This window comes from Streptomyces sp. H27-D2 (genome assembly GCF_035828615.1).
In the GTDB taxonomy this organism is placed as follows: domain Bacteria; phylum Actinomycetota; class Actinomycetes; order Streptomycetales; family Streptomycetaceae; genus Streptomyces.
In genome coordinates, this window is sequence record NZ_JAYMZR010000006.1 from 1 (window position 1) to 52797 (window position 52797).

The window sequence follows — 52797 nt, forward strand, 5'->3', positions numbered from 1 at the left end:
CTTCCCGGTCTCGGTGACGACCCGGACAGCCCCCTCACGGAACTCCGCATCGAACTTCCGCCGCTTCTCCGCCATGACTCTCAACTTCCCCTGCAATCACGGACTCAACGCTACGAGGGGAAGGACAGGTGCGAGCGCTACGCGCACCGCCTGCGAACGCATACCGTGGATTTCGCCGACTACCTGGGGCTGCCGTACATGTCCGTGCGCAGGATGGTCTGGCGCCTGACCGAGGGCGAGCTGGAGCTGCTGGAGCGGCGCACCGGCGTCGGGGCCGAGCAGCTGAGGGTGATGACACTGGAGGCGTTCGACGGTTCCCTCGTGCGGATCACCGGGCAGACCCGCCGGCTGACAGCGCCCGCCAACTGGCGGTTCTACGGCACCACCTCGCGCTACTGCCCCGCCTGCCTGGCCGACAACGGGGGCCGGTGGCAGGTGCACTGGCGCCTGGGCTGGACCTTCGCCTGTACCCGCCACCGGGTCCTGCTCCTCGAACGGTGCCCACGCTGCGGCAAGCACCCGCCCGTGCTCAGCGGCGGCAACCACCGCATGCTGTCCCGGCCACAAGCCTGCCGTTCCCTGACCGAGCGCGACGGCCGCGGCACCCGCTGCGGCTACCCCCTGACCGAAGCCCCCGCCGTCTCTCTCTCGCCGAAGGCGGTGCGGTCCTGCTATCGCAGGCCAGCGTCAACGCGCACGTCATCGCGGAGCATCGCAGTGCTGCCGCGCGCGAACGGGCCGGCGAACTGTCACACCTGGGACGACGAGCGCTACGCAACATCGGCACCCGGCCCGAAGTCGTGCCACCCATCGCACGCGACATCATCACGGCCTGCGGCGGCGAGCTTCTCGCCGGCGCCTCGGCGATGGAGATCCACGACGCGCGCAACGTTGCCATCGGGACCACCCTGGCCGCCATCGCGCCACCGATCCCGAGCATCCGCTGCGCGAGGACGTGTTCGCGTGGATGTGCCTCGCGCCGGACCGCGAAGTGGGTGAGCTGCGCGAACACCCCACGCGGTACTTGCCCAACTGGAAGTCCGCAGGCCCCCGCGTGATCAAGCGCATCCTCGCCGCGTCCGACGGCCAGCTCACCCTCAAGGCCCGGCTGCGCTACGGCACAGCGACCGCCGAGCCCGCCGTGCCCTACCTGAGCGAGGCGGACATCACCGTGCGGGCGTCCAAGACGCCCGGCATGCTCTGGCCGTCCTGGACGCTGCGGCTACTGCCGCCCAAGAGCCCGCACCAGCCGAGGATCGCCGGCCTCCGACGCGCCTGCGCAAGCCTCATGCTCATTCCCGGCGGCCCGGCCGGACACCGCCAGGGCGCCCGGATCATGGGCAATCCGCACTTCCGCAGCAACCTGGAGGCCCTGCTGCCCTTCGTCGACGTCGATCACATCTGCAGCACGCTGTCCCACTACGCGCGCGTGCTCGACACGCACGAGGTGCCGATCGACTACGCACGCCGCCGAGCCCTGGTCGCCGACGAGATGAGTCCGTTGCTCCTCGACGAGAACGCCCACTGGCGCATCTGCAAGAGCCTGGGCACCCGGCAATTCCAACAAGTCCACCTCTACCGGCTGCGCTGGCAGCTGCGGCGGCTACTGCTCGGGGCCGACCCGCAACTCGGCAACCACGCACCCGCCTGGACACACCGCTTCGCCTACCGGACGCACCCGGAGATCCTCGCCTTCCTCGACGAGCAGGCGCACCGCAACCTCGCCGCCCACCACATCACCGACGAGCCGGTGACGTGGGAGCCACCAGCACACTGGCTCGACGACATCGCTCTGCCCCAACCGCCCGTCGGCACCCCCACCGAGCGCGTCCGCGCCCTGCTGACCCCCAACTCCACCGCCCGTGACGTCGCCCAGACCCTCGGCCTCACGGTGCACCAACTGCGCCTGCTGATGGAGAACCGCCGCCTGAGCGCGCAGACCCGCCCGCACAACAAGGGCAACTACCCCCGCCCACCGCGCCAGGGCTACTTGGTACCCGACCAGCTGCGCGACCGGCGATCGTCGCGACCATTGAAGTTCACCCGAGCCCCCGACGAGCTTGCCGTGGAGCCCAGACGAACCGCATAAACCTTGGCCTCGTGGCCATGCCCGGATCCTCGGCGCGTCACCGAGAGCGACCGCTCTTTCGAGTGCGGCGGGCAGTTCTGCTCATGATCAGCCGACACGCCCTCTGCTCACCGCTCGCGGAAACCTGCGTTTCCGCAGGAGCCGGTGCTCACGAAAGCGCGCTCCCTACAGGTCGAGTACCCTCCGTGATCAGGTGGTCTCCCGGCGCTCTTGCCTGGCACACAGATCTCACGCCATGATCAAGCAGGACCGACTGATGGACGATCGCTGTGATCTTGACGCTGGGGGGCGTATGGGTGCCTATCGTTTCAACCCGCCACCGAACTGGCTGATGCCAACCGGCTGGACTCCGCCCACGGACTGGACACCGGACCCCTCCTGGCCGCCACCCCCCAACGGCTGGCAGCTGTGGATTCCGGCCCAGCAGGACGAAGAAGGCCCCGCGCCCGCGGCCGAGATTCCGGCGCCCCGCCGGCAACGCTGGTTCCGGCGCAACCGGGGAGAGGGGGGAAGCGAAGCCGAGCAACTGCGCGACTGGATCTCGCGAACCCAGGGCGCCGACGCCGCGACGGTAGCGCTGCTGAAGCAGCAGACCCGTCAGGAAGCCGAACAACTGCGCCGGCAGACGGTAGACGAGGCCGACGAGATCGTGCGCGAGGCTCGTCGTACGGCCCAGGACAGTCAGGCAGCCGCCCGCCAGGCCGCGAAGGACACGGAGAAGGCACGGAAGGAGGCGGAGCAGCACCGCGCCGAGGTCTATCAGGCGGAGAGCCGGCTGAACGACCTGCGTACGCGGATCGTGACCACCGACGAGACCGTGATGCTCCAGCAGATCGGGATTTACGCCTACCGTCACCCGCTCGACGACGCCGTGGCCTACCGAGCCCGTCTGGACGCCATCAAGGCGAAGATCAAGGAACTCGCCCGCTCACAGCAGGCCGTACTCGGCGCCAGCGGTTGGACCGTCAACGGATCGGCCCGCCAAGGCACCAAGATGATCCGCGACTACTCGAAACTCATGCTCCGCGCCTACAACGCCGAAGCCGACTACGCCGTGCGCAGCATGCGTCCACACCGCCTCACCTCGCTGGTCGACCGCCTGTACAAGAGCCGGGAGACGATCGCCAAGCTGGGCGCCACCATGGACATCCGGATCGCCGATGCCTACCACGACACGCGAGTCGAGGAGCTGCGTCTGACGGCGGACTTCCTACAGCGCAAGGAAGAGGAGAAGCAGGCCCAGCGCGAGGCCCGAGCACGCGAGCGTGAAGAGGCAACCGCACAGCGGGAACTGGACCGCGAGCGGGAGAAGCTCCACAAGGAGATGAGCCACTACCAGAGCGCCCTGGACAGGCTGCGGGCCCAGGGTGATCTTGCGGCCGCCGCGGAGATGGCGGCGAAACTCGCTGAGATCGAAGGGGCTCTGGACGACGTGGAGGCCCGTGCCGCCAACATCCGCACCGGCTATGTGTACGTGATCTCCAACGTCGGCGCCTTCGGCGACAGCATGGTCAAGATCGGGATGACCCGGCGACTCGAGCCTCTGGAGCGCATCTACGAGCTGAGCGGCGCCGCGGTGCCCTTCCGATTCGATGTCCACGCTCTGATCTTCAGCAAGGACGCAGTCGGCCTCGAAACCCGGCTGCACCAGGAGTTCGCCTCGCGCCGCGTCAACCGGGTCAACAGCCGCAAGGAGTTCTTCCGCGTCACGCCGGCAGAGGTCAAGGCCGTCCTCGAACGCAGCGCCGGTGAGCACCTGGTCGAGTTCAACGAAGTCGCCGAGGCGATCGAATGGCGCAGCAGCACTACGGCCAGCGGGCAAACTGCTGCATCGTGAGATCCACGCCGGCGGCCACCAAGACAGCGGTGGCTGCGGCACCCCACACTGATCGGAACGAAGGGTTCGGCCGCCTGTCTGGCCTACCAGGCCAGGCTTGGCCCACCAGGGGACCACTTCTTCCGGCTGCCATCGCACCTTCGATCATGCGCAGAACCGATTACCGAGTCGCGGGCCTCGTTACAGCCTACCCGGCGAAATCAGCTCAGTGACCGTCGAAGTGCCGAGGGCGTGGGGCGGCCGATGGGCAGTACACCGATGACGATGAGACGGGGTACTTCGGTGGCGCTTCGGGCGTAGCCGGTGATCCAAATGCGGTCGTCGAAGGCGGAGTAGCCGGCTTGATGGTTGCTGTGGTCGCCGATCAAGAGCATGCCGAATGGTGGCCCCGTGGCGGTGGCCTGGTAGACCTGCAAGAGATCGTTGAGGGCGGTGGCTGGGGAGTACCAGCTTGGCTGGTCCAGGTGCAACGCCGCAGTACGCAGGCCCTCTACCAGTCTCGACCAAGCGCTCTGACTGCGTGTCCGCGTACCGCGCGCACTTGCTGTTCGCCGTGGACGGCGTTGAGGATGATCAGGCCACAGGTTAGGGCGGGTACGAACCACTGGGCGTAGGAGAGGTGCTGTTCGGCCAGGCTGGTGTCGAGCGGGTGACACGACCAGGACCTGCTGCCGCAGTGCTGGACGTCGACAGAGCCCTCGCTCCCGCAGAAACAGACGGCCCCTCCTTCGAGGTTCTTCGGGCACGATTCCCGAAACCCGAGGACGACGATCCCGAGCGGTTGGAGCGCGTGGCCCAGCTCAAGGCGCGATATCTCGCGGTCAAGCCGGACTTCGACTCGCGCGTGGCGCCTACTGGTCCAAGTACCAAAAGATATTCGCCCCCGACGGACTGCGGACGCACAACCCAAGGGTGCTCAAGGACTTCGACAATTCCAACGACAGCGCGTGGCTGGCCAACGCGGACCGGCCGGTCACCGGCTATCCGCGGATCTTCGGCGACATCGGCACGCAGCGCTCGATGCGCACCCGCGGGGCCGTCCAGGACGTGTCCGCGATGGCCGAGCGGGGCCGGCTGAAGGTCAGCGACCTCCAGCGGCAGCAGTTCGCCAACCGCGCGCCCGCCGGCGACCTGGCCGCCGCCGACACCGCGAAGGCGTGCTCGGCGCTGCCGGGCGGCAGCGCGGTGGCGAGCGACGGCCGTAGCGTCGACGTCTCGGCCGCCTGCCGGGTGATCGCCCGCTGGGACCGTACGGTGCGCACCGACAGCCGGGGCGCGCTGCTCTTCGACCGCTTCTGGCGCAAGCTGCTGGCAGCCCTCCCCCCGTCCACGCCCTGGCGGACCCCGTTCTCACCCACCGCCCCGGTGACCACCCCGAACACGCTCAACACGGCCGCGCCGGAGTTCGCCCGCGCACTGGCCGACGCCGTCGCCGAACTGCGCGCGGCGGACATCGCGCTCGACGCGCCGCTCGGCAGGCACCAGTTCGTCGTACGCGGCGGCAAGCGCATCCCGGTCCCCGGCGGCACCGAGTCGCTGGGCGTCTGGAACAAGACCGAGGCGCTCTGGAGCCCCGCACAGGGCGGCTACAACGAGGTGCGGAGCGGGTCCAGCTACATCCAGGCGGTCGGCTTCGACGGCAGCAAGTGCCCGCTGGCCCGGACCCTGCTGACGTACTCCCAGTCCTCCAACCCCCGCTCCCCGCATTACAGCGACCAGACCGAGCTGTACTCGGCGGGCCGGATGGTCAAGGAGCGGTTCTGCGAGAAGGACATCCTCGCCTCGCCGAAGCTGCGGGTACTGCGGGTCAGCGAGCGCTGACCGGAACGGGCGCGGGACGGGCGCGGGACGGGCGCGGGACGGGGACCGCTCCGGCCCGGAGCCGCGGGTGAGCCCCGGTCCGCGCGCCGGTCCGCGCGCCGGTCCGCGCGCCGGTCCGCGCGCCGGTCCGCGCGCCGGTCCGGGGCTACCGCCGGGGCTTATCGCCCAGCGTCCGCCACGCGGAGAGGTGGCGAGCATCGACACGTCGTCGCGTCAGCACACCCGCAGGTCAGCGCGACCGCGGCTCACACCGCGCGCTCCCTGCCCTCCCAGTACGGCTCGCGCAGCCGCCGCTTGTAGAGCTTGCCGTTCGGGTCGCGCGGCATGGTCTCGATGAAGTCGAGGGACCGGGGCCGTTTGAAGCCCGCGAGCCGCTCCTCGCAGTGGGCGAGGATCGCCTCGGCCAGGTCCGGGCCGGGCCGCTGCCCCGGGGCCGCTTCGACGACGGCCTTGACCTGCTCGCCCCAGTCGTCGTGCGGGATGCCGAACGCCGCGGCGTCGGCGACGGCGGGGTGGGTGAGCAGCGCGGACTCGATCTCGGCCGGGTAGATGTTGACGCCGCCCGAGATGATCATGTCGATCTTGCGGTCCCGCAGGAAGAGATAGCCGTCCTCGTCGAGGTAGCCCAGGTCGCCGACGGTGAAGAAATCGCCGATCCGGTTCTTCCGGGTCTTGCCCTCGTCCTTGTGGTAGCTGAAGCCGCCGGTGCTCATCTTCATGTAGACGGTGCCGAGTTCACCGGCGGGCAGCCGCCGGCCGTCGTCGTCGAAGACGGCGAGTTCGCTGATCGGCCAGGGCTTGCCGACCGTCCCCGGCTTCTTCAGCCAGTCCTCGGCGGTAGCGAACGCCCCGCCGCCCTCGCTCGCCGCGTAGTACTCCTCGACGCACCGCCCCCACCAGTCGATCATCGCCCGCTTCACATGGTCGGGGCAGGGGGCCGCGCCATGGATGGCGTGCCGCATGGACGACACGTCGTACGCGCCCCTGACCTCCGCCGGGAGGGCCAGCAGGCGGTGGAACTGGGTCGGCACCATATGGGTGTGCGTGCAGCGGTAGGCGTCGATGACCCGCAGCATCTCCTGCGGGGTCCACTTGTCCATCAGCACCAGCCGGTGCCCGATGTGCAGGGCCGCGCCCGCGAATTGGAGCACCGCGGTGTGGTACATCGGCGAGCAGACGAGGTGCACGTTGTCGTCGAAGGGCTGGATGCCGAAGATGGCGAGGAAGCCGCCGAGGTAGGTCTCCTCCGGCGGCTCGCCGGAGAGCGGCCTGCGGATGCCGCGCGGGCGGCCCGTCGTACCCGAGGTGTAGTTCATGACCCAGCCGCTGGTGCGGTCCTCGGGCGGGGTGTCCGGCTGCCCGTCGAGCAGCTCGCCGTAGGGCCGGAAGCCGGCCGCCGCGCCGACGCTGTAGCGGCCTTCGGCGGGGAGTCCCGCCTCGTCGGCCGCCGCCCGCGCCGCGTCGGCGAACCGTTCGTGCGCGATGAGGAGCCTGGCCCCCGAGTCGGAGACGATCCAGCCGATCTCCGGTCCGACCAGATGGTGGTTGACGGGGACGAGGTAGAACCCGGCCTGGGTGGCGGCGAGGTAGGCGGTGAGGAACTCGACTCCGTTCGGCAGCACGACGGCGAACGAGTCGCCCGGCTGGAGCCCGGCGGCCCGCAGGCCGTGGACGAGCCGGTTGCAGGCGGCGTGCAGCCGGGCGGCGGACCACTCCTCGCCGTCCGGGGCGACCAGGACCGTACGGTCGCCCGCGCCGTCGAGCACGGCCCGGGTCGCCTGTGCCCAGAAGCCGTTGGGGGGTTGGGACATGGGATGAACCTCCGCGAGGGGCGTCGGGTCGGGCGCGGCGCTCAGGCGCGTCCGGCGATGCGGTTGATCCGGTCGATGGCGCGCTCGAAGCCCCGGGTCAGATCGTCGAAGACGGCCTGGACGCTGCGCTCGGAGTTCATCTGGCCGACGATCTGGCCGACCGGGGTGCCGAGCAGCGCGTCCACCTCGTGCTTCTGGATGCGCGAGACCGCTTCGGCGACCAACAGCCCCTGCAACGGCATCGGCAGCGGGTCGGGGCCCGCCGGGTCCTCCCAGGCGTCGGTCCATTCGGTGCGCAGCTGGCGGGCGGGTTTTCCGGTCAGCGCGCGGGAGCGGACGGTGTCGCCGGAGCCCGCCGCGATGAGCTTGCGGGTGAGGGCACGGGAGTGCAGGTCGGCCTCCTCGGTGGTGAGCCAGAGCGAGCCGAGCCAGACGCCCTGCGCGCCGAGCGCGAGCCCGGCGGCGATCTGCTCGCCGGTCCCGATGCCGCCGGCGGCGAGGACGGGCAGCGGGTCGACGGCCCGTACGACCTCGGGGGTCAGCACCATGGAGGCGATCTCGCCGGTGTGCCCGCCGGCCTCGTAGCCCTGGGCGACGACGACGTCGATGCCCGCGTCCTGGTGATGTTTCGCGTGCCGGGCGCTGCCCGCGAGCGCGGCGACCAGGACGCCGTGCTCGTGGGCGCGCTGGATGACGTCGTCGGGCGGCGAGCCCAGCGCGTTGGCGAGCAGCTTGATCGGATAGCCGAAGGCGACGTCGAGCTGGTCGCGGGCGACCTGCTCCATCCAGCCGGTGATCCGCCAGCCGGACGCCTCCCCCTCGGCCAGCTCCGGCACGCCGTGCTTGGCGAGGGTCTCGTTGACGAACTGCCGGTGCCCGGCCGGGATCATCGCCTCGACCTCGGCCTCGGTCACCCCCGCGACCTTCTTCGCGGGCATCACGACGTCGAGGCCGTACGGCTTGTCGTCGACGTGCGCCTGCAGCCAGTCGAGGTCGCGGACCAGCTCCCGCGCATCGCCGTAGCGGACCGCCCCGAGCACGCCGAGCCCGCCGGCCCGGCTGATCGCCGCGGCCACCGCCGGGAACGGCGTGAAGCCGAAGATGGCGTGCTCGATTCCCAGCCTCTTGCTCAGCTCCGTCTCCATGGGCGGCAGGATGCCGCAGCGGACGGGACGAGGGAAGAGATTTTCTGATGCTGTGTCAGATTCTTTGCGCCGGGGCGCGAGGGGCGCGCGCTCCCCGCGCCCGACCGAGCGCGGGCGCTGGGGCGCGAAAGGCCGTGAGGCGTCGCGACGGGGCGCGAAGGAGCGCGAGGAGGCGCGCGTGGGTGTGAGGCTTGACAGCGCCCCTGGCCCGGCAGAATCTTTCATCAACTGATCGACGGCGCGAAAGATTCTTTCAGGGGGGGTTCGGGCGTGACCGATTCCGCAACGGACAGACCGGATGCCATGGACAGCGCGGACCCGGGCACGGCCCCGGGAGCAAGCCGGGGCACGGACCACGCGATGACCCGGCGCCAGTTCGGAACCGGCGCGCTCGCCCTCGGCGGCGCGCTGCTACTCGCCTCCACCCCGGCCGGAACGGCCCTCGCCACGCCCCCTGCCCCGACCGTCGGCAGCCCGCCGGCAGGGACCGTCCTCTCCGCCGGCCGGGCCCGGACCACCCTGCGCCGCGGCTCGGCGCAGCGGGCCGGGCTCCTCGAAGCGCACCTCCGCCGGCTCGTCACCGACGCCGAGGCGTTCATGGGCCCCTCCCCCACCCATCCGTATTACCCAGGGGCGGTCCTGCTCGGCGGCCGGGGCGGGACGGTCGCCCTGGAGGAGTCGATCGGCCAGGCGGTCCGCTACGCCCGCTACGACGAGGCCACGGACACCGGCGTGGAGTTCCCCGCCGACCAGCAGCGCGCGATGGCCGCCGACACGGTCTTCGACCTCGCCTCCGTCTCCAAGCTGTTCACCTCGATCCTGGCCGTCCAGCAGATCGAGCGCGGCGCACTGGCACTGGAGGCGACGGCCGCCTCATACCTCCCGGAGTTCGGCGCGGCCGGCAAGCAGGCCATCACCATCCGTCAGCTGCTCACCCACACCTCCGGGTTCCGCCCCGACCTCAAGTTCTTCGACCGGCCGAGCTGGGAGGAGAAGCTCCAGCTGCTCTGGAACGAGGCGCCCCTCAATCCGCCCGGCACCCGGTATCTCTACTCGGACCTCAACCTGATCACCCTCCAGCTCGTCCTGGAGAGGATCACCGGCCGCAAGCTGGACGCGCTGCTGCGCGAGAACGTCACCGGGCCGCTCGGCATGACCTCCACCCGCTACAACCCGCCCGCGAGCTGGAAGCCCCGGATCGCCGCCACCGAGGACCAGCGCAAGCCGTGGGCCCGGCTGAACCGAGGGCTGGTGTGGGGCGAGGTGCACGATGAGAACGCCTGGTCCTTCGGCGGCGTCGCCGGGCACGCCGGGGTCTTCTCCTGCGCCTGGGACCTCGCGGTGCTGTGCCGTACGCTGCTCAACGGCGGCGCGTACGGCAGCGCCCGCATCCTGCGGCCCGAGTCCGTGCGGCAGATGTTCACCGACTTCAACACGGCCTTCCCCGGCGACGAGCACGGCCTCGGCTTCGAGCTCTACCAGCATTGGTACATGGGCGCGATGGCCTCCCCAAAGACCGCCGGGCACACCGGCTTCACCGGCACCTCGATCGTGCTCGACCCCACCACGGACTCATTCCTCGTGCTGCTCTCCAACGCCGTGCACCCGTGCCGCAACTGGCGCGCGGGCAGCGCTCCTCGGGTAGCCGCCGCGAACAACATGGCCCGCGCCGTCCCGGTCCGCCCGGCGCACGGCCGTACCGCCTGGTTCGCGGGGATGGCGAACGCCGCGACCGCGACCCTCATGCTGCCCGCGCTGACCTTCACCGCCTCCCGCCCCGAGCTGCGCTGCGACCTGTGGTGGGACACCGAACCCACCTCGGACGCCGTGTACTTGGAGGCGTCCCGCGACGGCGGCGACTGGCAGCCGGTGCCCTTCACGACCGTGCGGACGGCGCGGCCCGGTTCCACCGACGCCGACGCAGACGCCGCCGGTGCCGAGTCCGTCCCGCCGGACGCCTCCGGTTCACCGGCCGCATCCGACGCGCCCTGCGCGGAGCCGGTCCCGCACCCGGCCGGGTCCGCGACCGGCTACAGCGGGCGGGTGTGGCAGCGGGTGCGCGCGGACCTCGCGGCCTGGCGGGGCGGCGGCCCGGTACGGCTGCGCTGGCGGTACGCGACCGACCCCCTCTACGTGGGCCGCGGCGTCTACGCGGACGCGATCCGGGTCGAGGACGGGCGCCGCACCCTCTTCGACGACGCGCGGCCGGCCGACGCGGGCCGGATCAGCCTCCAGGGCTGGACCTCAGCGGCGGACTGAAGCGGTTCGCCGACGGGTCGGGGCCTCAGTGCTACACGTCGGCGGGGCGTCCGGGCACCGGTGCGTCAAGCCGGTGCCTCAAGCCGGTGCCTCAAGCCGGTGCCTCAAGCCGCCCCAGCACCCCCGCCCCCCGCCCCGCTACCGCCCCAACGCCGCCATCGCCGCATTGTGGCCCGGAATCCCGCTCACTCCGCCGCCCCGGATCGCGCCGGCCCCGCACAGCAGCACGTTCGCGTGCCCTGTCTCCACACCCCAGCGGCCGGTCTCCCCGTCCGCGCCCTCGTCCGCGTACGGGAAGGAGAGGTCGCGGTGGAAGATGTTGCCGCCGGGCAGCCGGAGTTCGCGTTCCAGGTCGAGCGGGGTCTTGGCCTCGATACAGGGCCGGCCGTCGGCGTCGAGGGCGAGGCAGTCGGCGATCGGCTCGGCGAGGTGGGCGTCGAGCCGTTCCAGGGTGGCCGCCAGCAGCCGGTCGCGGACGGCGTCGTGGTCGGGGGCGAACAGCCGGGCGGGGGTGTGCAGTCCGAAGAGCGTCAGCGTCTGGTAGCCGCGCTCCGCGAGGTCCGGGCCCAGGATCGACGGGTCGGTCAGCGAGTGGCAGTAGATCTCCGAGGGCGGCGCGGACGGCAGCGCTCCGCCGGCGGCCTGCCGGTAGGCCATCTCCAACTCCTCGTAGCCCTCGGCGACATGGAACGTGCCGGCGAACGCCTCGCGCGGATCGACCCCGCTGTCCAGCAGCCGGGGCAGCCGTCGCAGCAGCATGTTCACCTTGAGCTGGGCCCCCTCGGCACGCTCGGCCGGCTCCTCGCCCAGCAGCTCGGCGAGCGCCTGCGGGGAGGCGTTGACCAGCACCTGCCGGGCGGCGACGGTCGCCTCCCCCGCCGCGCTCCGGTAGGTCACCTCCGCCGCGACCCCGTCGGTTTCGAGGCCCGTCACCTCGCACCCGGTGGCGATCCGGGCCCCCGCCGCGCGGGCCGCGTCGGCGAGCGCGTCGGTGAGCGCGCCCATGCCGCCCACCGGCACGTCCCAGTCACCGGTGCCGCCGCCGATGACGTGGTAGAGGAAGCAGCGGTTCGCGAGCAGCGAAGGGTCGTGCGCGGAGGCGAAGGTGCCGATCAGCGCGTCGGTCAGGACCACTCCCCGGACCAGGTCGTCGGCGAAGAACGCTTCGACCGTCTCGCCCAGCGGCCGCTCGAACAGAGCCCGCCAGGCGTCCTCGTCGCCGACCCGCTCCCGCAGCGCCGCCCGGCTCGGCAGCGGCTCGGTGAGCATCGGGAAGACCCGCTCGGCGACCTGCCGGGTCATCCCGTAGAACCGCTGCCAGGCGTCGAACTCGCGCTCCGAACCGGTCAGCCGGGCGAAGTCCCGCCGGGTGCGCGCGGCGTCCGCGTTGTCCACCAGCAGTCCGCCGCTCCGGCCGCCGCGCAGCGTGGGCGTGTACGAGGAGATAGTGCGGCGGCGGACCGCGAAGCGCAGCCCGAGGTCCCGGACGATCTTCTGCGGCAGCAGGCTGACCAGATAGGAGTAGCGCGAGAGCCGGGCGTCGACCCCGGCGAACGGACGGGTGGAGACCGCCGCGCCGCCGGTGTGGCCGAGCCGTTCCAGGAGGAGCACCGTACGGCCGGCGCGGGCGAGGTAGGCGGCTGCGACAAGGCCGTTGTGGCCACCGCCGACGATCACCGCGTCGTAGGACTCAGGAGCAGGCATGGGCCTTGGTAACACGGCGCGATCACGCCCGGCCAGCATCCGGCGTCCGGATCCGCCCCGACCCACCGACCCGACCCGCCGACCCGACCCACCGGACCTCCGCGCCGGCGCCGCACCGCCCCGCCCCGCAGGGCTCAGTGCCCGAGCACCCCGCGCTGCTGCCGGAGCGCGGCCACCTGCCGGTAGAGCTCCACCGCCTCGGCCGAGCGACCCAGTTGCTCCAGGCAGTGCGCCTCGTCGTTACGGCTGGTGAGCGCGTCGGGATGGTCGCCGCCCAGCACCCGCTGGCGGGCCTGGGCGACCTGCCGGTAGACCGCCAGCGCGTCGGCCCAGCGGCTGAGCCAGCCCAGCCCGACGCCGACCTCGCGCCGGCTCACCAGGGTGTCCGGGTGGTCGGGCCCGAGCACCCGCTCGCGGATCGCGCAGACGTCCCGCGCCTCCGCGAGGGCTTCCTCCCAGCGGCCGAGGCGGCCGAGGTTGACGCCGAGACCGTGCCGGGCGCGCAGCGTCTCCGGATCGGCCGGGCCCTGCGCGCGGGTGCGGTCGTCGACGAGGTCCCGGTACACCGTCAGGGCCTCCGCGCTGCGGCCGAGCCGCCCGAGGCTGATGCCGACCTCGTAGCGGGCGGCGAGGGTGTCCGGGTGCTCGGCCCCGAGCGCCTGGCCGCGCGCGGCGGCCACCTCGCGGTAGGTCTGCAACGCCTCCGGCCAGCGGCCGAGCCGGCCCAGGGCGTAAGCGACCTCGTAGCGGGTGACGAGGGTGTCGGGGTGCCCGGCGCCGAGCACCCGGGCGCGGGCGGCGGCCACCTCGCGGGCCATCCGGCACGCGTCCTCCAGGCGGCCCAGCCTGCTGAGGTTGTAGGCGAGGTTGTGCCGGCAGCGAAGCGTGTCGGGGTGGTCGGGGCCCATGGCCTGCTCACGGGAGGCGAGCACCGCCGCGTAGACCTGATGGGCTTCGAAGTGCCGGCCGAGCTGGCCGAGGACGAACGCGGTCTCCTGCCGGGCCGCGAGGGTCTCCGGGTGGTCCGCGCCCAGCACCCGTTCCCGCCCGGCCGCGACCCGCCCGTACTCGCGCAGCGCGTCGGCCGCACGGCCCGAGCGGCTGAGGGTGAACCCGACCTGGTAGCGGCTGTCGAGGGTGTCGGGGTGGTCGGGGCCCAGCGCGTGTTCGCGCTCGGCGGCGACCGCCCGGTGCACCTCGCCGGCTTCCGCCCAGCGGCCGAGCCTGCCGAGGCTGAGCCCCGCGTTGTGCCGGCCGGCGAGCACGGACAGCACCTCGGGCGGCGGGGTGGGGCGCTCCGGCTCGCCGGGCGGCACGGCGGACTGCCGGGGGTCGACCGGTCCGGTCCACGCGCCGGTGAGCCCCGCGGACGCGTCGGGCGGGGCAGGGCGGGCGGTCCAGGCGCCGCTCGCCTTGGAGCCGGTGGTCATCCCCCGGGTCCAGGACGGCAGCTGCTCCTCCCGGGCCGGCGGGACCGCCGCGCGCGCCGACCGCTGTTGCGGCGGATCGGTCGCCGGCACGGGGTCCGACCGGCCTGCGAGGCCCGCCGCCAGGTCCGTCTCCTGGTCCGCCGCCCCCGCGTGCGAGCCGAGCAGGGCGCGGGCCGAGGCGATGCGCCGGCTGAGTTCGGCAGCGTCGCGGGGCCGGTCGGCGGGGTCCTTGGCCAGCAGGTCGAGGACGATCCGCTCGTAGCTGCCCGGCAGCTCCGGGCGGTGCTCGCGGAGCGGCCGGGGCTCGGTGTCGCGGTGCCCGACGAGTACCCCCCAGGCGTCGTCGAGGTCGAACGGCGGCGCGCCGGTGGCGATCTCGTACAGCACGCAGCCCAGCGAGTAGAGGTCGCTGCGGTGGTCGACCTGGGTGCCGCCGATCTGCTCGGGCGACATGTAGTGCGGGGTGCCCATCGCGATGCCGGTGCCGGTCAGCCGCGAGGTGAAGCCGATGTCGTGGCCGAGCCTGGCGATGCCGAAGTCGCAGATCTTCACCGAGCCGTCGGTGAGCCGCATGATGTTGGCGGGCTTCAGGTCGCGGTGCACGATGCCCTGCTTGTGCGTATAGGCGAGGGCGTCGGAGACCTGCTCGGCGATCTCCACGACATCCGGGACGGCCAGCGGACGCTGCTTGTTGTCCTCCAGCAACTGGCTGAGGTTGCGGCCCTCCAACAGCTCCATGACGAGGTACAGCACGCCCTCGTACTCGCCGAAGTCATGGACCACGGTCACCCCGCGGTGCTGGAGCCCGGCGGCGACCCTCGCCTCGCGCCGGAACCTCTCCCGCAGCACCCGGGTGAAGGAGTGGTCGTGCTCAGGCCCCAACGGTTTGAGGCATTTGACCGCGACTTGCCGCCCCAGCGACTCGTCGCGGGCGCGCCACACCTCGCCCATACCTCCGCGCCCGATCAGATCGAGCAGTCGGTACCGGCCTTGGACCAGCTTGGTGTCCTCCATCGCGTGCCGTCGCCCCCGTTATTTCGCTTCGCCTCCCCGGCCTGTCCAGTATGGCTGCCGGGGTACGGAGTCTGTAGGGCGGCGAGCGAGGGGCGCGGCGGTTTGGAGCGCGGGCGGTCACGGGGCCGTGGCGGCGTCGATGCGGTCGGCGGCGTCAGCGCCGGTGTCAGTGCCGTCAGCGCCGCACCCTCGGCATCCCCAGGCCGATCCAGGAGATGATCTCCCGCTGGATCTCGTTGTTGCCGCCGCCGAAGGTGAAGATGACCGCGCTGCGGTAGCCGCGCTCCAACTCGCCGTGCAGCACCGCGCCGGCCGACCCCTCCTTGAGTGCCCCGGCCGCGCCGGTGATCTCCATCAGCCAGGCGTACGCGTCCCGGCGCGCCTCCGATCCGTACACCTTGACGGCGGAGGCGTCCTGTGGGGTGAGGGCGCCGTTCTGCAGCGCGGACACCATCTGCCAGTTGAGCAGCTTCATGGCGTCGAGCCGGGTGTGCGTACGGGCCAGCCGGCCGCGCACCCAGCCGAGGTCGATCACCCTGCGGCCGTCGGCGAGTTTGGTGTCGGCGGCCCAGCGCCGCACGTTGTGCAGCGCCCGGATGGCCATCGTGCCGTGCGCCGCGAGGGTGACGCGTTCGTGGTTGAGCTGGTTGGTGATGAGCCGCCAGCCCTTGTTCTCCTCGCCGACGCGCCGGCTCGCGGGCACCCGGATGTCCTCGTAGTAGCTGGCGGTGGTGTCGTGCGAGGCGAGGGTGTTGATGACGGTGCAGGAGTAGCCGGGGTCGGTGGTCGGCACGAGCAGGATGCTGATGCCCTTGTGCGGCTTGGCCTCCGGGTCGGTACGGACCGCGAGCCAGACCCAGTCGGCGGTGTCGCCGTTGGTCGTCCAGATCTTCTGCCCGTTGACGGTGTAGTGGCCGGTGGCCTCGTCGCCCTCGCGGACGGCGCGGGTCTTGAGCGCGGCGAGGTCGGTGCCCGCGTCGGGCTCGGAGTAGCCGATCGCGAAGTCCAGCTCCCCGGCGAGGATCTTCGGCAGGAAGTACCGCTTCTGCTCGTCGGTGCCGAACTGCATGATCGTGGGGCCGACGGTGTTGAGCGCCATCAGCGGCAGCGGAACGCCCGCCTGCGCCGCCTCGTCGAAGAAGATGAACTGATCCATCGGACCCAGACCCCGTCCGCCGTACTCGGCGGGCCAGCCGACGCCCAGCCAGCCGTCCGAGCCGAGCTTGCGGACGGTCTCGCGGTAGAAGCGCTTCTGCGCGGCGGGTTCGGCGTAGCGCGCGTAGGCGTTGTCCGGCACCAGCTCGCCGAAGTACGCGCGCAGCTCGCTGCGCAACCGCTGCTGCTCTGGCGTGTATTCGAGGTGCACGGCTTCTCCTTCTGAGTCCCGCTGTCCCTGCGACGACGGCGGCCACAGTAGAACTTGTTTCAGTAATTTGGAATGGCGGCGGCGTTGTCGGACCCCCGCAATGCCGTGGACGGCATGGACTTGACGCCGGCCGGACGCAAAGCAGTGGTAATCGGGAGCAGCGGCGGGCATCGGTGCGGCTGACTGGGCGGAGCCGGTGGGCCGTTGGCCAGTCCGGTCCGGTCCGGTCCGGCCACATCACGCCCCGCCGGTCAGGCGGACGCGCGGCCCCGCTTGCTCGCGGCTGCCTTCCCGGCGGTCGTCTTCTTCGCCGAGGCGGCGGTCTTCTTCGCGGCGGTGCCGGACTTACTGCCGGCCGTGCCGGTCCGCTTGCCGCCGCTCTCTGTGGCAGACGTGGCCGCGGTGCTCTTCTTCGCGGTCTTCTTCGCCGGGGAACTCTTGCGCGGGGAAGCGTCCTTCGTTCCCGAGGCGGTGCTCCCCGAGGCGGCGCTCTTCCGCGCCCTGGACTTCGACGCCCGCTTCCTCGGGGTCGCCCCGCCCTCGCCCTCGTCGCCGCCCGAGCGGGCGTCGATGGACGCCTGGAGTGCGGCCATCAGGTCGATGACGTTGTCCGGCGCGGCGGCGGTGTCCTTCTTCTTCGCGGGGGTGGTGCTGCTCAGCCGGGCGGCGACCAGTTCTTCGAGGGCGTGCCGGTACTCGTCGTGGAGCGAGTCGAGGTCGAAGTCCTCGGAGAGGGTGTCCATCAGGCTGGAGGCCATCTTCAGTTCCTGCGGCCGGACGGCGACCGAGTCCGGCGGGGCGAGACCGGCGGCGTCACGGATCTCGTCGGGCCAGTACATGGTGTGCAGGAGCAGCAGGTCGTCGTGGACCCGCAGCAGTGCCAGGGATTCCCGGGTGCGCAGTGTGATCTTGGTGATGGCCACCTGCCGGGTCGTCTTGAGCGCTTCCCGCAGCAGGACGTACGGCTTGTTCGCGGCGGCCGACTCGGCGCTGATGTAGTACGGGCCGGCCAGCCGCACCGGGTCGATCCGGTCGGCGTCGATGAAGGCCAGGACGTCGATGAGCCGCTTACTGGGCAGCGGCAGTTCGGCCATGTCGGCGTCGGTGAGCACCGCGGTGTTGCCCTCGTCGTCCTGGTAGCCCTTGGCGACGTCCGCGTAATCGACCTGCTCCTCGCACACCTCGCAGGTCCGCTTCATGCGGATGCGCCCGCCGTCCTTCATGTGGACCTGGTGAAGCTGGACGGAGTGCTCCTCCGTGGCCGCGTAGAGCTTGACCGGGACGGACACCAGCCCGAAGCCGATAGCCCCCTTCCATATGGTTCGCATACTTTTATCCCTTCGGGGGGACTTTTTAGCCTATGCCCGCTTCCGCAGGACGGCAGGCCGTGAGCGTCGACGGCCATCGCCTGGCGCTGACCCACCTCGACCGCGTCCTCTTTTCCGCCTCGGGCCACACCAAGGCCCGGATCCTGGACTACTACACCCGGGTCGCGGCGGTGATGGTGCCGCACACCGCCGACCGGCCGGCGTCCTTCGTCCGGGCTCCGGACGGGCCTGCGGGGCAGACCTGGTACGCCAAGAACCCGCCGCCCGGCGCACCCGACTGGCTGACGATCGCCCCCGTCGAGGGCAAGGAGGGGCCCGCCCCGCACATCGTCGTCGATTCCACGGCGTCACTGGTGGCGATGGCCAACCTCGGCGCGTACGAGGTGCACGTCCCGCAGTGGACCGCCTCCGGCGGCCCCGACGCGCACGACCGCCTGGTGCTCGACCTGGACCCGGGGCCCGGCACCGACGTGGTCGTCTGCTGCAAGGTCGCCCAGCGGCTGCGCCAGCTCCTCGACGACGACCGGCTCACCTCGTACGCCGTGGCCTCCGGCTCCAAGGGCCTGCACCTCTACGTACCGCTGCGTCCCACCCCGGCGCGGGAAGCGGCCGACTACGCCAGGGCGCTGGCCTCCCGGATGGAGGAGGAGCATCCACAGCTGGTCGTCGTCTCGATGGCGCGGGCCGCACGCACCGGCCGGGTGCTGATCGACTGGTCGCAGAACGCGAGCGCGAAGACCACGGCCGCGCCGTACACCGTGCGGCTCCGCGAGCGCCCCGGCGTCGCGACGCCGGTCAGCTGGGACGAGATCGCCGCGTGCTCGGCGCCGGAGGATCTCGCCTTCGCCCCCGAACAGGTCCTGGAGCGCGCGGAGGCCCACGGCGACTTGTTGGCCCCGCTCGCCGACGGCTCCGGCCGGGGCGCGCTGCCGTAGGGGCGTTCCGGCCGCCCGGCCTAGTCCTCGCGCGGACCTCCGCACGCATTCCTGCGCGTACGCCTGTCCGGAACTCTGTCCGGAGCCCTGTCCGGAATCCTGATGACGGCCGTGCCGCCGACCAGGTCTATCCGGGTGGCCGGCGGCGCGCCGTCAGTCGTGTCGTCGCGGAGCATCGACTCCGTCTGCCGCTGTTCCAACTGCACCCGCTTGGCGGTGTGGAAGAGAGTCATGATCTCGTCGAAGCCCGTCATCGAAATCGACGTACCCGATCGCTTCACGGCGCTCGCCCACCTCCACAGGGGAACCAGCAGGGCCAGACCGATCAGCAGACCCGCGAGTATCTCCACCCGCTCACACCGTCCGGCGTGACGTCGCCATACGGATAGCCCCTGGCGGGACCCGGGAGGCGAGCGGGGTGGATTTCATGGCGGGAGTGTACGAGGCGGGGAGCGGTCCGGTCCCGGTCGAGCTGCGATTTCCGGCCAGGGCGGCGCAGCGCGGCGCAGCGCCGCCCCCGGCGTCGTGGAGCGGCGATCGAGTCCGCCGCTTACCCCTGCTCGCTTTCGTTACGATTTGTCAGCTTCGCTAGGATGGATTACGCACCGAGGAGAGGACACACGGTCATGACGCCGCCCATCGAAGGTCCACGGGCCCGATTCCGGGAACAGACACGCGGGGAGATCAAGGAGATCGCCCTGCGACAGCTGGCCGACGGCGGCACCGGGGCGATCGCGCTCACCCGTATCGCCAAGGACCTGGGCATGTCGGGGCCGGCTCTCTACCGTTACTTCGCCGGCCGCGACGATCTGATCAGCGCGCTCATCCGCGACGCCTACGACGACCTCGCGACCGCGGTCGGGCACGCGGCCGAAGCCTGCCCCGCCGGGCGCTCACCGCGCGAGCGACTGCGCGCGCTGGCCGGCGCGTACCGGTCCTGGGCGGTCGAGTCCCCGCACCGCTATCTGCTGATCGCCGGCACGCCCCTCCCCGGCTACACCGCCCCCGCTGACACCCTGCTGCGGGCGCGCGCCGCGCTCGGTCCGTTCCTGAAGGTCTTCGCGGGCGGCGATCCGAACCCCGCGACGCTGCCCATGGTGCGGCAGATGGACGCGTGGGCGCAGCGCGAGGCCGAGGTCGCCGCGTGGGTCGCCCGGGAGCTGGGCACGGCGGACGGGGACGACGCGGGGCGGGCGCTGGCCGGTGCGGTTCTCGCCTGGTCGCAGATGCACGGCGCAGTCAGCCTGGAGGTAGCGTCGCAGTTCAGCGGTATGGGCCACGACCCGCTGACACTGCTCGAAGCCGGGCTCGACGCGCTGGCCGACGCCTTCCAGCTCTCCTGACGCGGCCGGCCGGCAGACCCGCCCGGCGCGATCCGCACCCGCCCCGGTGCCCACCCGGGCCCGCGCCCGACCTTGAGGGCGTGCGGGGACGGGTGACGGAAACCGACCACGACGCCGCCGCCATTGCGCCGCGCGGGAGGAGTTGCCCCGCGTCGGCGCGATCTACGCGTTTCCGCTGCCGTTCGGACGGCAGGTGCTCGGCTCCGTAGCCCCGCTCCGGGGCCGGCCCCTCGATCCGGCCGCGCCGCCCGGCCGCTCCAGATAGGACACGGCGGCCTGCAGCAGCGCGGCAGCGGTCAGCCGCACCAGCGGGTGACCCGCCGCGCGCAGGACCAGCTCCCAGGAACGGCCCGGCGCGCCTTTCCCCGTGGCGGGCGCGTTGTGTACGCCCGCCACGGGGCGGCCTCCCTCGGCCGCGCACGACGCCACCGCCGCGACCCCGGACCCGGACCGCCCGTCAGTGCTCATGTCCCTTGCCCTCCGGCTCCTTCGGGGCCTCCTGGCCCGCGCCGCTCGCGTCACCCGCGCCGTTCTTCCCCGTCTCGACGGTGAAGGCGGCCGTGCGCACCTTGCCCTCGTGCTTGAAGTCGAGGAAGAGGCGGTACGCGCCGGAGCTGGGGGCGGTGGCGGTGAAGGAGATCGCCGGGCCGGGCTCGGTCGAGCCGTCGCCGGGCGCGCCGTTGGGGTGGACGTGCAGATAGGCGAGGTCGCCCGAGCGCAGCGCCACCAGGTGTCCGTACGCCTCCAGATAGGGGTCGAGGTCGGTGACCGGCTTGCCGTCCTTGGAGACCTTGAGCTTGAGCTCCCGGGCCGCGCCGGGGCGCAGCGCGCCGTCGAGGGTCACCGTGTAGCCGTCGACCTCGGCGGTGCGTGACACCTCGGGCAGCCGGCTGGGCCGGTACGAGCCGGAGGCCGCGAGGTCGGCCCCCAGGGTCAGGTTCTCGGCGCCCTTCGCGGCGGGGGTGAAGTCGGCGAAGACCCGGTAGTCGCCTGCCCTGGGCAGGTCCACGGGCGTGCTCCAGGTACCGTCGGCGGCTCGGGTGGGGTGCAGGTGGCGGTAGGTCGACAGGTCGCGGGCGGCGAGGATGAGGTGCAGTTCCTTGCCGTGCTCCCGCCGGTATTCGGTGAGTTCGCGGCCGCGCCCGTCGAGGATCGCGAAGCGCAGTTCGCCGTCGGCGCGGGCTTGGACGCGGCTGTTCTTCAGGGCGAGCGTGTAGCCGCCTTCGGACACCTGGAGTCCGCCCGCCGGGCTGTCCGGTTTTCCCGCCCCGCCGGATTCCGCCGCGTCCGATTCGCCGGCGCCGGCGTCCGCGCCGTGCCCGGCGTGCGCGGCGGGCTCGTCCTTCGACGTCATGGGGTCCACCCCGCCGCCCACCCCGTAAGCGGTGCCGAAGGTGGCCGCGAGAGCGGCCGCGAACGCGGAGATCTTCAGTGCGGTGTTCATGGCGTCTCCCCCTCTACAGGGCCGCGTGCAGCGGCCGACACCCCAGACCATACCCCTAGGGGGTATGGAGTCAAGCTCGAAGGGCCCTTGCCACACAATACGGGGCGGGGGTATATATGACACAGCACCTTCGATACCCCCTAGGGGTATACACGAGAAGCATCCACACCACGGGAGAAGTCACATGGCGTCCTGCTGCACCCCTGACGGAAGCTGCTCCACCGACCCGGCCGACCAGTCCGCCGCCGTGGCCGACGCGCACGCCACCGTCTACCACGTCTCCGGCATGACCTGCGGACACTGCGCGTCCACGATCGACAAGGCCATCAGCGAGCTGGACGACGTCCTCGGCGTCGAGGTCGAGGTCGAGGTCGCCGCGGGCCGCGTCACCGTCACCACCGGCGGCGAGCCCGCCGACGACCTGATCGCGAAGGCCGTCGACGCGGCCGGCTACGCCCTCACCGGCCGGGCCTGACCGCCTCGCCCACCCGCCGCACCAACCCGCCGCCGGGGCCCGTAACCAAGCCGGCCCCGTCGGCCCGTCCTCCAGTCCGAGGAGCAGAGATGACCACCACGACCCCCATCAACGCCGAGGTCGAACTAGCCATCGGCGGCATGACCTGCGCCTCGTGCGCCGCCCGCATCGAGAAGAAGCTCAACCGCATGGACGGGGTGGAAGCCACCGTCAACTACTCCACCGAGAAGGCCAAGGTCAGCTACCGCGGCGATATCGCGGTCGACGAGCTGATCGCCACGGTCGAGGCCACCGGCTACACCGCCGCGCCGCCCGCGCCACCTCGTTCCGACGGCGGAGCCGGTGACCCGACCGCCGAGGAGGCGGACGAACTGCGGCCGCTGCGGCAGCGGCTGACCACCGCCGTCGTGCTGGCGCTGCCGGTGATCGTGCTGGCGATGGTCCCGGCCTGGCAGTTCGAGTACTGGCAGTGGCTCTCGCTCACGCTGACCGCCCCGGTCGTCACCTACGCGGCCTGGCCCTTCCACCGGGCCGCGTACACCAACGCCAAGCACGGCGCGGCCACCATGGACACGCTGATCTCGGTCGGCACCTCGGCCGCGTTCCTCTGGTCGCTGTGGGCGCTCTTCTTCGGCAGCGCCGGCACGCCCGGCATGACGCACGCCTTCGAGCTGACCATCGCCCGCACCGACGGCGCGGGCAACATCTACCTCGAAGCCGCCGCGGGGGTGACCGCCTTCATCCTCGCCGGGCGCTACTTCGAGGCCCGGTCCAAGCGCAAGGCGGGGGCCGCGCTCAAGGCGCTGCTGGAGCTGGGCGCCAAAGAGGTGACCGTGCTGCGGGGCGGTCGCGAGGAGCTGATCCGCACCGAGGACCTCACCGTCGGCGACCGCTTCCTGGTCCGCCCCGGAGAGAAGGTCGCCACCGACGGCACGGTCGTCGAGGGCAGTTCGGCCGTCGACGCGTCGATGCTGACCGGCGAGTCCGTACCGGTCGAGGTCACGCCCGGCGACGGCGTCACCGGCGCGACGCTCAACGCGGGCGGCCGGCTCGTCGTCGAGGCGACCCGGATCGGCTCGGACACCCAACTGGCCCGGATGGCCAAGCTGGTGGAGGACGCGCAGAACGGCAAGGCCGCCGCGCAACGGCTCGCCGACCGGATCTCGGCGATCTTCGTGCCCGTCGTCATCGCGCTCGCGCTGGGCACCCTCGGCTTCTGGCTCGGCAACGGCGCGGGCCTGACCGCCGCGTTCACCGCCGCCGTCGCCGTCCTGATCATCGCCTGCCCGTGCGCCCTGGGCCTCGCGACGCCGACCGCGCTCATGGTCGGCACCGGCCGCGGAGCGCAGCTCGGCATCCTCATCAAGGGCCCCGAGGTGCTGGAGAGCACCCGCGAGGTCGACACCATCCTGCTCGACAAGACCGGCACCGTCACCACCGGCCGGATGACGCTCCTGAAGGTGCACACAGCCGAAGGCCAGGACGAGGCCGAAGTGCTGCGGCTGGCAGGCGCGTTGGAGCACGCCTCCGAACACCCGATCGCGCAGGCGGTCGCCGCGGGCGCGGCGGAGCGGGTCGGCCCGCTGCCGACGCCCGAGGACTTCGCGAACGTCCCCGGGCTCGGTGTCCAGGGCATCGTGGACGGGCACGCGGTACTCGTCGGCCGCGAGAAGCTGCTCGCCGAGTGGGCGATGCGGCTGCCCCTCGCGCTGGAGCGGGCCAAGGCCGCGGCCGAGGCACAGGGCCGCACCGCCATCGCCGTGGCATGGGACGGCGAGGCGCGTGCGGTGCTGGAGGTCGCCGACGCGGTCAAGGAGACCAGCGCCGAAGCCGTCCGACGGCTGCGCGCGCTGGGGCTGACCCCGATCCTGCTCACCGGCGACAACCGGGCCGTCGCCGAATCGGTGGCCGCCGAAGTCGGCATCGACGAGGTGATCGCCGAGGTCATGCCGCAGGACAAGGTCGATGTCGTCAAGCGCCTCCAGAAGCAGGGGCTTTCGGTCGCGATGGTCGGCGACGGCGTCAACGACGCGGCCGCGCTGGCCCAGGCCGACCTCGGCCTGGCCATGGGCACCGGCACCGACGCCGCCATCGAGGCGGGCGACCTCACCCTGGTACGGGGCGACCTGCGGACGGCCGCGGACGCCATCCGGCTCGCCCGCAGGACGCTCGGCACCATCAAGTCCAACCTCTTCTGGGCCTTCGCCTACAACATCGCCGCACTGCCGCTGGCCGCCTCCGGGCTGCTCAACCCCATGATCGCCGGGGCCGCGATGGCGTTCTCCTCGGTCTTCGTCGTCGGCAACAGCCTGCGCCTGCGCGGGTTCCGCGCCGCCGAGCGTGCCGGTATGCGGTGAGCGTTGGCGCCATGGACCGCGGTGATGCAGCGTTGTTGGCCCGGCGGTGGCTACGACGGTGCTGGTGGTGGTGGAGCGCACACGTCTGGATGCGTCGGGTCCCTGTGGAGATCGCTGATCTGGTGTTGCCTGCGGGCCGGTGGCAGCTGGAGTTCTGAGCGTGCGGAGGTGCCGCGCTGCGTGACTGGTTGAATCTGAAAGCGTGTCATCAGCTCCACGTCTGAACCCGGCGACGGGTAGAGATCCTGATGCTGCCTGCACGCAGCCACCTCCCCGCCCGGACCGCTGGCGCCCTCCACGGTGGCGACGAGCCGGACGCCCTCCGTTGATCCGCGTGTGCTGCACCTCAGCATGATGCCTCCTCTGAAAAGATCTCCCTGGATTCTCCCTCGCTCCCTGAACCGCGTACTTCGGAGGGTGCTGGGGCCGTTGGCCTCAGCACCCTCGCGACGGTCTAGCGGATGCCGAGTTCGGCCAGTACACGCTTCTGAGCTGGGGAAACCTTGGCCGGGAAGTACAGGTAGCAGACGCCGCCGGTACCGCTCACGACCTTGCCGGACGCGTTGTAGCGCTTGGTGCGCAGCCAGATATTCTCGAATTGACGCCTCTTGTAGACGTTGCGCACCCCGTCGTTGCTGTCGCTCGCCGGGTCGTTGGCCACCACGTCGCCGTCCGCCGTGAAGCCGATCAGGCACATCAGGTGACCCGCCGTGCCGTAGCCGGCCCCGTCGAGCTCGGTGGCCAGGAAGGACTGCGAGGTGATGACCGGGATTCCGGCGCGGATGAGCTTCTCGACGTCGGTGAGCGAGCCGAGCCGGGTGACCAGGCCCTGCATGTCGCGGTACGTCGCGGCGTAGGCCGCGTTGAAGGGCCAGTTGCCGCAGCCCTCGTACTGGTAGTCGAAGGTGTAGCGGGCCGCGTGGCACACCTGGGGGTCGGCGAAGGCCGGGTCGACCCAGGCGAGGTCCTTCGCCGTGGGCTTGCGGCCCCAGTATTCGATGACCATCTGCGAGGAGGTCGGGCTGCACCACGCCTCGCCGCCGTTGTCGTACTCCGGGTACTGGCCCTTGTGGATGTTCTGCGAGTAGCGCGGCACCGTCAGCTCGCGCCCCGCGCCCACCCCCGGGTGGGAGGCCGGCACCTCGAAGCGGTCCGGGACGTCGGAGCCCATCGCGCCCAGCCGCCAGACCTTGGGCGACTTCGTGCCGCCGGGCTTGCGGTACAGCGTCAGCCGCAGCTGGTACGAGGCCAGGCGCAGCGTGCCGGTCGTGTCGTCGATCGCGAAGGTGTCGGTCCAGATCCTGCTCTTGCCGTCGGTCTGGTCGTCGACGGAGGTCCGCTTGATGTCCTCGTCGCCCGCCGCCCAGCGCCCCAGCACGTACCAGGGGGTCTTCGTGCCGTCGGTGTAGGTGCCGTACAGCTCGATCTGCACCCAGGTGCCGGCCGGGGTGTCGGCGTTCCAGGAGGCCACGACCTCGCTCGCGGGCGTCGGCAGTTTGCGGACCGGGGCGGTCCAGGAGGCGTACTCCCAGGTCGCGGTGGTGCCGGTGTGCGGGTCGGGGTAGTCGACGGTGCCGGACGGGTGCCCGATCAGCAGGCCGGGGCGCTTGCCGCCCTCGGCCCGGGCGCCCTTCGCCGTGCCGCAGCGCCAGTCGGTGTACGAGGTCCAGGCGTGGTAGTCCACCGGCGGCTTTCTCGTGGCTGCCGCGGAGCCGGTGGTTCCGGCCGCGCCGGAGCCGCCGTGCGGTCGTCCCGGACCGGCGAAGGCGGCGGGCGCGGCGGCGCCGACGGCCGCCGCCGCGAGAGCGGCGGCCAGTACGGTGCGGCGTGGGGCTGAGTTGGTCATGGCGAGTTCCCCCAGTCGAATCCAGGTGGTGTCCGGGCGGCGCCCGGGTGGTATCCATATGCCGCAGCTCGGGGCGGCGGATGCACGACGGTCGGACAACTATCTACGGTCCGGGTCCTTTTCGGCCAGCGTTGCGTACCGCGTCGCGTCGCCAATATTGGTGTGGACCACTGACGTACGCTGGCGCGATGGACCTCGGCGACTCCCCCGCGGCGCACCCGCGCGGCTCAACCGGCCCAACCGGCCCAACCGGCCCGCTCGGCGCACTCGCCGGGCGGCTCCGCGCGCTGCCGCCGTCCTGCGGGCCCGTACGGCTCGTCGGGGTCGACGGACACGCGGGGTCCGGCAAGAGCACCTTCGCCGAACGGCTGGCCGAAACGCTCGGCGGCGCGCCGGTGGTCCATCTGGACGACTTCGCGAGCCACGACGAGCTGTTCTGCTGGACCGACCGGTTCCGCGAGCTGGCGCTGGCCCCGCTGCGCCGCGGCGAGCGCGCCTCGTACGGCCCCTACGACTGGGTCCGGCGCCGCTTCGCCGAGGAGCCCGGCGAGCGGATCACCGTCCCGCCCGCGCCTGTGGTCATCGTGGAGGGAGTGGGCGCCGGACGCCGGGCGCTGCGCCCGTATCTCGCCCGTCTGCTGTGGATGGAACTGGCCGACCGGGCGTCCTGGGAGCGTGGTCAACACCGTGACGGACCGGACATGTCCACATTCTGGGACAGTTGGCTGCCCGCGGAGCGAGAACACTTCGCGGCCGACCCTTCCCGTCCGTACGCCGAACTTCTGGTACTCCAGGGTGAAGAGGGGTACGAGGTGCTGCCGGGGCCCGTTGTGGCCACCTGAACGCCCCGCGCCATCACCGTCCGTCACCGCTCGCCGTCGGTCCGCGTCCCGCCTGCGATTCGTCCCCCCGGAGTGTGCCAACTCCGCTTGACCTGGGGGACGTACAGGTCTTACGTTCTCAATGTGCGGTCCTTACGGATCGCCCGCAGACGCGAAGCCCCCGGTTGTTCCCCCGTGATCGGGGGCTTCGTTCTGCCCCCAGCGCCGGATTTCATACGCTCCGTGCCGCCGACCCCTTACCCTGGGTCACCACCCTTTTCCTCCCCCGCGCACGCCCCCGACCCGCTCCGACCGGCGATCCGACGTGCTGCGCCCTTCGGCCGGGGCTGTCACCGCGGGTACCATGCGAAATGGTGCCACCGCGGGATGGACGGACTCGACACCTGCGTCAATTCCCGTCCGTAGCAAGATGGTTCGGATCAGGATGTGGCCAGGCAGTTGCCCGGCGGCACACCACGGGGGACGTTTGTGGGGGACGTGATGGACTTCGGCACGCAGGGCTCGCAGGCCCCGGCCGACCTCGCTTGGCTGCGCGCCGTGGACGCCTACACGATGGGCGCCTACGCGCAGGCCGAGGAGGAGTTCAGGGCCGCGGTAGAACTCGATCCGGGAATGGCCGACGGCTGGCTCGGCCTGCACGCGCTGCGCGCCGACACCACCGGCGCGCTGCTGCGGATGTACCGGCACCGCGACCGCTTCGGCGAACAGCGCGCCCGGCACCGCCGCACGCTGAACTCCTGGTACTGGCTCGGCTGGTGGGTGCAACCGGTGCTGGAGAGCCCGCGCGACCTGCTGCTCGCGCACGCCTCGCACTGGCTGGACGGCCGCCATGTCGCCGATCTGGACCAGGCGCTGGCCGGCTGCCCGCCGGTGGAGACCGATCCGCAGGTCCGCTTCCTGCACGCGTGCCGCGCCTACCTCGTCAAGGACTGGGACCAGCTCGTCCGGCACACCGAACAGCTCATCGACGACCCGCTGCTCGGCATCGAGGCCGGGCTGTTCGGCGGCATGGCACGGGTGCGGCTGGAGATGTACGGCCAGGCCGAGCCGCTGCTCTCGGCCGCGCTGATGCGCTGCCGCAGCGAACAGCCGCAGCGCAAGGAGCTGCGCTACTGGCTCGCCCGCGCGCACGAGGGCACCGGGCGCAGCGCGGCGGCGCTGCCGCTCTACCGGGCGGTGCACCGGGTCGACGCGGCGTTCATGGACACCGCCGCGCGGCTCGCCGCGATAGCCGAGGGCGACGGTCTGGACGAGGGCACGGATCTGGCGACGGTCTCGCTCGCCGGCCTGGGCGGGAGCGAGGGCGTCAACGGCTTCAGCCAGGACGTGCTGGACGGCCGGGACGGCGACGCGGATCTGCTGTCCGTCGCCGACGCCTCGGACGGCCTGCGCTCGGGCCCCGACCCGGACGACGAGTTCGGGGTCACCGCCCCGGTCGACGCCGACGGGGTACGGGAGAAGGCCCTGCTGCCGGTGCAGCCGCTGCCCTCGCGGCAGCCGCCAGGACCGTCCGATCCGGTGCTGCTGGCGAAGGCGCTGGCCGAGCTGGAGCGGATGGTCGGCCTGGAGCCGGTGAAGCGCCAGGTGCGCGCGCTGTCCGCGCAGCTGCACATGGCGCGGCTGCGCGCGGCCCAGGGGCTCCCGGTGCAGCCGCCGAAACGACACTTCGTCTTCTCCGGCCCCTCGGGCACCGGCAAGACGACGGTCGCGCGGATACTCGGCCGGGTGTTCTACGCGCTCGGACTGCTCGGCGGCGACCATCTGGTGGAGGCGCAGCGCTCGGATCTGGTGGGCGAGTTCCTGGGCCAGACGGCGGTGAAGGCCAATGAGCTGATCGACTCGGCGCTCGGCGGGGTGCTGTTCGTCGATGAGGCGTACAGCCTGTCCAACTCCGGCTACACCAAAGGCGACGCGTACGGCGACGAGGCCCTCCAAGTGCTGCTCAAACGCGCCGAGGACAACCGCGACCGGCTCGTGGTCATCCTGGCCGGCTACCCGGAGGGCATGGACCGGCTGCTCGCGGCCAACCCCGGCCTCAGCTCACGCTTCACGACGCGCGTCGACTTCCCCAGCTACCGGCCGCTGGAGCTGACCCGGATCGGTGAGGTGCTGGCCGCCGAGAACGGCGACTGCTGGGACGAGGAGGCCGTCGACGAGCTGCGCAGCGTCAGCGGGCACGTCGTCGACCAGGGCTGGATAGACGAGCTGGGCAACGGCCGCTTCCTGCGGACGCTGTACGAGAAGAGCTGCGCGTACCGGGATCTGCGGCTGTCCGGCTACGCGGTGTCCCCCACCCGCGAAGACCTCGCGACGCTGCGGCTGCCGGACCTGATGCAGGCGTACGGCGAGGTGCTGTCGGGCCGCGGCCCGACGGCCCGCGACCCGCGCGACCCACCGCCGCTCTGAGGGGTGCCGGGGGGGCAGCGGGGGCGCGCGAACACCGGAGCTGACCGGCCGGGCTGGGCGGGTGCGCGGGGCGGGCCGTACGGGCCGGGCAAGCGGGTGCGCGCGAACACGGGAGCTGCCCGGCCGGGGCTGGCCAGGGCCGGTGGGCGGCGGCCGACAGCGGGCGGGGCCGTACGGCTGCGCCCCCGCCCACCGGCTCCCCACCGGCCCGCCCACCGCTCAGCCGGCCATCGCTCTCGGCCCGGTCGGAACCGACGGCTCCGCGGGCCCCGGCTGCTCGCCGGGCGCCGCCGCCTCCGGGGGACCCGAAGGAGTCGGCGCCGACTCGTTCGCCGGCCCCGCAGCCGAGCGCCGGTCCCGGTCGCCGGGCCGGCGCTGCCGGACCGCCGTCCGCTGGTGCGCCGGGTCGCGGACCTCGCCGACCAGCATCTCCAGTACATCCTCCAGCGCGACCAGACCGAGCACCCGGCCCGACGCGTCGGCGACCGCCGCGAGGTGCGAGGCGGTGCGGCGCATCGCGGTCAGCGCGTCGTCGAGCGGCAGTTCGGCCCGGAGCGTGGCCATCGGCCGCCATACCCGCTGCGGCACTTCCCGGTCCCGCTCCTCCAGCTCCAGCACGTCCTTGACGTGCAGATACCCCATGTAAGCGCCGCCCGGCGCGCAGACCGGGAAGCGCGAGTAGCCGGTGCGCACGGTCAGCTCCTCCACCTGCCGGGGGGTCACCGAGAGGTCCGTGGTGACCAGAGCGGCCGAGTCGAGGAGCACATCGGTGACCGGGCGGCTGCCCAGTTCCAGGGCGTCCTCCAGGCGTTCCTGCTCACCGGGGTCGAGCAGACCGGCCTGCCGGGAGTCCTCGACCATGTGGGTCAGCTGCTCGCTGGTGAACACCGCCTCGACCTCGTCCTTCGGCTCGACCCTGAACAGCTTCAGGATGAGCCGGGCGCACGCCCCGAGCAGCAGCGTGACCGGCCGGCAGAGCCGGGCGAAGGCGACCAGGCCGGGGCTGAGCCACAGCGCGGTCTTCTCCGGGGCCGCCATGGCGAGGTTCTTCGGCAGCATCTCGCCGACGACCAGGTGCAGAAAGACGACCAGGGCGAGCGCGATGACGTAGCCGAGCGGGTGGATGACCGGCTCGGGCAGCCGGACCGCGTGGAAGAGCGGCTCCAGCAGTTGGGCGACGGTCGGCTCGGCGACCGCGCCGAGGGTGAGTGAGCAGACGGTGATGCCGAACTGCGCGGCGGCCATCATCTGCGGCAGGCTCTCCAGGCCGTGCAGCACCGTACGGGCCCGGGTGGAGCCCTGGGCTGCGAGCGGCTCGATCTGGCTGCGGCGTACGGAGACCAGGGCGAACTCGGCGCCGACGAAGAAGCCGTTGCAGAGCACCAGGACTCCGGCGAACAGGAGTTGCAGCAGGCTCATCGCCGTGCCTCCTGGACCGCGCGGGCCGTACCGGCGGTGACAGCGGCCGTGGCCGCTGTTCCGGCGGTGGCGCCGGCCGCCGTACCGGACGGCTGGGTCCGGACTATCCGGACCCGGTCCGCCCGGTGGTGGGTGACCAGCCGGACCCGCAGCTGCCAGCCGGGCAGCTCGGCGGTGTCGCCGGGGGCGGGGATGCGCCCGAGCAGGTCCGCGACCAGACCGGCCACCGTCTCGTACGGCCCGTCGGGCACGTCCAGCCCGATCCGGCCGAGCAGGTCGACCCGCAGGCCGCCGTCGGCGTCCCAGGCCGAACGGCCGTCCTCCGCCGGGGCAGGGGAGATCTCCGGGCGGTCGGCGCCTTCGGCGTCGTGCTCGTCGCGCACTTCGCCGACCAGCTCCTCGACGATGTCCTCCAGCGTGACGACCCCCGCGGTACCGCCGTACTCGTCCACGACGACCGCGATCGGCTGCTCCTTGCGGAGCCGCTCCAGCAGCGGCTGGACGGGCAGGGTCTCGGGGACCAGCAGCGGCGGCACGGCGATCCGTCCGGCGGGGGTGCGCAGGCGTAGGTGTGCGGGCACGGCGAGTGCGTCCTTGAGATGGACCATGCCGACGACTTCGTCGAGCCGGTCGCGGTAGACGGGGAAGCGGGAGAGTCCCGTGGCGCGGGTGAGGTTGAGTACGTCCTCGGCGGTCGCCGTGGTCTGCAGCGCGCTGACCCGCACCCGCGGGGTCATCACGTTCTCGGCGGTCAGCGCGGCCAGCGACAGGGTCCGCACGAAGAGATCGGCGGTGTCCTGCTCGATGGCCCCGGCGCGGGCCGAGTGCCGGGCCAGTGAGACGAGCTCGCCGGGGGTGCGGGCGGAGGCCATCTCCTCGGTCGGCTCCACGCCGAAGACCCGTACCAGCCGGTTGGCGACCGTGTTCAGCAGCGAGATGACCGGCCGGAAGAAGCGGGAGAAGGCGTACTGCGGGCCGGCGACGAAGCGGGCCACCTGGAGCGGCCGGGAGATCGCCCAGTTCTTGGGCACGAGTTCGCCGATGACCATCTGCACGGCCGAGGCGACCAGCATGCCGACGACCACGGCGACGCCCGATACGGCGCCCGGTGGCAGACCGGTGGCGGCGAACGGGCCGGACAGCAGGTCCGCGAGGGCCGGCTCGGCGAGCATCCCGACCACCAGGGAGGTGATCGTGATGCCCAGCTGAGTGCCGGAGAGTTGGAAGGAGAGCTCACGCAGCGCCGAGACGACGGTGCGGGCCCGTGGGTCGCCCGCGGCGGCCGCTCGCTCCGCCTCGGCGCGCTCGACGGTGACGAGCCCGAATTCGGCGGCGACGAAGAAGCCGTTGGCGAGGATCAGGACGAGTGCTGCTCCGAGGAGCAGCAGAGAGGCGTTCATGCCGCCGCCGTCGTGTTGGCGCGCTGGGCGCGCGAACCGGGGGCGGCGCAGGTACTACCGGACGATCCGTCCATTGCTGGAGGGAGTCACTCCTCGGGTAGAAGGTGCCCCGCGCGGGCGCGCTGCGCGCGATCGCTGTGCTGCGGGGTGGGGCGCGCCGTGCGCCCCCGGGAACAGAGTAATCAACGAGCGGAGGGGCCGAGGGCAGGGCACTCGCCCCACGAGGGTGCGGTTCCGGCCGACTGCCCTGGGCGCCGCCCGGACCGCGCAGGTCAGCCGGGTCGTGCGGGTCCGGCTAGGAGTTCGGGCCCGTTCCGTACTCCTCGGAGAGCGCCCGCAGCGCGCGGGCGTCGGTGATCGCCTGCGCCTTGGCGACGCCCGGCTGGATGCCCATCGCGGCCATGCTGGTGCCGTCCGCGAGGTCGAGATAGACCCAGGGGTCACCGGGCCGCAGATTGACCTTGAGGATCTCCGCCCACTCCAGCCGGCGCCTGGTGGTCAGGTTCACCACCGTGACGCCCGCGCTGTCGGCGACCACCTTGGGGCGGCTGAGCAGCGCGAGCACCGCGAAGATCAGCACTCCGGTGCCGACGAAGGTGAGCAGGTCCCCGGTGCCCCAGCCGGTCCGTCCGTCGGTCGTCAGCAGCACCGCGATCAGTGTGAGGACGGCGAGCAGCACCACGCCGGTGGCCAGCAGCACGGCCCGGGTGCGGGTCGGGCGGAAGGTGACCGGCAGGTCGGGGAGGGCGGGCTGGGGCGCGGGGCTGGTCACGTCGGCGGTCTCTCGTCGCGGTTCGCTCAGGGCTGTTCGGAGCAGACCGGCTGTGTCACAGCCGGCAGGCGTGGATGCCCGTGGTGAGGATGGCGCGGGCCCCGAGCTCGTACAGCTCGTCCATGATGCGCTGCGAATCGCGGCTGGGAACCATGGAGCGGACCGCGACCCAGCCCTCGTGATGCAGCGGGGAGACGGTCGGCGACTCCAGGCCGGGGGTGAGCGCGACGGCGTTCTCGACGTCCTCGACGCGGATGTCGTAGTCCATCATCACGTAGCGCCGGGCGACCAGGACGCCCTGCAGCCGACGCAGGAACTGCTGGACCTTGGGGTCCGGCTCGTTCCCGCCGGTGCCGCGGATGACGACGGCCTCCGACTCCATGATCGGCTCGCCGATGACCTCCAGTCCGGCGTTGCGCAGCGAGATCCCGGTCTCCACGACGTCCGCGATGACCTGGGCGACGCCGAGCTCGATGGCCGTCTCGACCGCGCCGTCGAGGTGCACGACGGAGGCGTCGACACCGTGGTCGGCCAGGTGCTGGGCGACCACGCCCTCGTACGAGGTGGCGATCGTCATGCCGCCGAAGTCCTCGACGCCCTTCGCCGTGCCGGGCTTGGTGGCGTAGCGGAAGGTCGAGCGGGCGAAGCCGAGCTGGAGGATCTCCTCGGCCTTGGCGCCGGAGTCGAGCAGCAGGTCGCGGCCGGTGATGCCGATGTCCAGGCGGCCGGAGCTGACGTAGATGGCGATGTCACGGGGCCGGAGGTAGAAGAACTCGACCTCGTTCTCGACGTCGACCAGGACGAGTTCCTTGGACTCCTTGCGCTGCCGGTAGCCGGCCTCATGGAGCATCGCCGACGCAGGCTCGGAGAGTGAACCCTTGTTGGGGACAGCGATGCGCAGCATGACGGCGGGTTCCTTTGCAGCGGGGGTCGGGGAACGGGGTGGTGCGAGGAGGGCGGAGCGCTGAAGCGGCCGGCCCGGCTCAGAGATGGGCGTAGACGTCGTCCAGGGAGATTCCCCGGGCGACCATCATCACCTGAACGTGGTACAGGAGTTGCGAGATTTCCTCGGCGGTGGCGTCGGCGCCCTCGTACTCGGCGGCCATCCACACCTCGGCGGCCTCTTCGACGACCTTTTTGCCGATGGCATGCACCCCCTTGTCCACCAGTTCGGCGGTGCGGGAGCTGCTGGGGTCGCCGGAGGCGGCCTTCTGCTGGAGCTCGGTGAAGAGCTCCTCGAATGTCTTGTTGGCCATGGTGACTCTTACCTTACGGGGTCGGGCCGTGCCGCTCAGCGCCAGGGCTCGGAGACGGAACGCAGCGTCGTCGCGGTGGCCACGGCGGCGGTGACCGCCTCGTGGCCCTTGTCCTCGTTCGAGCCCTCGATGCCCGCCCGGTCGAGCGCCTGCTCCTCGGTGTCGCAGGTCAGGACGCCGAAGCCGATGGGTACGCCGGTCTCGACGGAGACCTGGGTGAGGCCCTGGGTGACCCCTTGGCAGACGTATTCGAAGTGCGGGGTGCCGCCGCGGATAACGACGCCCAGCGCGACGATCGCGTCGTAGCCGCGGTTCGCGAGGACCTTGGCGACGACCGGCAGTTCGAAGCTGCCGGGGACGCGCAGCAGGGTGGGCTCGTCGATGCCCAGCTCGTGGAGGGCGCGCAGCGCGCCGTCCACGAGTCCGTCCATCACCTTGACGTGCCATTGGGCGGCGATCACGGCCACTCGCAGGTCGCCACAGTTCTTCACGGTCAACTCGGGTGCGCCCTTGCCGCTCACGACTCTCCTCAGTGCTGTGCTGGTGCTGGTATCCGGAGGTGCTGGTGTTTGTTGTTGGTGGTGCTGGTGCTGGTGTTGTCGGTGGTGCTGAGACGGAGCCGCCGTCGGCCCCGTCCTCCTACTGGTTACCGCAGGCCGAGACCGGCTTGCCGTCCAGCCATGGCAGATCGTGGCCCATCCGGTCCCGCTTGGTGCGCAGGTACCGCAGATTGTGCTCGCCCGCCTCGACCGGCATCGGCTCCCGGCCTATGACACGCAGACCGTGCCGGACCAGAGCCGCGGTCTTGTCCGGGTTGTTGGTCATCAGCCGCAGGCTGCGCACCCCGAGGTCGGTGAGGATCTGGGCGCCCGCCGCGTAGTCGCGGGCGTCGGCGGGCAGGCCCAGTTCGAGGTTGGCGTCGAGGGTGTCCCGGCCGCGCTCCTGGAGTTCGTAGGCGCGCAGCTTGGACAGCAGGCCGATGCCGCGGCCCTCGTGGCCGCGCAGGTAGAGGACGACGCCGCGGCCCTCGGCGGTGACGCGCCGCAGCGAGGCGTGCAGCTGGGAACCGCAGTCGCAGCGCTGCGAGCCGAAGATGTCACCGGTGAGGCACTCGGAGTGCACCCGGACCAGGACGTCCTCGCCGTCGCCGATGTCGCCCGCGACCAGGGCGATGTGCTCCACACCGTCAACGGTGGAGCGGTAGCCGTACGCCTGGAAGTCGCCGAAGGCGGTGGGCAGCCCGGTCCGCGCCTCGCGGCGCACGGTGGGCTCGGCGGACCTGCGGTAGGCGACCAGGTCCTCGATGGAGATGATCGCGAGGCCGTGCTTGCGCGCGAAGGGCACCAGTTCCGGCAGCCGCATCATGGTGCCGTCCTCGTTGGCGATCTCCACGATCGCGGCGGCCGGGCGCAGGCCGGCCAGCCGGGCGAGGTCGACGCCGGCCTCGGTGTGCCCGTCGCGGACCAGGACGCCGCCGGGGCGGGCGCGCAGCGGGAAGACGTGGCCGGGGCGGACGAAGTCGCCGGAGGCGCTGTCCGGGTCGGCGAGCAGTCTGATGGTGGCGGCCCGGTCGGCGGCGGAGATGCCGGTGCTGACGCCGTGCGCGGGCGAGGCGTCGACCGAGACGGTGAACGCGGTGCCCATCGACTCGGTGTTGTCCTCGACCATCTGCGGCAGTTCGAGCCGGTCCAGCGCGGGCCCTTCCATCGGGACGCAGACCAGGCCGCGGCACTCGGTCATCATGAAGGCGACCAGTTCAGGGGTGGCCTTCTCAGCGGCGAGGATGAGGTCGCCCTCGTTCTCCCGGTTCTCGTCGTCGACCACGACGACGGGGCGGCCGGCGGCGATGTCGCTGATCGCGCGTTCGACGGGGTCGAGCGCGAGGTTCGCGCCGTCCCCCTCCTCGTACCAGCTCTGTGGTGTGATCATGCTGCTGCTCCTTCCAGGACGGGCCGCGAGCTCGAACGGGAGCGCAGCCACCAGTCGCGCATGCCCCACAGGACGAGGGCCAGATAGACGACGTAGACCAGGCCGGAGAAGGCCAGGCCACTGCTGAAGGCGAGCGGGACGCCCACCAGGTCGACGAGGACCCAGGCGAACCAGAACTCGACCAGGCCGCGGGCCTGGGCGACCATCGCGGCGAGGGTGCCGACGAAGATGTAGGCGTCCGGCCAGGGGTTCCAGGACAGGTCGGGCATCGCGGTGAACAGTCCGCCGACGATGAGGGTGCCGACGACGGTCCCGGCGACCAGGACGGCCCGCTCGCGTCCGCTCGCGAACCGGACGGCGATGTCGCCGCCGTGCTCACGACGGCCGCGCTGCCACTGGTTCCAGCCCCAGAAGGCGACGCCGATGATCAGAAGCTGCTTGCCGACACCACCGCTGAGCTGCGCGGACGCATAGGCCGCGACCAGGATGACGCCGGAGGCGAACTGGGCGGGCCAGGTCCATATGGAGCGCCGCCAGCCGAGCGCCAGGGCTATCAGCCCGACGCAGTTGCCGACCATGTCGGACCAGATGACGTGCTGGTCGAAGGCGGTGAAGGCCTCGCTGTTCAACCAGTCGAGGACGCCGCTCACCGAGCCGCCTCCGCACTGGGCGCGGCCGGCCCGGTGATCCCCGCGGTCGCCGCGGCTCCGGCGGTCCCCGTGCGGTCCGCGCCGAGCAGCCGCTCGACGTACTTGGCGAGGACGTCGACTTCGAGGTTGACCGGGTCGCCGACCCGCTTGACGCCCAGGGTGGTCAGGCCGAGGGTGGTGGGGATGAGGCTGATGGTGAAGAAGTCGGGACCCGCCTCGACGACGGTCAGGCTGACGCCGTCCACCGTGATGGAGCCCTTCTCCACGACGTAGCGGGACAGTCCGTCCGGCAGCGCGACCTTGACGAGCTCCCAGTGTTCACCGGGGATCCGCTCGGTGATGGTGCCGGTGCCGTCCACGTGGCCCTGGACGAGGTGTCCGCCCAGCCGTCCGCCCAGCGTCATCGGGCGCTCCAGGTTGACCCGGCTGCCGGGGGCCAGCGCGCCGAGGCTGGAGCGGTCCAGCGTCTCGGCCATGACGTCGGCGGTGAACTCGCCGTCGCCGAAGTCGACGACGGTCAGGCAGACGCCGTTGACCGCGATCGAGTCGCCGTGCTTGGCGTCCTCGGTGACGAGGGGGCCGCGCAGTCGGAAGCGGGCGGAGCGAGTGGGGTTCTGCTCCCCGGCGGTGTCGCCGAGAATCTCGACGGCGACGACCTCGCCCAGTTCTTCAACGATTCCGGTGAACAATTCAGTGCTCCTCGTCGGTGGGGTGAGCAGCGGCAACGGCGGGGGTGGCGGAGACCCTGAGATCGGGGCCGAGCCGGACGGTGTCGGTGACATCGAGCCGCAACGCCTGCGTGATCGTGCTGATTCCTGCGTCCGCGAGGACGGCGGGGCCCGCGCCGAGCAGCACGGGCGCGAGATAGCCGACGACCCGGTCGACGGACTCGGCAGCGAGGAAGGCGCCGGCCAGGGTGGGCCCGCCCTCCAGCAGCACGGAGCGCACGCCGCGCTCGTACAGCGCGGCGAGCAGCGCGGGGATGGAGAGGCCGCGGCCGTCGGGGGCGCGCGGCAGCCGGACCACCGGGGCGAGCCCTTCGAGGTGCGTCGCGTCGGCGTCCTCGGCGACGGCGATCAGGGCGGGCCCGGTGCCGTCGAGGACCCGGGCGCCGGGCTTGACGGCGGCGGCGTTGGTGTCGACGACGACCCGCAGCGGCTGGGTGACCTCGACGTCCACGACGCGCGCGCCGAGCTGCGGGTCGTCCATGCGGGCCGTACCGGAGCCGACGACGACGGCGTCGGCCCTGGCGCGCAGCCGGTGCACATCGGCGCGGGATTCGGGTGAGGTGATCCAGCGGCTGGTGCCGTCGGCGGCGGCGATCCGGCCGTCGAGGGTGGCGGCGTACTTCCACAGCACGAAGGGGCGCCGGCGTCGTACCGAGGTCAGCCAGGCTTCGTTGCCCGCCGCGGCCTGCTCCGCGAGGAGGCCGCCCTCGACGTCGATCCCCGCGGCGGCGAGGGTGCCGGCGCCGCCGGTCGCGGTGGGGTCCGGGTCGGCGACGGCGTAGACGACGCGGGCGATCCCGGCGTCCAGCAGGGCGCCGGTGCAGGGGCCGGTGCGGCCGGTGTGGTCACAGGGTTCGAGGGTGACGACGGCGGTGCCGCCGCGGGCCCGCTCCCCCGCTGCGCGGAGCGCGTTGACCTCGGCGTGCGGTCCGCCCGCGCGCTGGTGCCAGCCTTCGCCGACCGAGTTGCCTTCGGCGTCGAGGACGACGCAGCCGACGACGGGGTTGGGGCTGGTGGCGCCCAGGGCACGGGCGGCGAGCGCGATGGCCCGTTGCATGGCGTGTCGCTCTTGAACGGGCGCTGCGGCTGCGGTGGCCACCGGGTCCTCCTGCCTCTTGAGGCACGGACTCCGGGGCTGTCGAGAAGACACGTAACGGGAACATCGCGACCGGATACACCGAGGCAGGGAGCACGGACCACCCAAAAGGGACGGACCGTCGACGACGGCATACCGATACGAGCCCGCCGCGCACTGCCTCCCATCCGGACTTTAACCGTCGGTCCAGGAATTACACCTGGTCAACCGGCCGCTGGAGGCGGACGGGTCGCGGACTATAACCGCCGGTTCGGACTTTCACCGACCCCGGAGTGCGCTGCGTATATCAGTACAGCCTCAGTCTGCCACGTCTGATCGACGGCCATGCGGGCGAGCGACTGTGCCCTGGGTCACACGCAGTGCCGCCGGGTGACCGCTGTGTCATTCCCGGGCGATCGCCGCTTCACTTCCGCACTTCCGCACTTCCGCACTTCCGCGCGACCGCCGAGCGTCACTTCTGGGCGAGCTCGCGGACGACCTCCATGTCGCTGAACGGGATCACTTGGTCGCCGATGGTCTGGTGCGGCTCGCTGCCCTTGCCTGCCACCAGGACGACGTCACCGGGCCGCGCGGCGGCCATCGCGAACCGGATCGCCTCGCGACGGTCGGCGATGCGCTCGAAGGGGGTGCCGGTGGCTGCGATGCCGGGCGCGATCTGGTCGAGGATCGCCTCCGGGTCCTCTCCGCGCGGGTTGTCCGAGGTCAGCACGCACTGGTCGGAGAGCTTTCCGGCGATCGTGCCCATCGTGACCCGCTTGGTGACGTCGCGGTCGCCGCCGCAGCCGAAGACGGTGATGATCCGGCCGGTGGCGAACGAGCGCAGGGCCGTGAGCACCTTCTCCAGCGAGTCCGGGGAGTGCGCGTAGTCCACGATCACGCCGTAACCGTCACTGGTGTCGAAGCGCTCGAACCGGCCCGGGATGGGCGGCATCCGGTCGAGTGCGCCGATCAGCGCTTCGAGGTCGTGGCCGAGCTGGTGGCAGGCCGCCAGGGTGGCCAGCGCGTTGGAGACCGAGAAGCGGCCCGGCAGCGGGATCGCGGCGGGGTACTTCCGCCCGTCGTGGTGCAGCGTGAAGCGGCTGCCGTCGGCGCCCATGGAGAGGTCGGTCGCCCGGTAGTCGGCCTCGGCGTCGAGCGCGTAGGTGGTCACCGCGCCGGGCATCAGCGCCTGGATCTCGGCGCCGACCGGATCGTCCGCGTTGACGACGGCGCGCCGGCACAGCCCCTGGAAGAGCCGGAGCTTGGCGCCCTTGTAGCCCTCCATGGTGCCGTGGTCGTCGAGGTGATCCTGCGTCAGGTTGGTGAAGACGCCCACATCGATGAAGGTACGGTCCACCCGGTTGGTGAGCAGCGCCATCGAGGTCGCCTCCAGCACCACGCTGCCCGCGCCGTGGTCGCGCATGTAGCCGAAGAGGTATTGCAGTTCGGGCGACTCCGGGGTGGTCAGGACCGACCTCGGCATCGGGATCAGCTCATTGCCGATCCTGCTGCCGGAGGTCCCGATGACGCCCACGCTCGCACCCTCGGCGGCCCTGAGGACCGCCTCGACCATGTACGAGACGGAGGTCTTGCCGTTGGTGCCGGTGACCGCGACGACGTCCATGCCGCGGCCGGGCTCACCGTGGTAGCGGGAGGTGACGACCGGGGTCGCGGTACGGGCGTCCGGCACCCGCACCACGCAGACCTCGCCGGGCACGCCCAGCGGTGCGCGGGAGTCGCCGTCGACCAGCACCGCCACGGCGCCGCCCGCCAGCGCCTGTTCGATCGCCTCGGGCCCGCCCTCCTGGTGGCCGCGGATCGCGATGTACAGCGAGCCGGGCGCCCTGCGGTGCGCGTCGAAGCTCACGCCGCCGGTGATCTGCGCGCTCGGGTCGCCCTGGAGAACCTGGTGGTCGTGCCCGTCCAGAAGTTCGCTCAGCTTCACAACTATCCCCTCGGAGGCGATTCCGGCAAGGGCTAGCACGGCTCTGCCCATAGGGGCGGAGCCGTCGGCCGGACATCGCGGTGGTGGCCTTGGATAGGCGAGCGGACCCCACGGGGAGGGGGGAACTGCATAGGAACCCGGAGCCGAGACGGCTAAGGACCGCTACCTGTATAGGCGCGAAGCTCTCCGATGTGCGTACGGCTCGGCGTCGGATGCCGAGCCCGCGAAGGACCGGAGCAGAAGCGGCGTTCGTGTCCACAGGCCGTCGAGCTCAGCAAGGACCGGCTCGACGCTGTCCTAGCGTACATCCGATCATCGGAGCAATTCCCGGCATGACGTCGGGCGGTGCCGGGCGCCGCGGGGCCACGGTCCGGTCGTGGGGCGGCTGCGGGGCGGCCGTGGGGCGGGGTCCGCGACCGCCCCGGCGGGCCGCGTGCGGGGCCGGCTCCGGGATCGCGCCGCAGCCGCTGCGGGATCGCCTCGGGATCGGCCGGGCGGCCCGTTCGGCACATCCGCGGGACACTGGTCCATACCTATTGACGGCCTGGTCTAGTCCTCTTACAGTCTGCGGCACCTTCACGGGGCAGCCCTCCCCTTGGACGGTGGACACCACCGGCGAGCTGGGAGTCCGGCAGGACCTCGGCGGCTGCTGAAGCCAAGCCCCTCTGCCATCCGCCTCGACAGGCCGGAAAGTCCCGGCGGGCGACGCCTCCCCGTCGCGCCCGCCGGGACTTCCCATTACCGTCCGGAGCATGAAGACGATTCTGGTCACCGGCGGCACCGGCACCCTCGGCCGGGTCGTGACCGACCGGCTCCTCGACGCCGGACACGAGGTACGGGTGCTGAGCCGTCACCCGGCGGCCGACCGGCGGGACGCCGCTGCTCAGACCGACGCCGCTCGGGCCGCCGAGCCGCAGACGTACGCCGTCGACCTGCGCGACACCGGGGCCGGTGCGCGCCTCGACGCGGCCGTGACCGGCGCGGACGCCATCGTGCACTGCGCCAGCTCGCCCCGGGGCGGCGACGCCGACGCCGCCCGGCATCTGATCGAGGCGGCGCGGCGCGCGAAGGTCCCGCACCTCGTCTACATCTCGATCGTCGGCGTGGACCGGGTCCCGATGGGCTACTACCGGACGAAGTTCGAGGCCGAGCGGCTGATCGAGGACTCGGGCCTGGGCTGGACCGTGCTGCGGACCACCCAGTTCCACGACCTCGTGCTGCGCCTGTGGCAGATCTCCACCCGGCTGCCGCTCGCGCCCGTCCCGGCCGGGGTCCGTATCCAGCCGATCGACGTGCGCGAAGTCGGCGAGCGACTGGCCGAGGCGGCGCTCGGCGAACCGGCCGGGCGGGTGCCGGAGATGGGCGGCCCGCAGGTGCGCGACGCCGGCGATCTCGCGCGGGCCTATCTGCGCGCGGCGGGCCGCCGCCGGGCGCTGCTTCCCGTACGGCTGCCGGGCAAGGCGTTCGCCGGGTTCCGCGCCGGCGCCCATCTGCCGCCGGACCGGGCCGTCGGCCGGGTGACGTTCGAGGAGTTCCTCGCCGAGCGGTTCAGCCGCCCGGAGGCGTGAACAACTGCTCCTGAGCGGCGTCCATCGCGGTGAGCACCGCGCCGCGCAGCACCGCGCCGCCGCCGACGGTCCCCGCCCGTACCTCGGTGCGCAGCGGGGACATGCCGGTCAGCCGCCGGGCGACGCGCCGGGCGAGTTCCTCGCCGCCCGCGCGGCCGATCTCGCCGCCGAGGACGACGCAGCCGGGGTCCAGCACCGCACAGATCGCGGCGGCTCCGACGGAGATACGGCCGGCGAGCGCGTCCAGGAAGGGCCCGCCGTCGCTCTCCTGGGCCTCGATCGCCGCCCGGACGGCCGCCTCGGCGGGCGGTACGCGCCCGTCGGGCCGCGTCCGGATGCCGTGTTCGCGGGCGAGTTCGCAGATGGCCGCGGAGCCCGCCAGCGAGTGGAAGCCGCCGTCGCATCCGGTCGCGGTCGGCAGTACGTCGGTGCCGGGCACGGGCAGGAAGCCGATCTCACCGGTGCCGCCGGACGCGCCGCGGCGCAGCACGCCGTCCAGGACGACGGCCGCGCCGACCCCGTGTCCGAGCCACAGCAGCCCGAAGGTGCCGCGGTCGCGGGCGGCTCCGAGCCGCTGTTCGGCGACGGCGGCGAGGTTGACCTCGTTCTCCAGCAGGACCGGCGCGTCCTGACGGCTTGCCAGGGCGCTGACCAGGCCGCCGTGCCAGGCGGGCAGCCCGCCGGTGTCATTGAGTTCGCCGGTCGCCGGGTCGACGAGGCCGGGGGCGCCGACGGCGACGGTGTGCAGCCGGTCGGCCCCGGCGTCCCGCAGGGTGCGGTCCAGCAGCGCCGTCGCGGCGGCCACCGCGACGGCGGGTTCGGTGCTCGCGGCGATGGGCAGGGTGGCCTCGGCCAGGGTGCGGCCGAGCAGGTCGGCGACCGCGACGCCGACGCTGTGCGTGCGTACGTCGACGCCGGCGAGGTGGGCGCGGTCGGCGACGATCGCGTAGAGGCGGGCGTTGGGCCCGCGGCGGTCCGCGCCGGACTCGCCCGCGACGGCGATCAGCCCGTCGTTCCGCAGCCGCTCGACGAGGTCGGCGATGGTCGGCCGGGACAGTCCGGTCAGCGTTTTGAGCTGACCGGCCGTCAACGCGCCCTGCTCCTGGAGGTGGCGCAGCGCGAGCCGGTCGTTGATGGCCCGCGCCATGCTCGGGGAGGCGGTGCGGCCGGCCGGGGGCACGCGCGTGGAAGTCATGGCGCGATCCTTCCAGATCTATTTATCAGGCAGGCTCCCTGATAATTTACGTCACCGAGGTTGGGTAGGGGTAGAACGCTTCGGGGAGGGCCGGAATCGTATGGACAGCGCGGGCAGCGGCGAGAGCACGGGCGGCACAGGCGGCACGAGCGGCAGGGATCGTACAGACCGCGCGGTCGGCGCGGATCGCGCGGTCGGCAGGGATCGTGTCGGCGTATCGGGCGCGGTCGGCGGAGCGAGCTTCTCGGCGCGGCGGTTGGGCCGCGCCCGGCTGGCCGTCGCCGCCGTCTTCACCGTGCACGGAGCGGTCACCGGCAGCTTCGCCACCCGGGTCCCCTGGATCCAGGAGCATGTCGGCGTGAGCGCCGGCCAACTCGGTCTGGCGCTGGCCTTCCCCGCGATCGGCGCCTCGGTGGCGATGCCGCTGGCCGGCCGGATCAGCCACCGGTTCGGCCCCCGGGCCGCGCTGCGCGGGCTGCTCGCGCTGTGGACGGCGTCGCTGGCGCTGCCCGCGCTCGCTCCCGGCCTGGTCTCGCTGTGCTTCGCGCTCTTCGTCTACGGCGCCACCGCCGGCATGTCGGACGTCGCGATGAACGCGCTCGGCGTCGAGATCGAGGACCGCCTCGACCGGTCGCTGATGTCCGGGCTGCACGGCATGTGGAGCGTCGGCGCGCTGCTCGGCTCCGCGGCCGGCACGGTCGCCGCGCACGCCGACGTGGACGCCCGGCTGCACCTGACGACAGCGGCCGCCGTCCTCAGCGTCCTGGGCCTCCTCGCCTGCCGGGACGTGCTCGACGTGCGCAGCGCGCCCGAGGAGCACCCGCCGCCGCGCTTCGCGCTGCCTCCCAAGTCGGCCTTGGTCATCGGAGCGGTGGGGTTCTGCGCGGTGTTCGCCGAGGGCGCGAGCCTGGACTGGTCGGCGGTCTATCTGCGCGATGTGCTGGACACCTCGCCGGGCCTCGCCGCCGCTTCGACCACGGCCTTCGCCTGCACGATGGCGGCGGCCCGGCTGGTCGGCGACGCGGTGGTGGGCCGCTTCGGCGCCGTACGGACCGTACGGGCGGGCGGGGTGCTCGCGACGGCGGGCGGTGTCCTGGTGGTCACCGCCGTCGATCCGGTGATGGCCCTCGGCGGCTTCGCGCTGATCGGGCTCGGGGTCGCGGTCGTGGTGCCGCTCGCCTTCGCGGCGGCCGGGCGCAGCGGTCCGGCGCCCAGCCAGTCGATCGCGGGCGTCGCCACGATCACCTACACCTCGGGGCTGATCGCGCCGTCGGCGATGGGCTCGATCGCCGACGCGACGTCCCTGACGGTGTCGTTCGGGCTGGTCACGGTGTTGGCGCTGGGGTTGATCTTCGGCGCGGGCGTGCTGCGGCAGGCAGGGCGGAGCGCTGCCCCGGAACTACCGGCCGAGACACCCGTCAAGCGGGGCTGACGCGGGGCGGAGTTGACGCCGGGTGCTGCCGGGTGGCGCCGGGTGCTGCCGGGCCGGGGCGGAACACTCGCTTCCGGTCCCGTGCCTGTGCCCGTGACCATCGCTGCCGCCGATTAACATGGGCGCGATCCCGTGCCTTGACCCTGGTCGCACCGCGACCCGGACGGCACTCGTCGCTGTCCGGCGGGCCGCTGTCCGAGTGGTAGCTGCCCAATGGGCCGCGTGCCGGTCGGCCGCCCCCGGTGGCCGCGGCAGTACGAGCGGCATCAGCGACATCAGCGACAGACAGCGGTACAGGGAGAAGGACCATGGCGGGCTTCGGGTGGAAGTTGCACGGCGACGGCAAGAGCCTCGCACCCGGGGAGGTCGTCAAGCCGGACGAGCGGCTCACCTGGGGACGTACCGCCGGGCTGGGCGCGCAGCATGTGGTGTCCATGATCGGTGCGTGCTTCGTCGCCCCCATCCTGATGGGCCTGGACCCGAACCTCGCGGTGATGGCGTCCGGTGTGGCCACCGTCTTCTTCCTGCTGGCCACCGGCGGCCGGATCCCGAGCTATCTCGGCAGCAGCCTGTCCTTCGTCGGCGTCGCCGCCGTCATCCAGACCCAGGGCGGTGACGCGGCCACGCTGACCGGCGCGCTGCTGGTGGTCGGCGTGGCGCTGTTCCTGTGCGGGGCGGCCGTTCGCGCCCTCGGCGCGCGGGTCATCCACGCGGTGCTGCCGCCGGTGGTCACAGGTTCTGTCGTGATGCTGATCGGGTTCAACCTCGCGCCGGTGACAGCCGGCACCTACTGGCCGCAGGACCAGTGGATCGCGCTGCTGACCATGCTCTTCACCGGCTTCGCGCTGGTGGTGCTGCGCGGGTTCTGGTCGCGCATCGCGATCTTCCTCGGGCTGGCGTTCGGCTACGTGGTCTCCTGGCTGTTCGACCGGGTCTTCGGCAGAATCCACTCCGCTGACGGCTCGGGCAAGCTCACCGACCACTGGCGGCTCGACCTCTCCGGCGTCGCCAAGGCCGACTGGATCGGCCTGCCGACCGTGCACGCCCCGAGCTTCTCCCTCTCGGCGGTGCTCGTCGCCCTCCCCGTGGTGGTCGCCCTGATCGCCGAGAACGCCGGGCATGTGAAGGCGGTCGGCGAGATGACCGGCGATCCGCTCGACGACCGGCTCGGCGGCGCGATCATGGCCGACGGCGCGGCGACGGTGCTGTCCACCTCGGTCGGCGGTCCCGCCACCACCACGTACGCGGAGAACATCGGCGTCATGGCCGCCACCCGCATCTACTCCACCGCCGCCTACTGGTGCGCGGCCGGCTTCGCCATCCTCTTCGGCCTCTGCCCGAAGTTCGGCGCGGTCGTCGCCGCGATCCCGGGCGGTGTGCTCGGCGGCATCACCGTCATCCTCTACGGCATGATCGGCCTGCTCGGCGCGCAGATCTGGGTCCGCGCCCGCGTCGACCTCTCGAACCCGCTGCACCTGGTGCCGGTGGCCGCCGGACTCATCGTCGGCATCGGCAACGTCAGCCTGGACTTCACCGACAACTTCCAGCTCAGCGGCATCGCGCTGGGCACCCTCGTCGTGCTCATCGGCTATCACGCGCTGCGTTTTTTGGCCCCGGCCCATTTGACGCGGGCCGCGCCGCTGGACGCCGGAACGTCGACGTACGACGAGGAGCCGCACGACGAGGACCGGCCGCCGTCCGCGCACTGATCGCGCCGCCTGGGCCCGTGACAGCTCACTCCCGGACGCGATGGTGGGCGACATGATCGAGGACTCCTACGACCTCATCGTCGCCGCGCTCCCCCGCACCCAGCGCGCCCTCCTGAGCTGGGACGGCCTGCGCGAGCCCCGGGGCTGAGCGCTCGTGCACCCGCCTGACCGATTAGCCCGTTCCGGTCACGCGGGACCGCACGCCCCGTACGGTCCGTATGACCCTGTCACTCTGTGCGCATGACGACGACCGAGCAGACGCCCAGCGTGGAGATCCACCGCGTGCTGGAGCGGATGCGAGCGCTGGACGCGGAGTTGCCCGAGCGGGACGGGGTCGCCGTGTTCAACCGTGTCTATCTGTCGGTCACCGAGGAGATGGCGCGCCGGACCGCCGGCGTCGGCCCCGGGGGCGGCGCGAGGGAACCCTACGGAGCCATCGCGTTCCAACACCAGCCCTCCGCCGGGGCGTTGGGGGTTCGGTTCGCCGAGCTGTTCCTGACGGCGGTGGACGCGTCCGCGCACGGGCGGCAGTTGCCCGCCTGCTGGCGGCCGTTGTTCCAGCTGCGGCGGCATCCGGGGGTGCGGCCGTTGCAGTTCGCACTCGCCGGGATCAACGCGCATGTCGGCCATGACCTGGCGCTGGCGGTGGCCGGCACCTGCGCGGGGCTGGACTGTGAACCAGCCGCGCTGGAGACCGACTTCGAGCGGATCGGGGACGTTCTGACCTCGATCGAGGAGCGGGTACGGGAGGAGCTGATGCCCGGACCTGATCTGCTCGACGTCGCCGATCCGCTGACCCACCTGGTCGGCTCCTGGAGCCTGGCGCGGGCCCGGGACGCGGCGTGGGCGGCGGCGCGGGTGCTCTGGGGGCTGCGCGGCGCGCCCGAGCTCCGTACGGAGTTCACCGAGCGACTCGACTCCGGGGTCGGGCTGGTCGGCCGCTTTCTGCTCACGCCGCTGAAGATCGGCTGACGCGGCGGACACGGCTGGCGCCGCGGACACGAAGGCCGGCGGCGCGGGCGCCGTCGCGCGGGCCCGGCTCGCGAACCGGGGCAGCGGCGGCCCGTCCAGGACGTGCCGCCGCCGTTGTCGTACGTCCGGCTCAGGGTGTGGCCGGGCGTCGAGGGGTCATCCCACCGGGCTGGCGCCACGCACGCCGAAGATCTTGACTGCTTGGTAGTACGTCCAGGCGGTGCCGTCGCACGAGGTCTTCGAGGCTCCGCTGTAGCCGGCGCAGACCCGCTTGAGGTCTTCATAGAAGGCGCTGTCCAGCCGGGCCTTGTTGGCGTCGAAGGCGCCCTGCGCCTTGTAGTTGCGGTAGCCGAAGTCATGGCGTGCGCAGGAGGTCTGGAACGGGAAGCCGAAGGGGTTGTCCGGGGAGGTGCTGCAGTAGTCGGTGGACCAGTCGAAGCCGTAGGCCGACCAGGCTCCCTGGTCGGCGCGGGCGGAGACCCAGTTCTGGTAGCTGCCCGCGCCGGCCTGCGTCCAGTTCGCGAGAACCTGCGGCTTGTCGGCGGGAGCGGCGGTGGCGGTGGGGGCGGTTCCGATGAGCGCGGCCAGGGCGGCGGCCGTGGCGGCCAGGCAGGTGGCCAGTCTTCGACGCATCTCATACCTCCGGTGGGGGACCTCGGCCCGGGTTCCGAGCGAGCGTCAGGAACATGACAATGCAGCAACCTTTCGTTCTTGGTTACCCCCGGCGGACGGCTTGTTACCGCCCAGTGCATAAAAGACGTCACACGGCCGGGAAGTTCACCCCCGTTGGCCTGAATCCCTCCCTCTGCCGCGCCCGACCGGCTCGCGCGCCGCGGGGGGCGGCGCGCCGCGCGCCTTCCGGCAGAGGAGAGAGATCGGCCGATTACGGGGCTGTGGGCGCACCGCGAAGGTGATCCCCTGAAAGCCTCAACTCGACTTCTGGAGGCTGAAGTTGGACACCTCGCCCGCACAACCCGAATCCGGGTCCGAGACGGCGGCGGCCGTGCACCTCGTGGAGCTGGGCTTCGGCCACCTCTACACCGCGGCGCTGCGCACCGCCGTCGGCTACCGCGTCGCCGACCATCTCGCCGAGGGCCCGCGCACCGCGGAGGACCTCGCACGCCGTACCGGCACTGACGCCGGGGCGCTGCGGCGCGTACTGCGGTATCTGGCTTCCCGCGAGGTCTTCCGGCAGGACGAGGACGGCGCGTTCCATCTGACCCCCGCCGCAGAACTGTTGCGCACCGACGTGCCGGGCTCACTGCACCCGGCGATCAGCATGCTCACCCACGAGACGTTCCTGCGCTCCTCGGCCGGGCTGGAGGAGACCGTACGCAGCGGCGAGCCGGCCTTCCCGAAGGTCTTCGGCGCGCCCTTCTTCGAGTATCTGCGCACCGACGCCGCCACCCGCGAACTCTTCGACGCCGGTATGGCGTCCCTCTCCGGCCCCATGGACGAACTCGTCGCCGAGGCGTACCCGTTCCCCGAGCGGGGCGTTCTCGCCGACGTGGGCGGTGGGCGCGGCGGGCTGCTGCGGGCCGTGCTGCTGCGCCATCCGGCGATGTCCGGGGTGCTCTACGACCAGGAACCGGCGCTGCGCGAACACCTGCTCGACACACCGGAGTTGGCAGGCCGGTGGCGGACCGAGGCCGGTGACTTCTTCACGGCCGCGCCGGAGGGGGCGGACTTCTACGTGCTCAAGCACGTGCTGCACGACTGGAGCGACGCGGACTGCGTACGCATCCTGCGCTCGTGCCGACGGGCGCTGGCGCCCGGCGGCCGGGTGCTGGTCGTGGACGCGGCGCTGCCGGCCGGGAACGAACCGCACCCCGGCAAGGCGCTGGACGTGGCGATGATGGCGGTCCTCGAAGGCAAGGAGCGCGACGCCGCGGAGCTGGACGCGCTCTTCGCGGAAGCGGACCTGGTCAGGACGCGGGTTCTGCCGACGGCGACCTTCACCTCGATCGTGGAGGCCGAGGCCGCGGCGTAGCGGCGCGGGGTCGGTCCCGAAGCCGCGCCGGAGACGCGGCCGGGGGCCGGGACCGCGCCGGAGCAACGGTTCCGGGACCGGCCCGGGCCCAGGCCGGGGCCGGAGCAACCCCGCCCCCGGCCAGCCCCGGCCCGGCTCGCCCGGTCAGTCCTCGGGCAGCTCGACCGGTGCGATCTCGTCGTAGAGGTCGCCCGGTCCCGGGTTGGTCGCGTCCGTGCCGCCGCCGAAGTGGTGCATGACGCCCCAGACCGCGTTCAGCGCCGTCTGCACCGCGCCCTCGGCCCAGCCCGCCGTCCAGGAGATGTCGTCGCCCGCGAGGAAGATGCCGCGCTTGTCCTCGGGCAGCCGGTCCTGCATGAAGTGGGTGAACAGGCGGCGCTGGTAGCGGTAGTGGCCGGGCAGGTTGGCCTTGAACGCGCCCATGAAGTAGGGCTCGTTCTCCCAGGAGACGGTGACCGGGTTGCCGATGATGTGCTTGCGGATGTCGACCTTGGGATAGATCTCGCCGAGCGACTTGAGCATGACCTCCATGCGCTCGTTCGCCGACAGCGGGAGCCACTTGAGGCTGTCGTCGCACCAGGTGTACGACAGGCAGATGGTCGCGGGCTTGTCCGGGCCGTCGTCCAGCAGGTAGGTGCCGCGGGTCATCCGGTCGGTGAGCGTCATGCTCATCACGTCACGGCCGGTCTCCGCGTCGGTGTCCAGCCAGAACGGCCGGTCGACGGGGACGAAGAGCTTGGACGACTCCATGTAGTGGGTGCGCTCGATCGCCGTCCAGTGGTCGATCGGGAACAGCGTGTCGTCGCAGTCGATCTTGGAGAGCAGCATCCAGGACTGCGCGGTGAAGACGGCCGCCTGGTAGGTGCGGATATCGCCGGACGCGTCCGTGACCGTGATCCGGTTGCCGGCGGTACGGGTCAGCCGGGTCACCGCGGGGCGCGGGTCGCCGCCGTGCAGGGATTGCAGCGAGGTGCCCTGCGGGTGGTGGATGATCTTGCCGGGCTCGCGGTCCCACATCCGCAGCGGCAGCTGCTGGCAGCCGCCGATGATGCCGCGGTGCTCGTCGTCCGCGCCGGTGTAGACGACCCGCAGGATCTCCAGGATCGAGTTGGGGAAGTCGGTGTCCCAGCCGCCGGTGCCGAAGCCGACCTGGCCGAAGATCTCGCGGTGCCGGAAGGACTTGAAGGCCGGGGAGTCGCAGAGGAAACCGTAGAAGGTCTGGTTGTCGAGCTTCTCGACGAGCTGCGCCCAGATCTCGCGGATCTTGGGGATGTCGCGCTCGCGGATCGCGCTCTGCATGGCGGAGAAGTCGGCGCCGTCCTCCAGACAGGCGTTCCAGGCGTGCATCACCGCGTGGTAGACCTCGGGGAGATCATCGACGGTGCGGGCGTAGTGGGACTCGCCCTTGAGGTCGACGACGGTGGACGGGGTGTCCGGGGAGAGCGGGTTCGGGAACGGCTTGGTCTCCAGCCCGACCAGGTCGATGTAGTGCTGGAAGGCCGTGGAGCACGGCGGGAAGCGCATCGCGCCCATCTCCGCCGTCAGCTCGCCCTCGCAGCCCTCGAAACCGACGGTCCGCAGCCGGCCGCCGATCTGGTCCGCTTCGTAGACGACCGGGGTGAGGCCCATCTTCATCAGTTCATACGCGGCGACGATGCCGGAGAGGCCGCCGCCGATGACCGCGACCTCCGCGCCGTGCTCGGTCGCGGGTATCTGGCCGAGCCCGGCCGGATGCGCGAGGTAGTCGTCGTAGGCGTACGGGAAGTCCGGGCCGAACATCGTGATGGGCGGCTCGACGGCAGCGGCCTGCTCATCGTGGACGGCGGTGGGCACCGTGGACGTCATCGGCGGAACTCTCCTACTGCGAAAGGGGGGCGCGGGGCAAGGTCGATCGGGGTCGGCCGCGGGGCCGGAGCGGACGGGCCGCGAGCAAGTGGGGGGCAGCCGGTCGCGGGTCGGGGCGCGGTCAGTCGCGGACTCGGGCCAGCGAGCCGTACAGCTCGGGGTGCCGGTCGGCGAGGTAGGTGTTCTCGGCGCGCGAGGCGGCCAGCAGCGCGGGGTCCGCGTCGGCGAGGAGCAGTTCCTCGCCGCGTCCGGCGCGGGCCCGTACGGTCCCGTCGGGTCCGGCCAGGCAGCTCAGGCCGACGAATTCGAACTCGCCTTCCGGGCCGGTCCGGTTGACGTACGCGACGTACATCTGGTTCTCGAAGGCGCGAGCCGGGACGAGGGTCTCGGCGACGAACTGGAAGGGGTGCATCTGCGCGGTGGGCACCAGCAGCAGATCGGTGCCGGCCAGCGCGTGCGCCCGGACGTTCTCCGGGAACTCCACGTCGTAACAGATCATGATCCCGATCCGCAGGCCGCCGAGCTCCGCCTGCACGACCGGGGTCTCGCCCGGCGTGAACCACTCGTGCTCGAAACAGCCGAAGAGGTGGGTCTTGCGGTAGTTCGCCGATGGCGAGCCGTCCGGGCCGATCAGCTGAGCGGAGTTGAAGACCGCCTCGCCCGCCCGCTCCGGGTAGCCGTAGAGCACCGCGACGCCGTGCTCGGCCGCGATCCGGGCCACGGCGGCGGCGCTCGGGCCGTCGGCGGGCTCGGCGAGCCGGTGCACGTCGGCGCCGATCGCGTAGCCGGTGAGGAACATCTCCGGGCAGACCAGCAGCCCGGCCCCGGCGGCGGCAGCCCGGCCAGCGGCCTCGTCGAGCACCCTGAGGTTGCGTTCGACGTCGCCCAGGTGACCTGAGCTCTGGAGCAGCGCGGCGCGCAGCGGCGTCATGGGACCTCTTGGGGGTGCGTACGGACGTCGGACGGGACGTTTAGACGGTACGGGCCGGGTTTCCCCCCGGACAACCCGCGACCATTGCGCACCGACCGTCGATTCGTTGCGCAGTTCCAACGCTTCACGGTGATTCGTTGCGTACGGGCGTCAGGGCCGCCCGGGGTCGCCGCGGATCGGCCTCGTACCCCCTCCGCCCGCGAGCTGGGGGCCGCGCTCGGCATCGCACTGGCGGCACCGCGCCGGCGGCACCGCGCTGCCCCGTCGGCCACGGCTGCGCGGCCGGCTACCGGATCGCGGCAGGGGTGCTGGTCGTGCTGGCCGCCGCCGGCGCCGTCGGCCTCAGGCGGGAGCGCCGGAGGTGAAGCGGCGCAGCAGCGGCGAGAGCACCAGGACCGACTTCGTGCGCTCCACGAACGGCTCGCCCGCGATGCGCTCCAGCACCCGTTCGAAGTGCCGCATGTCGGAGGCGAAGATCTGGACCATGGCGTCCGCGTCGCCGGGGTCGGGCGACGCGGACGCCACATGC

42 protein-coding genes, 1 pseudogene and 1 riboswitch are annotated in these 52797 nt (G+C 72.1%); of the genes and pseudogenes, 16 read left to right on the forward strand and 27 right to left on the reverse strand.

Translation table 11 applies throughout. The features are described 5' to 3' along the window. Window positions 1-90 precede the first annotated feature (90 nt). The 3 genes from QMK28_RS03965 to QMK28_RS03975 all read left to right on the forward strand — a co-directional run bounded on the left by QMK28_RS03965 (window position 91) and on the right by QMK28_RS03975 (window position 3926). A complete protein-coding gene (locus QMK28_RS03965) occupies window positions 91-999 on the forward strand; it encodes a TniQ family protein (protein WP_443050534.1) in 909 nt (302 codons plus the stop codon). Then, window positions 956-2089 carry a hypothetical protein gene (locus tag QMK28_RS03970; protein ID WP_326435555.1) on the forward strand — a complete coding sequence of 378 codons (1134 nt, stop codon included), beginning with the start codon at window positions 956-958 and terminating at the stop codon, window positions 2087-2089. Before QMK28_RS03965 ends, QMK28_RS03970 begins: the two co-directional genes overlap by 44 nt. A gap of 235 nt (window positions 2090-2324) precedes the next feature. After that, a complete protein-coding gene (locus QMK28_RS03975; RefSeq protein ID WP_326435556.1) occupies window positions 2325-3926 on the forward strand; it encodes a DUF4041 domain-containing protein in 1602 nt (533 codons plus the stop codon). A 200-nt stretch (window positions 3927-4126) separates the two neighbouring features. Here QMK28_RS03975 and QMK28_RS03980 read toward each other — a convergent pair whose 3' ends face one another. Then, window positions 4127-4396, reverse strand: coding sequence for a hypothetical protein (locus QMK28_RS03980; RefSeq protein ID WP_326435557.1), 270 nt, complete (start codon window positions 4394-4396; stop codon window positions 4127-4129). A 457-nt stretch (window positions 4397-4853) separates the two neighbouring features. Here QMK28_RS03980 and QMK28_RS03985 point away from each other — a divergent pair. Then, window positions 4854-5747 (forward strand): annotated as a pseudogene (locus QMK28_RS03985) (penicillin acylase family protein); the annotation flags it as partial. 245 nt (window positions 5748-5992) lie between these two features. On the opposite strand, the gene QMK28_RS03990 reads toward QMK28_RS03985, so the two are convergent. Both QMK28_RS03990 and QMK28_RS03995 read right to left on the reverse strand, forming a co-directional pair. Further along, window positions 5993-7558: an acyl-CoA synthetase gene (locus tag QMK28_RS03990; RefSeq protein ID WP_326435558.1), complete on the reverse strand. Its 1566-nt coding sequence runs from the start codon at window positions 7556-7558 to the stop codon at window positions 5993-5995. 41 nt (window positions 7559-7599) lie between these two features. Next, the gene (locus tag QMK28_RS03995; RefSeq protein WP_326435559.1) at window positions 7600-8703 is read right to left on the reverse strand and encodes an NAD(P)H-dependent flavin oxidoreductase; all 1104 of its coding nucleotides are present in this window, start codon (window positions 8701-8703) and stop codon (window positions 7600-7602) included. 360 nt (window positions 8704-9063) lie between these two features. On the opposite strand from QMK28_RS03995, the gene QMK28_RS04000 reads away from it, so the two are divergent. After that, the gene (locus QMK28_RS04000) at window positions 9064-10962 is read left to right on the forward strand and encodes a serine hydrolase (RefSeq protein WP_326435560.1); all 1899 of its coding nucleotides are present in this window, start codon (window positions 9064-9066) and stop codon (window positions 10960-10962) included. Window positions 10963-11100: 138 nt separating this feature from the next. On the opposite strand, the gene QMK28_RS04005 is transcribed toward QMK28_RS04000, so the two are convergent. The 4 genes from QMK28_RS04005 to ku all read right to left on the reverse strand — a co-directional run bounded on the left by QMK28_RS04005 (window position 11101) and on the right by ku (window position 17804). Further along, entirely contained in the window at window positions 11101-12666 is a 1566-nt protein-coding gene (locus QMK28_RS04005) for a phytoene desaturase family protein (RefSeq protein WP_326435561.1), read from the reverse strand. A gap of 134 nt (window positions 12667-12800) precedes the next feature. Further along, window positions 12801-15110 (reverse strand): serine/threonine-protein kinase, encoded by a 2310-nt coding sequence (locus QMK28_RS04010; protein ID WP_326435562.1) that lies wholly within the window; start codon window positions 15108-15110, stop codon window positions 12801-12803. Window positions 15111-15285: 175 nt separating this feature from the next. Then, window positions 15286-16476 (reverse strand): acyl-CoA dehydrogenase family protein, encoded by a 1191-nt coding sequence (locus QMK28_RS04015; protein ID WP_326435563.1) that lies wholly within the window; start codon window positions 16474-16476, stop codon window positions 15286-15288. Between the two features lie 251 nt (window positions 16477-16727). Continuing rightward, window positions 16728-17804: a non-homologous end joining protein Ku gene (gene ku, locus QMK28_RS04020; protein WP_326435564.1), complete on the reverse strand. Its 1077-nt coding sequence runs from the start codon at window positions 17802-17804 to the stop codon at window positions 16728-16730. Window positions 17805-17836: 32 nt separating this feature from the next. Between ku and ligD the strand changes: the two genes are divergently transcribed. Beyond that, entirely contained in the window at window positions 17837-18739 is a 903-nt protein-coding gene (gene ligD, locus QMK28_RS04025) for a non-homologous end-joining DNA ligase (protein WP_326435565.1), read from the forward strand. Between the two features lie 20 nt (window positions 18740-18759). Here the strand turns inward: ligD and QMK28_RS04030 are convergent, their stop codons facing one another. After that, window positions 18760-19089, reverse strand: coding sequence for a DUF6191 domain-containing protein (locus tag QMK28_RS04030; RefSeq protein WP_326435566.1), 330 nt, complete (start codon window positions 19087-19089; stop codon window positions 18760-18762). Between the two features lie 276 nt (window positions 19090-19365). Here QMK28_RS04030 and QMK28_RS04035 point away from each other — a divergent pair, with 276 nt between their 5' ends. Beyond that, on the forward strand, window positions 19366-20082 hold the full coding sequence (locus QMK28_RS04035; protein WP_326435567.1) for a TetR/AcrR family transcriptional regulator: 717 nt from the start codon (window positions 19366-19368) through the stop codon (window positions 20080-20082). 162 nt (window positions 20083-20244) lie between these two features. Here QMK28_RS04035 and QMK28_RS04040 read toward each other — a convergent pair whose 3' ends face one another. Next, window positions 20245-20478 (reverse strand): hypothetical protein, encoded by a 234-nt coding sequence (locus tag QMK28_RS04040; RefSeq protein ID WP_326435568.1) that lies wholly within the window; start codon window positions 20476-20478, stop codon window positions 20245-20247. A 61-nt stretch (window positions 20479-20539) separates the two neighbouring features. Continuing rightward, a complete protein-coding gene (locus QMK28_RS04045) occupies window positions 20540-21526 on the reverse strand; it encodes a hypothetical protein (protein ID WP_326435569.1) in 987 nt (328 codons plus the stop codon). Window positions 21527-21710: 184 nt separating this feature from the next. Here QMK28_RS04045 and QMK28_RS04050 point away from each other — a divergent pair, with 184 nt between their 5' ends. Continuing rightward, on the forward strand, window positions 21711-22001 hold the full coding sequence (locus tag QMK28_RS04050) for a heavy-metal-associated domain-containing protein (RefSeq protein WP_326435570.1): 291 nt from the start codon (window positions 21711-21713) through the stop codon (window positions 21999-22001). An 89-nt stretch (window positions 22002-22090) separates the two neighbouring features. Then, the gene (locus QMK28_RS04055) at window positions 22091-24358 is read left to right on the forward strand and encodes a heavy metal translocating P-type ATPase (protein ID WP_326435571.1); all 2268 of its coding nucleotides are present in this window, start codon (window positions 22091-22093) and stop codon (window positions 24356-24358) included. A gap of 454 nt (window positions 24359-24812) precedes the next feature. Here QMK28_RS04055 and QMK28_RS04060 read toward each other — a convergent pair whose 3' ends face one another. Beyond that, complete coding sequence (locus QMK28_RS04060; RefSeq protein WP_326435572.1) at window positions 24813-26204, reverse strand: peptidase C39 family protein; 1392 nt, start codon at window positions 26202-26204, stop codon at window positions 24813-24815. A gap of 188 nt (window positions 26205-26392) precedes the next feature. Here QMK28_RS04060 and QMK28_RS04065 point away from each other — a divergent pair, with 188 nt between their 5' ends. After that, complete coding sequence (locus tag QMK28_RS04065) at window positions 26393-27046, forward strand: uridine kinase family protein (protein ID WP_326435573.1); 654 nt, start codon at window positions 26393-26395, stop codon at window positions 27044-27046. Window positions 27047-27526: 480 nt separating this feature from the next. After that, complete coding sequence (locus QMK28_RS04070) at window positions 27527-29452, forward strand: AAA family ATPase (protein WP_326435574.1); 1926 nt, start codon at window positions 27527-27529, stop codon at window positions 29450-29452. A gap of 219 nt (window positions 29453-29671) precedes the next feature. On the opposite strand, the gene QMK28_RS04075 is transcribed toward QMK28_RS04070, so the two are convergent. The 11 genes from QMK28_RS04075 to QMK28_RS04125 form a co-directional block, all read right to left on the reverse strand. Then, window positions 29672-30871 (reverse strand): hemolysin family protein, encoded by a 1200-nt coding sequence (locus tag QMK28_RS04075; protein ID WP_326435575.1) that lies wholly within the window; start codon window positions 30869-30871, stop codon window positions 29672-29674. Continuing rightward, entirely contained in the window at window positions 30868-32271 is a 1404-nt protein-coding gene (locus QMK28_RS04080; protein ID WP_326435576.1) for a hemolysin family protein, read from the reverse strand. The genes QMK28_RS04075 and QMK28_RS04080 overlap by 4 nt, the downstream gene beginning before the upstream one ends. Before the next feature lie 295 nt (window positions 32272-32566). Beyond that, the gene (locus QMK28_RS04085; protein WP_326435577.1) at window positions 32567-33043 is read right to left on the reverse strand and encodes a PH domain-containing protein; all 477 of its coding nucleotides are present in this window, start codon (window positions 33041-33043) and stop codon (window positions 32567-32569) included. Between the two features lie 55 nt (window positions 33044-33098). After that, the gene (gene hisG / locus QMK28_RS04090) at window positions 33099-33947 is read right to left on the reverse strand and encodes an ATP phosphoribosyltransferase (protein WP_326435578.1); all 849 of its coding nucleotides are present in this window, start codon (window positions 33945-33947) and stop codon (window positions 33099-33101) included. A gap of 79 nt (window positions 33948-34026) precedes the next feature. Next, a complete protein-coding gene (locus tag QMK28_RS04095; RefSeq protein WP_326435579.1) occupies window positions 34027-34299 on the reverse strand; it encodes a phosphoribosyl-ATP diphosphatase in 273 nt (90 codons plus the stop codon). Between the two features lie 35 nt (window positions 34300-34334). Then, window positions 34335-34820 (reverse strand): 6,7-dimethyl-8-ribityllumazine synthase, encoded by a 486-nt coding sequence (gene ribH, locus QMK28_RS04100; RefSeq protein WP_326435580.1) that lies wholly within the window; start codon window positions 34818-34820, stop codon window positions 34335-34337. Between the two features lie 118 nt (window positions 34821-34938). After that, complete coding sequence (locus tag QMK28_RS04105) at window positions 34939-36228, reverse strand: bifunctional 3,4-dihydroxy-2-butanone-4-phosphate synthase/GTP cyclohydrolase II (RefSeq protein WP_326435581.1); 1290 nt, start codon at window positions 36226-36228, stop codon at window positions 34939-34941. Beyond that, a complete protein-coding gene (locus QMK28_RS04110) occupies window positions 36225-36878 on the reverse strand; it encodes a nicotinamide mononucleotide transporter family protein (RefSeq protein ID WP_326435582.1) in 654 nt (217 codons plus the stop codon). The genes QMK28_RS04105 and QMK28_RS04110 overlap by 4 nt, the downstream gene beginning before the upstream one ends. Next, window positions 36875-37567: a riboflavin synthase gene (locus QMK28_RS04115; RefSeq protein WP_326435583.1), complete on the reverse strand. Its 693-nt coding sequence runs from the start codon at window positions 37565-37567 to the stop codon at window positions 36875-36877. The genes QMK28_RS04110 and QMK28_RS04115 overlap by 4 nt, the downstream gene beginning before the upstream one ends. Before the next feature lies 1 nt (window position 37568). Then, a complete protein-coding gene (ribD, locus tag QMK28_RS04120; protein WP_326435662.1) occupies window positions 37569-38663 on the reverse strand; it encodes a bifunctional diaminohydroxyphosphoribosylaminopyrimidine deaminase/5-amino-6-(5-phosphoribosylamino)uracil reductase RibD in 1095 nt (364 codons plus the stop codon). Between the two features lie 188 nt (window positions 38664-38851). After that, a riboswitch (FMN riboswitch) is annotated at window positions 38852-38982 on the reverse strand. A 171-nt stretch (window positions 38983-39153) separates the two neighbouring features. Beyond that, window positions 39154-40626, reverse strand: coding sequence for a UDP-N-acetylmuramoyl-L-alanyl-D-glutamate--2,6-diaminopimelate ligase (locus QMK28_RS04125; RefSeq protein WP_326435584.1), 1473 nt, complete (start codon window positions 40624-40626; stop codon window positions 39154-39156). Between the two features lie 752 nt (window positions 40627-41378). Here QMK28_RS04125 and QMK28_RS04130 point away from each other — a divergent pair. Then, on the forward strand, window positions 41379-42194 hold the full coding sequence (locus QMK28_RS04130; RefSeq protein ID WP_326435585.1) for an SDR family oxidoreductase: 816 nt from the start codon (window positions 41379-41381) through the stop codon (window positions 42192-42194). On the opposite strand, the gene QMK28_RS04135 is transcribed toward QMK28_RS04130, so the two are convergent. Next, entirely contained in the window at window positions 42175-43389 is a 1215-nt protein-coding gene (locus QMK28_RS04135; protein WP_326435586.1) for an ROK family transcriptional regulator, read from the reverse strand. The two genes, QMK28_RS04130 and QMK28_RS04135, sit on opposite strands and share 20 nt — an antisense overlap. 100 nt (window positions 43390-43489) lie before the next feature. Here QMK28_RS04135 and QMK28_RS04140 point away from each other — a divergent pair, with 100 nt between their 5' ends. The 3 genes from QMK28_RS04140 (at window position 43490) to QMK28_RS04150 (ending at window position 47502) form a co-directional block, all read left to right on the forward strand. Next, window positions 43490-44821 carry an MFS transporter gene (locus tag QMK28_RS04140; RefSeq protein ID WP_326435587.1) on the forward strand — a complete coding sequence of 444 codons (1332 nt, stop codon included), beginning with the start codon at window positions 43490-43492 and terminating at the stop codon, window positions 44819-44821. Window positions 44822-45129: 308 nt separating this feature from the next. Next, complete coding sequence (locus QMK28_RS04145) at window positions 45130-46530, forward strand: uracil-xanthine permease family protein (RefSeq protein WP_326435588.1); 1401 nt, start codon at window positions 45130-45132, stop codon at window positions 46528-46530. Window positions 46531-46770: 240 nt separating this feature from the next. Then, window positions 46771-47502, forward strand: coding sequence for a DUF5995 family protein (locus QMK28_RS04150; RefSeq protein WP_326435589.1), 732 nt, complete (start codon window positions 46771-46773; stop codon window positions 47500-47502). Window positions 47503-47658: 156 nt separating this feature from the next. Here the strand turns inward: QMK28_RS04150 and QMK28_RS04155 are convergent, their stop codons facing one another. Next, on the reverse strand, window positions 47659-48135 hold the full coding sequence (locus QMK28_RS04155; protein ID WP_326435590.1) for a phospholipase: 477 nt from the start codon (window positions 48133-48135) through the stop codon (window positions 47659-47661). 319 nt (window positions 48136-48454) lie between these two features. Here QMK28_RS04155 and QMK28_RS04160 point away from each other — a divergent pair, with 319 nt between their 5' ends. After that, a complete protein-coding gene (locus QMK28_RS04160; protein ID WP_326435591.1) occupies window positions 48455-49492 on the forward strand; it encodes a methyltransferase in 1038 nt (345 codons plus the stop codon). Window positions 49493-49636: 144 nt separating this feature from the next. Here the strand turns inward: QMK28_RS04160 and QMK28_RS04165 are convergent, their stop codons facing one another. The 3 genes from QMK28_RS04165 to QMK28_RS04175 all read right to left on the reverse strand — a co-directional run. Continuing rightward, window positions 49637-51337: a flavin monoamine oxidase family protein gene (locus tag QMK28_RS04165; RefSeq protein ID WP_326435592.1), complete on the reverse strand. Its 1701-nt coding sequence runs from the start codon at window positions 51335-51337 to the stop codon at window positions 49637-49639. Between the two features lie 121 nt (window positions 51338-51458). Continuing rightward, window positions 51459-52268, reverse strand: coding sequence for a carbon-nitrogen hydrolase family protein (locus QMK28_RS04170; protein ID WP_326435593.1), 810 nt, complete (start codon window positions 52266-52268; stop codon window positions 51459-51461). 342 nt (window positions 52269-52610) lie between these two features. Further along, a partial coding sequence (locus QMK28_RS04175) for an Lrp/AsnC ligand binding domain-containing protein (RefSeq protein ID WP_326435594.1) occupies window positions 52611-52797 on the reverse strand: 187 nt, incomplete at its 5' end.

What these genes read in the sequence shown, in the direction of transcription:
- QMK28_RS04000 (WP_326435560.1), top strand. Translation starts at nt 9,064, where the DNA reads ATGACCCGGCGCCAGTTCGGAACCGGCGCGCTCGCCCTCGGCGGCGCG.
- QMK28_RS04010 (WP_326435562.1), bottom strand. Translation starts at nt 15,110, where the DNA reads ATGGAGGACACCAAGCTGGTCCAAGGCCGGTACCGACTGCTCGATCTG.
- QMK28_RS04130 (WP_326435585.1), top strand. Translation starts at nt 41,379, where the DNA reads ATGAAGACGATTCTGGTCACCGGCGGCACCGGCACCCTCGGCCGGGTC.
- QMK28_RS04075 (WP_326435575.1), bottom strand. Translation starts at nt 30,871, where the DNA reads ATGAGCCTGCTGCAACTCCTGTTCGCCGGAGTCCTGGTGCTCTGCAAC.
- QMK28_RS04095 (WP_326435579.1), bottom strand. Translation starts at nt 34,299, where the DNA reads ATGGCCAACAAGACATTCGAGGAGCTCTTCACCGAGCTCCAGCAGAAG.
- ribD (WP_326435662.1), bottom strand. Translation starts at nt 38,663, where the DNA reads ATGCAACGGGCCATCGCGCTCGCCGCCCGTGCCCTGGGCGCCACCAGC.
- QMK28_RS04060 (WP_326435572.1), bottom strand. Translation starts at nt 26,204, where the DNA reads ATGACCAACTCAGCCCCACGCCGCACCGTACTGGCCGCCGCTCTCGCG.
- QMK28_RS04165 (WP_326435592.1), bottom strand. Translation starts at nt 51,337, where the DNA reads ATGACGTCCACGGTGCCCACCGCCGTCCACGATGAGCAGGCCGCTGCC.
- QMK28_RS04055 (WP_326435571.1), top strand. Translation starts at nt 22,091, where the DNA reads ATGACCACCACGACCCCCATCAACGCCGAGGTCGAACTAGCCATCGGC.
- QMK28_RS03975 (WP_326435556.1), top strand. Translation starts at nt 2,325, where the DNA reads ATGATCAAGCAGGACCGACTGATGGACGATCGCTGTGATCTTGACGCT.
- QMK28_RS04045 (WP_326435569.1), bottom strand. Translation starts at nt 21,526, where the DNA reads ATGAACACCGCACTGAAGATCTCCGCGTTCGCGGCCGCTCTCGCGGCC.
- ku (WP_326435564.1), bottom strand. Translation starts at nt 17,804, where the DNA reads ATGCGAACCATATGGAAGGGGGCTATCGGCTTCGGGCTGGTGTCCGTC.
- hisG (WP_326435578.1), bottom strand. Translation starts at nt 33,947, where the DNA reads ATGCTGCGCATCGCTGTCCCCAACAAGGGTTCACTCTCCGAGCCTGCG.
- QMK28_RS04005 (WP_326435561.1), bottom strand. Translation starts at nt 12,666, where the DNA reads ATGCCTGCTCCTGAGTCCTACGACGCGGTGATCGTCGGCGGTGGCCAC.
- QMK28_RS04070 (WP_326435574.1), top strand. Translation starts at nt 27,527, where the DNA reads ATGGACTTCGGCACGCAGGGCTCGCAGGCCCCGGCCGACCTCGCTTGG.
- QMK28_RS04035 (WP_326435567.1), top strand. Translation starts at nt 19,366, where the DNA reads ATGACGCCGCCCATCGAAGGTCCACGGGCCCGATTCCGGGAACAGACA.
- QMK28_RS04080 (WP_326435576.1), bottom strand. Translation starts at nt 32,271, where the DNA reads ATGAACGCCTCTCTGCTGCTCCTCGGAGCAGCACTCGTCCTGATCCTC.
- QMK28_RS04145 (WP_326435588.1), top strand. Translation starts at nt 45,130, where the DNA reads ATGGCGGGCTTCGGGTGGAAGTTGCACGGCGACGGCAAGAGCCTCGCA.
- QMK28_RS04135 (WP_326435586.1), bottom strand. Translation starts at nt 43,389, where the DNA reads ATGACTTCCACGCGCGTGCCCCCGGCCGGCCGCACCGCCTCCCCGAGC.
- QMK28_RS04140 (WP_326435587.1), top strand. Translation starts at nt 43,490, where the DNA reads ATGGACAGCGCGGGCAGCGGCGAGAGCACGGGCGGCACAGGCGGCACG.
- QMK28_RS04065 (WP_326435573.1), top strand. Translation starts at nt 26,393, where the DNA reads ATGGACCTCGGCGACTCCCCCGCGGCGCACCCGCGCGGCTCAACCGGC.
- QMK28_RS04170 (WP_326435593.1), bottom strand. Translation starts at nt 52,268, where the DNA reads ATGACGCCGCTGCGCGCCGCGCTGCTCCAGAGCTCAGGTCACCTGGGC.
- QMK28_RS04050 (WP_326435570.1), top strand. Translation starts at nt 21,711, where the DNA reads ATGGCGTCCTGCTGCACCCCTGACGGAAGCTGCTCCACCGACCCGGCC.
- QMK28_RS04105 (WP_326435581.1), bottom strand. Translation starts at nt 36,228, where the DNA reads ATGATCACACCACAGAGCTGGTACGAGGAGGGGGACGGCGCGAACCTC.
- ligD (WP_326435565.1), top strand. Translation starts at nt 17,837, where the DNA reads ATGCCCGCTTCCGCAGGACGGCAGGCCGTGAGCGTCGACGGCCATCGC.
- QMK28_RS04150 (WP_326435589.1), top strand. Translation starts at nt 46,771, where the DNA reads ATGACGACGACCGAGCAGACGCCCAGCGTGGAGATCCACCGCGTGCTG.
- QMK28_RS03990 (WP_326435558.1), bottom strand. Translation starts at nt 7,558, where the DNA reads ATGTCCCAACCCCCCAACGGCTTCTGGGCACAGGCGACCCGGGCCGTG.
- QMK28_RS04155 (WP_326435590.1), bottom strand. Translation starts at nt 48,135, where the DNA reads ATGCGTCGAAGACTGGCCACCTGCCTGGCCGCCACGGCCGCCGCCCTG.
- QMK28_RS03995 (WP_326435559.1), bottom strand. Translation starts at nt 8,703, where the DNA reads ATGGAGACGGAGCTGAGCAAGAGGCTGGGAATCGAGCACGCCATCTTC.